Genomic DNA, 43,069 nt, shown 5'->3' with positions numbered 1-43,069 from the left:
TGGTCCCCGGCGCCTGCGACAACACGCTGGAGATCGCCGACCGGATCGGCGACTACAAGACGGTCTTCGCCCACCGCAACCTGATGCCGTCGCCCCAGCCCGCTGCGCCGAACGCTGTTCCGTTCACGGGTCTGGCGTCCGGCGCTGGCCGAAGCCGGCCTCCTCGGCAGCATCGAGGAGATCGGTCCAGGGAAGTTCCGCGCCTCCTGGACCGACGCGGCCGGGATCGAGCGCAGCACCGACGCTGGCACCCGTCGCGAGGCCGTCGCCTTGGTCGCCAGGCACGCGGCGGGCGGGCTGCGGTTCCACGACCTTCGGCACTCCTACGCCACGTGGCTGATCTCGAGCGGCGTGCCGGTCAACGATGTCCAGCGGGTCATGGGTCACGAGCAGGCATTCGACGACACTCAACCGATATACGCATCACTCGGGGGAGCACGACGGCCGAGTCCGGGACGCCCTCGCTGACTTTCGCTGACTGTCGAGCCGTCAGTCGACCCCGAAGATGGCGAAAGCCCTTCCGAAGAAGGGCTTTGACCTGCTGTAGCTGATGGTGGGCGATACTGGGATCGAACCAGTGACCTCTTCCGTGTGAAGCAAAGATTGCGCAGTGTTGGTTTCGGGCGCTCTGCGCTCTCAGCAGCACCGACAGTCCAGCTGTGTGCGTGGCCGTCCACCCATGTCCACAACGGTAGTCACTCACTTTGTCACTCAGCCTGGCGAGAATCGCGCCATGGTTCCGACGCTCAGGTGGTGGCGTAGCGAAGCGTAGCCACCACCCAGTAGGCAGCCGCCTGAGGCGGCCTATTGGCTCTTCCATCCACTCAACGCACGCATGTGCGAGTGAGTGCAGCCCAGCCCTGACCCTCAAGCGGAGACAGATCTTGGCTTAGGCTGGCTCTCAGCGGGCCGATGCAGGAAGCATGTGTTCATACCTGCCTGCCGACTAACCCAGGTCCATGCTGCGCATCGGGCCGATCTCACTGGATCGGACGATAACGGAGGTAGAACGGCGTCGCTAGAGTGACCGATGTGCGCGACACACCACGTGCCTCAGCAGCTTTACTCGACGTTTTGATCGCCTTGCTCGACACCGATGATCAGGAGTTGGATGGTTGGGAGATCATTAAAGCGGCCCGCCGATCTGGGCCGACCGTCTACCAGGTTCTAGAAGACTTGTCCCGCGCCGAACTGGTCCAGTCTCGATGGGAGGACATCCCACCAAGTCCTGAGCGAGCCCGGAGACGCTATTACCGACTGACACCAAATGGTGTGGCATATGCGTCACGAGTCGTCGCAAATAAGCGATCGAGGGCACTTAGAACACTTCGGCTTGCGATGGGTGGTCAGTTTTGACCGCCGCCTTGCTGGCGCTACTTGGCGGCCTCATCGTAAATGAACTTTGGGACCTATGTGCGTGGCCTGCACGTCGAATGACACGCTGGGCCGCCACCAAGTGGACAGACGATCCTCACCTTGCGGCCCAATATGCCGAAGAATGGGATGCCCTTGTCTCAAACGGCCCTGGCAAGATACTGAAGTTCATTATCGCCCTGCAGTTCGTTGTTCGGGGCTTATACAAGTCTGGCGTGCGAGCGCGAGCCCGCCGCCGGCAGAAGCCCTCCCCCAATAAAAAGACGCAAACTTCGCTGCCCCCGGCTGACGCAACCGAGCTTTCAGCTGCGATTATGGCGATTCGGGGAGCAAGATCCGAGGTCCGGGCTATCCTTCGCCTTCAGCAAAGTAGGCGGCTGTATCTCCTCAGTTGGATAGTTCTGATGGTCGTGATGATCCTCCCGATCGCCGTTTCCCTAGAGGGTGATCGAGTGCTCGGGCTGATCCTGCTTGGGACGGCATTGGTTATAACACTCACCACCGCAATGAAGCTGTACGTCACAACTAAGAGCATCAAGCGGCGGGAGCGCCTATATAAGGAGGCTCGGCATTTCGCAGGGCTTCAGCCCACTATGCGGCCTAGGGATCGCAGGCCGAGACCCACGAAAGAGAAAGACTCTGTCTAGGCTATGAACTGCTAACAGGCCTGCGCTGTTTTCCGGCGCAGGCCTGCTGACTATTCACAGGGACTCGAACGTCTATATAGCGATAACAGACAGCCCCAGCAGATCGCGGGCCTTCAGGTTGAAAGCTTCGACGCCGGGGACCTGGCCGAAGGGCTGCAACCGCCGCTGTAGGTCGCGAATTGTTTCGACGCATCTTGACGAATTCACTGCTGCGGACAGCTCCACGGCACGGGTGCTCTTCGCAGCTGCCGCCTCGACCTCTCCTCGTGTGAGGTCGCCAAGCGCAAGCGCTGCCTGGCTCAGCGCGCCTCGGCGCGCTCGGCCCTGGCTCTGCGCAGCAGCGGCAGACTCTTTGGCGAACCTTTCGATCTGGTCTGGCTGCTTCAGGTCGCGAAAGCAGTGAGCGGCTTCGCCGAACAGATATGCCCGGTCGATGAACCGCGCCCACTCCGGTTCGTTCTCCGGCCTCACCTGGTCAAACAGGCGTTCAGCTTGCGAGACAGCGGCAGCTGCTCCGCTGGCTTCGCCAAGCGCCGCAAGCGCGCGAGCTTCAAGAATGTGCAGATCAGCCAGGCAGGCAGTGGAGTCCCCGGCGTCGAGCCCACGCCGACCGGCGCGCGCCAGCGAAAGCGCCTCGGAGGAGTGGCCAAGAAGGTTCGCCTGATCAGACAGGCTGGCGAGGATGTGCGCACCGAGCGACGTGCTGCCCGCAGCCTCAGCGAGCCGGAGCGCCTGAATGAGGTAGCGCTGAGCCAGGCCATGGCGGCCCTGGCCGTCGTCGTAGGTCATCCAGCCCACCAGGTACGCCATTTCGGCTGCTGCCTCGTACAGAGCCGCCTGCGTGCGTGCGTCGTGCTCTCTCTTGAGCAGCGGCACGACGTGACTATTCATGTACTCGATCAACGCAGTGCGGGCGTGACCACCGCCCCGCATTACGTCCATCTCTTGGAACACCGCGAACATGCCACGGATGCCGTTGACCTGCTCAAGGCCGATCCGCCGCGAGCCCCGTTCGGTGGCTGTCGCATCAAGAGTTGCGAGCAGCCAGTCCCGGCTTGGTGCGGCCAAGGCTGCCAGCACAAACGGTGCCTTGACGATGCTGCGACGGTTCACGTCGGCCCTCCCTAGCTCCGCGACAACGTCCACGGTAGCCCCTGGACTGCGCGGGTAGTCCAGCCCCCGACGTGCCAATGAGTCCTCATCGGGCATGCCGAAATCCGCAGGATCGATCCGCCGGCCGAGCTTCTCCGTGAGGGCGCGAGCGATCAGGCCTGCTACCGGTCCCCGCGGTTTCTCGCCCTTCTTCACCCACCTGTGTACAGCCGTGTAGTCGTAGTTCAGCGGCTTGCCCTCGACTGCGGCAAGGTCGTTGATACGCCTTGCCAGCCCCGCCCATGAGCAGCCGGACCGGTCGTCTGCTTCGCGGATGAGCATCGCCAGTGCTTCGTTCGGCTTGTTCAACCCTCCCCCTAACCAAGGTCAGGTTGAACGCTACTCACCTTTGCCGATGGCTGTCACGTGTCCATTCACATTCCACATGGGTCTTCACATGCTGCCAACGTCCGTGGTAATCGGGTTTCCTCGTTGTATGGCAACGAATTCAGCGCAGACCTCGGACAACCGTCTTCACGGTGGCCTGCGAAACTCCGGCCGCAGCAGCGATCTCGGGCACAGTGTGCTGGGTCGTCTGGCGCACCTCGCGGATGAGTTGGTCACGGTGCTGGCGCAGGTCATCAAGCGCCTTCGTGGCGGCGCGGACCTGCTCGGCGGACCTCTGGAGGTCCTCAAGGGTCGTCATGACCGCAGAGTCTAGCGACTCCACTGTCATTGGGCTACACGGCTAGACAGCTAGCCGCTAGCCGTATACCGTGTGGCTAGAACGAAATGGCCCCGGCGGGGCTCCACCCCCGCCGAGGCCTGACATCCAAGTCCCCTCTGCCAGGAAGGACCTTGAACGATGTACGACAAGCGTAGCTCGACCCTGCCCAAAAACGGGCAGCGGCTGTCTGATCTGGTCGATATGTCGGCGCGGGAGCTGGTGGCGCTGGCGCAGTCCGGCGACCTGGAGGCGTTCGACCCGCTGTACCGGCGGTACGCGCCGGAGGTGCTGCGGTACGCGGTCCGCAAGGCCGACGGGAACCGCGACCTCGGCGAGGACCTGGCCGCGCAGGCGTGGGCGACCGCGATGGCGACCATCGGCAACTTCCACGACGACGGCGACGAGCACGGGTTCGTGCGCAGGCTCTACGGGATCGTCAAGCAGTCCCACGCGTGGCGCTTCGCCCGGCTGCGCGGCGAGGTCACGACCGACGAGATCGACCTGGTGTCGGACTACCGCCAGGCGGCGACCGCGATGCAGAGCGCGGACGGCGGCACGGACTGGCAGCGGCTGCGCGGCCTGCTGGCCCCCGTGCTGGGCACGCTGCCGCAGCAGGCGCAGCAGGTGGCGCGGCTGCGCCTGGACGGCCTGGACAACGACGAGATCGCCGAGCGTGCCGGGCTGAGCGTGGAGCAGGTGCGGGAGCTGTGGGCGCAGGCGTTCGACCTGCTCCGGCAGGCGGTGTCTCCCCGGGCTGGCGCTACGCAGGTCACGGGCCGTCCGCGCCTCAAGCCGCGCAAAGCCTCCGGGCGGCTGACCCTTCCGGCGAACTTCGACCAGGGCGCGTTCCTCAAGGCCGCGATGTCGCTTCCCGCAGCTGCGCGGCGCGTGGCGCTGCTGAAGCTGGAGAACCTGCCCAACGCCGAGATCGCCCAGGCGCTGGGCTGCGCGGTCGGCACGGTGGGCAGCCACTGGCGGCGCGCCTGCCTGGCGTTCGCGAAGGTCGGCCTGATCCAGACCACCGACCGCGCGTTCATCCCTGCTGGCGCGATGGCGATGGCCGCCGACGTGACGCCGCAGGAGCTGCGCGCCGCCGTCGCCACGCTGTCCCCGGCCATGGCCCGGATCACCGGGCTGAGCCTGGACGGCCTGTCGCAGAAGCAGATCGCCGAAGAGCTGGGCTGCTCGACCGGCACGGTCGGAACCACCCTGTTCAACGCCCGCCGTCTGCTGGCCGGCAGGGGCATCAAGCTGCCCGCCGGTCGCCCCGGCCCCCGCCGCCAGTCCTGACCCGCTGACTTCCCGCGCCGTGTCAGCGCGGGGCCTGCACCACCTCGTTCCTTGAGAACTCCACAGTGACTCAGCCAAGCCCGGGTGTCCGGCGCGGTTGACGGCATCCGGACGCGCGCTGACGGCGCTTCCGGCCGGTGCTGTCGGCACTGCGCACGGTGGACGGACACCCGGGTCCGGAGATCACCAAAACGCTGATCTTCCTACCTGTGTTTGCCCTGTACCGGGTTGACGTGGCACCGGGGCCGTAGATCACGAACCCGGTGCCGCCACAGTGCCGCCAAGGTGCCGCCATGGTGGCGGCATCACGGCCCGGCCGGTGCCGCCACCAGACCCGTTCAGCCCCGCCTACTCGACCCTTCCGGACGCGGTCAACCGCGCCGAACACCCCGAGAGGACCGCACCTGTGACACAGACATCCGCCACGCGTACGCGGGCTGAGGCGCTGTTCTGGGCCTCCTGCTCGCGTCACCGAGGTACACCGTCATGACCGACCACGAATGGCCCGAGGGCAGCACCGACCAGCGGCCCGACCGCCCGCCACCGCTGAAACGGGCGACGCCGCTGGACTGGGCGACGTTCCTGGACCGCGAGCCAGCCCCGGTGGACTTCCACGCCGGAAAGCTCATGGTCCGTGGCCAGCAGATCACCCTGGTCGGTGAGGGCAAGGCAGGTAAAAGCCTGTTCACCCTCGACTGGGCCTGCCACATGGCGTCCGGCGCGCCGTTCCTCGGCGACCAGGCGCGCACTCCGGTGCGCGTGCTGTACATCGACATGGAAAACCCTGACGACGACATCCTTGAACGCCTGCTGGCGCTCGGCGCGACCCCGGACACGCTGGCCAACCTGGTCTACCTGTCGTTCCCGCTGTTCCGCCCGCTCAACACCGCCGAGGGCGGCGCTGACCTGATGGCCGCCGTGGACGAGTACCGGCCCGAGGTGGTCATCCTCGACACGATCTCCCGCATGATCACCGGCAAGGAGAACGACACAGAGCCCTGGCTCGCCCTCTACCGGCACACGCTCATGCCGCTCAAGGCACGCAAGATCTCCTCCATCCGGCTCGACCACTTCGGCAAGGACACCTCACGCGGCGCGCGCGGCAACTCCGCCAAGACCCAGGACGTGGACGGCGTGTGGGAACTGCTCCCCGCAGAACGCGGCAGCAACCTGCTCCGCCTGACGCGCACCTTCACCCGCAGCGGCAAAGGACACGGCGAACTGCTCCTACGCCGTCACGGCGAACTGCTGGCCGACGACCGATGGAAACCCGGCGGCACCTGGCACGCCATCGCCGACGACAGCGACCGCCACACCTATGCCCCCGATCCGCTCAGCGGCTTCCGGCCCGCCGCCCGCCGCGTCATGCGCCTCCTGGCCACGACCGGCACGGGCATGACCGTCCAGCAGATCGGCGACGCCCTGGCCGACCAGGGCGACGGACCGCTACAGAAGCGGACCATCCAGGACGCGCTCAAGAGCCTGGCCGACGCGGGACTACTCGACGAGATCGACCCGCACCCCGGCAAGCCCACCGTCTGGACGGTCAGCACCCTCTGAACCCCTGCTGACCAGCGCGCACACCGCGCATGCGTGGCGCATGCACGACCGTGCGCAAGGGTGCGCACGTGATCTTGACGTGCGCGCGTGCGCGTGCGCACCAAAAGTCCAGGTCAGCGGCTGTGCGGGGGTGCGCACGCACGAACGTGTCTCTAGTGGGACGGACGTGCGTGCGCACCCCCGGGAAGATCTGCCCGCGCGGCCTGTCGGGAGTCCTCGGCGGGGGATAGCGCTATCTGGGCGACCCGATAGAACTATCCCCGCCGCGAGCCCCACGGACCCGCGACCACCAGCGGTCTAGCCCTCTATCCCCGGCCAGCGGCCAGCACCCACAACCCCGCCAGCGGGCACCCCGCGACTCCCGCGCAAGGGGATAGCGCGCCGCTCTAGGTCTAGACCACCGACGCTCTAGACCTAGAGCACGGTCTAGACCAGTCGCACCCCGTGCGGCCAGCGCTCTAGAGGCTCTAGAGCATCCGCCGGCCGAGCACCAAAACCGGCCCGGGAGCCACCGCGGGCACCCTCGTTCCCGGCGCCCTAGACGCACCGACCGGTGACCGTCGAGAGGTAGCGGCAGAGGTAGCGCAGTAGCGGCAGGTAGCGCCAGCGCTACCCGTCCCGCTACCTCCTTAACCGCCGATGAACTGCGGCAACGCCGAAAGGTAGCGGGTAGCGGCACTCCGCCGCGCACCCCCGAAACGGCCCCAAAGGCCGGTTTCAGGCACCGGACCGCCGCTACCGCTACCCGCCCCGGATGCCGGTAACGGCACCGGTAACGGCTCACCACCGGGTAACGGCAGCGTTACCCCCGCCGTTACCCGCCGCGCCGCCCGTGGCCAGCAGGAACGCCGGGAGGTAACGGGTAACGGCATCGCCGGACACCCCCGCAAACGGCCCCACAGCAGCCCTTCGGGCACCACACACGCCGGGCCGTTACCCGGTAGAGCCGCCGGTAGAGGCACCGACACCGGTAGAGCTGGCTCTACCCCCGCCTCTACCCCACAAACCGCCTGCCACCAGCGGCAACGCCGACCGGTAGAGGTAGAGGCTCCCGCGAGGAAACCCCTGCTGAAACAAATAGGGGCAGGTGGCGGCCGACCTATTTGTTTCAGCCGTCTTTTGAACGCCATCGCACCGACCCACGCCCGGACGGTCACCGGTCGGCGCGCTGCTATCGCTAGCACCCCCGACCGCTAGCGATAGCAGCCCCGCTAGCACCACAACCGCCCGGCGACCAGCCCGGTAGCAGATAGCACCCCCGACACCCACCAGCCCACAAACGGCCTCACAGCCGCTCCCGGACCCCTCCGCGCCGCGCCTGCTAGCAGCAGCGCCAGCAAGGGAGATGTCCCCGCGCCCCGCAGACAGTCGGGCACGCGAATCCCCGCGCAGCGGGGGGACACCTCCCGCACCAAGGGAGATGGCCCCCGCCTCCGGCGGGCTGACGAACCAGGCCGAGCACGCACCTCCCCGCGTAGCGGGGGGCCACCTCCCAACCCCAACCACCCATCAGCCGCCGCTAGACCTAGCGGCCCGACCCGCTAGACCTAGCGCTCGCGCTAGCCCCTGAAAGAACCGCTGGCCAGCGACCTAGCGGTCTAGCCCCACCTCGAAATCGATCACCAACCAGCCTCAGGAGGCACACCGTGATACCCCGGCAGACCGCTAGGTCATCGACCGCTCTCGCTGAGCGGCCAGCCGACACCAGCACTCGCCGCACCGACCACCACGCGCCGAAGGCGCTCTACAAGATTCCCGAGGTCATGAACCTGCTCAGCATGAGCCGGTCCGTGATCTACGAGCAGATTCGCGCCGGGCGGCTGCGCTCGGTCACTCAAGGGCGCGCCCGCCTGGTGTCGGCCGCCGCGATCGCTGACTACGTCACCTTGCTGGAGAACGAGACGATGAGGAGCAACGCCTGATGAGCGAGCGTCGTGGCCGTGGAGAAGGCGGCCTGTACTGGGACGAGAAGCGCCAGCGCTTCATCGCAGAGGTCACCATCGGTTACACACCTGCCGGCAAGCGCATCGTGCGCAAGGGCAGCGGCAAGACCAAAACCGAGGCACGAGCCAAGCTCAAGCAGGTCATGCGTGACCACGAAGACGGCCTGGCCATCGCGTCCCAGACCTACACCGTTGCCAGCGCCCTGGAGGACTGGCTGGCCTACGGCCTGACCGGACGCTCAGCGAACACGGTCGAGAAGTACGGATACCTCGTACGTGGGCATATCATCCCCGACCTCGGCGCGCGCAAGCTGCGCGACCTCAGCGCCACAGAGGTAGACCGCTGGCTGGCGAAGAAGGCGAAGATGCTCAGCAGCAGCACCATCCGACGCCTTCACGAGTGCCTGAACCGGGCCGTCAATCGGGCGATGGCGCGCGACAAGGTGAAACGCAACGTCGTGGTGCTCTGCGGCATCCCGAAGGGGCAGCCTGGACGGCCGTCGAAGTCGCTCAACCTCGACCAGGCCAGGGCGCTGCTGAGAGCAGCCGAGGACAGTCCGCTGTGTGCCTACATCGTGATTTCGCTGCTCATGGGCGCACGTACGGAGGAGCTGCGCGCGCTGGCCTGGGATCACGTGGACCTCGAAGGGCAGAACAGCCCGCCGTCGCCACCTTGCATCCATGTCTGGCGGTCGGTCCGCGCTGGTGGCGATACGAAGACCAGGAAGTCACGCAGAACCCTCGCGTTGCCGGTGCGCTGCGTTGACGCGCTGACCCGCCACCAGCGGGAGCAGGACCAGACGCGCGAGCGAGCTGGAGCATCGTGGCAGAACACTGGCCTGGTCTTCACCTCCAGCGTCGGGACCGCCCTGGACGCGGCGAACGTCCGGCGCGCGTTCCGGCGCGTAGCCAAGGCCGCTGGACTGGAGCAGACCAACTGGACCCCGCGCGAACTCCGGCACAGCTTCGTGTCGCTGCTGTCCGATAGCGGCATGCGCCTGGAGGACATCGCAGAACTGTGCGGGCACGCGGGCACACGAGTCACCGAGGCGGTCTACCGCCACCAGTTGCGCCCGATGTTGCTCAGCGGAGCGACAGCCATGGATGAGATCTTCGCCGAACCGGACGGCGAGGAAGGCAAAGAAGAGAAGGCTTAGTCACTCAGTTAGTCACTCGGCATAAGCAGAGGGCACATCCATCGATTGGATGTGCCCTCTGAACTGGTGGGCGATACTGGGATCGAACCAGTGACCTCTTCCGTGTGAAGGAAGCGCGCTCCCGCTGCGCCAATCGCCCGCAACGGAATGGAACTCTACAGCACGTCCGGCCCCCTGCGCATCTCGGCACCCCTCCGGCGTGGCGTACCCGACAAAGGCGCACAAAAGCACGAGACGAGGTGCTCTTCGCGAGCACCTCGTCGGTGTGCTGACCGAACTTCCGGTCGGGGTAAGCCTGTCTCAGGGGTTGATCATCCTACTGACCGTCACTGTCAGTGGCTGATCAGCGACCGGCGAGCAGCCGGTTCACCGCCGCGTCGACGTCCAGGTGATCAGTCTCACGACCACGCGGCACGACGACGTATGTACGGCGCAGGAAGCGCACCAGGACGCTGCGTGGGACCTCGAAGAGCGCGTTGCCGTCAGGCGACGACAGGGCGAGCGCGACGAAGTCGCCGCGCGGGGTGGCCCAGGGCCAGACCCGCACGTCGCCGATGCCGGCCGGCTCGTCGAGTCCGGTGACCAGCAGTTCACGGGCGAACGACCAGCTCACCGCCTCGCCGCCGGCGGATTCGGCGTGGAAGAGCACATGCACCGCGTACGGGTCGACCGGGTCGTAGCGAAGACTCGCCCGCACCGGAAGCGAGGTCGCGTCGGGCGCGACCAGCCGCAACGATGTCTCGACCTCGACGGTCGTAGGACGGATAGCACTCATGGACGTACTCCCCCCGGCACTGCGGCGGCGCTTGACCGCCCCGCCCCTCCCATACTCAAGGTGACCCTCCCCTATACGCTCCGTCATCGTTCGATCTCACCCGATAGCGGGAAGATCGAGGAAAACGCGGGCACGGACCCACCTACGGGAGTAAGATGCCGTGCTTTTGCCCGAATGTGCCGTTCGGTTCGATGCCGCCAAGACCGTCGACACACTCCGGTAACGTCCAGTCATCGGGGTTGGTGACGGGCGATTTTGCGGGCCCGAGGGCGAGACGACCGAGGTTGGGGAGATGAGCGACAAACCGGACTTTCCGCAGGGCTCCAGCAGGTGGCGGGACCGGGCGCGCATTGCACATCAAACCGTTCGGGCTAACCCGACCGGGGCAGCCGCGCTCAAGGTGGTCATCGGCGCGCTGGGTGGGCTGGTCGTCGCGATCGGCATCCTGCTCATCCCGCTGCCCGGGCCGGGCTGGCTGATCGTGATCGGCGGTCTGGCGATCTGGGCCGTCGAGTTCGTCTGGGCCAGGCACCTGCTGCAGTTCACCAAGGACAAGGTGCACGGCTGGACGGAGTGGATCAAGCGGCAGCATCTGGCGGTGCGGCTGCTCATCGGCCTGGCCGGCCTGGTCTTCGTCGCCGCCGTGCTCTACACCACGCTGCGCTACAGCCTCGGCATCGACGTGGTCAGCCAGGCCTGGCAGTACGTCAACACGCGCTGACGGCGCCGGCACGCCCGAAACGGCCGGTCGCCGCGCGCTCCGGCCAGCAGGCGCCGTACGTCCGGAGGACTTGACCGGACGCTCCGCGCGAGGTGTGATCAGTGTGATCCGGCCGCGCCCGTCAACCTCCCCAGGTCAGCGCGGCCGGGTCCGTGCGTTCTGGCTGATCCGCCGCTCAGCCGCCGATCTTTTCCACGAACGCCCGCAGGTCCCGCCGCTCGATCGCGGCAGCCATCAGGTCCGGGAACGCGTCCGGCGTACACGCGAACGACGGCACCCCCAGTGCGGCCAGCGCGGCGGCATTGCCGTGGTCGTACGACGGCTGTCCTTCATCGGACAGTGCGAGCAGGACGATGACCTGCACCCCCGCCGCCGTCATCGCGGCGACCCGGCGCAGCATCTCCTGGCGCACCCCGCCCTCGTAGAGGTCGGAGATGAGGATGAAGATGCTGTCCCGCGGCCGGGTGATCAGCCCCTGGCAGTACGCGATGGCGCGGTTGATGTCGGTGCCGCCGCCCAGCTGCGTGCCGAACAGCACCTCCACCGGGTCGTGCAGCTGGTCGGTCAGGTCGACGACGGCGGTGTCGAACACCACCAGCGACGTGCGCAGCGACTTCATCGAGGCCAGCACGGCGCCGAACACTCCGGAGTAGACCACCGACGCGGCCATCGAGCCGGACTGGTCCACGCACAGCACCACGTCGCGCTGCACCGACCTCGTCTGCCTGCCGTAGCCGATGAGCCGCTCCGGCACGACCGTGCGGTGTTCGGCCTGGTAGTGCTTGAGGTTGGCGCGGATGGTGCGGTTCCAGTCGATGTCGCGGTGCCGGGGGCGGGTGATCCGCGCGGCGCGGTTGACCGCACCGGTGATCGCGGCGCGGGTGCGGTGCGCGACGCGGCGTTCCAGCTCGGCCACGACCTTCGCGACCACCATGCGCGCGGTGGCGCGGGCCTTGTCCGGCATCACCTTGTTCAGCGACAGCAGGGTGCCGACCAGGTGCACGTCCGGTTCGACCGCCTCCAGCATCTCCGGCTCGACCAGCAGCCGGGTCAGGTTGAGCCGCTCGATCGCGTCGGCCTGCATGACCTGCACCACGGTCGAGGGGAAGTACTGCCGGATGTCGCCCAGCCAGCGCGCCACCTTCGGCGCGGAGCCGCCCAGGCCCGCGCTGCGCGAGCTCCCCCCGTCACCGTCGCCGTCGCGGTAGAGCGCGGCCAGCGCCGCGTCCATCCCGGCGTCCGCCCCGGACAGCGCCACCCCGGTGCCCTCGGCGCCCTCGCCGCCCAGCACCAGCCGCCAGCGGCGCAGCCGCTCGTCGTCGCTCACCGCGTCCCCCTCCCCGCCGCCAGCAGCAGCTCCAGCACCGGCAGCACCTGCGCCACCCGGGCCGGGTCCAGGTCGATATCGTCCACATCGGATCCATTCCGGCGCGTGCCGCCCGCGCCGAGGTGGCGCACCTGCTCGCCGACGGCACGGCGCTCGGGCGCCGCGAACGTCGCGAAGGTGCGCCGCAGCAGCGGCAGCACCGCCGTGAACGTGTCCGGGGCGAGCCCGGTCAGCCACCGGTCCACCAGCCCCAGCAGCGCGTCGTCGTGCACCAGCAGCAGCCCGCCGCCGGCGATGAAGCCCTCGACGTACGCGGCCGCCGTCGCGGGCGGCACGCCCACGGTCAGCGACCGGGCCAGCCGCAGCTCGACCGCGTCCGCGTCGAGCGAGCCCGCGTCGCGCAGCAGCCGCAGCAGCCGCCCGGCGAGCAGGCCGGGCAGGTCCGGCCGGTCCACCAGCCGCGCCAGCGCCGCCAGCCACTCCTCGCGCAGCGGCAGCCGGTCGGCCAGCAGGTTCAGCGCCTCGTGCGTGCCGTCGAGGTGCTCGCGCAGCGCCCGCGCGGCGTCGTCGTCGAGGCCGGTGAGCGCGCCGGGCAGGCCCAGCCGGATCCGGGTGACCAGGCCCGTCAGCACCTCGGCCAGCGCGTCGGTGCTGGTGACGCGGACGTCGCCGTAGCGCAGGGAGCGGGCCAGCGCGGGCACCGCCGCCATGAGCTGGGCCACGTCGGTGTCGACGGCGGCCCGGTCGGACAGCTCGCGCAGCACCGCGGGCTGCGCGCCCGGCAGGTCTGCCAGCAGGCACGCCTCCAGCAGGCCGGTCAGCACGGGCAGGTCGGCCCCGGCCGCCTGCTCGACGGTCTTGGCGGTGGCGGCCTGCTCGACGGTGACGCCGTAGGCGCTGGCCTCGATCAGGTCGACGGCGTACTCGGGGTGCCACTGCAGGCGCCAGGACTCCCAGAAGGTGCCCTTGCCGGACTTGCGCTGGGACGGGGTGCCCCAGCCGACGCCGAGCAGCCGCAGCCGGTGCAGCAGCCGGCTGCGTTCCAGGTCGTTGGGCTTGCGCAGGTCGAAGTCGTGGTCGGTGACCAGCGCCTGCTGGGCGAGTTTCAGCCGCTTCGCGTGGGCGGCCAGGTCGCGGGCCAGCGGCACGGACGGGGCGTCGGCGGGCACCCGGCCCAGCCGCTCCCCCACCACGACCCTGCGCTGCACCAGCTCCAGGCGGGTGGTGTCGCCGTCGCACAGCACCGACAGGGTCGCCTCGGTGACCTCGGCCAGGCCCGGCAGCGGCCGCCCGCGCAGCACGGCGAGGGTGTCGGCCAGGCGCACCGACTCGATGACGTGCGCGCTGGAGACCGGCAGATCCTCGCCGCGCAGCACCCCGGCGACGCCGACCAGCCAGCGCTCCACGGGCTGGTCCTCGGCGGTGAACAGGTGGTGGTACCAGCCGGGCGCGGTGACGCCCGCGCCGTAGCCGCTCCACGACGCCAGCCGCCCGTGCGTCCACGGCACCCAGGTCACCGTCGTCGCGACGCTCGGCAGGCCCTTGAGCAGCGCGGCGTCGGCCTTGGCGGGCGGCAGGTCCCCGGTCAGCGCGGGCACGTGCCACGCGCCGCAGACCACGACGATCCGCTGGTGGCCTTCCTTCAGGGCGGCGCGCAGCACCTGGCGCATGTACGCCTCGCGGACCAGGTCCTCCTGGATGGCGGGCGCGGACTCGCGCACCGCGGCCATCGCCTCGGCCACGGCCGCGAACGGCGGCACGTCGCGCCGGTGCTCGATGACGTCCTCCCACCAGCGCTCCGGGTCGTCGTACCCGGCGGCCTGCGCGAGCCCGGCGATCGGGTCGACCCGCAGCGCGTCCTCGGCCTCGGCCTGGTCCGACGCCGCCTCATCCGGGCCGCCCGGCTCCACCTCGGCTGCCACGGCCGCGTCGAGTGGACCGCCGGGCTCCGCCTCGGCTGCCACGGCCGCGTCGAGTGGACCGTCGGGCTCCGCCTTGACGGCCTCGGCCGCGTCGAGCGGACCGTCGGGCTGCGCCTTGGCGGCTTCGGCCGCGCGGGCGGCGAAGCGGTGGCCGGCCGGCAGGTCGCAGAAGCGCAGCGGCACGCCGTGTTCGACGGCCCAGCGCAGCGCCTGCCACTCCGGCGAGAACACCGCGAACGGCCAGAACGAGGCCTGACCGGCGATGTCCCTGCCCGCCGCCGTCGGGTACGCCAGCAGCGCCACCGGCGGTTCGAGGTCGGCGTGCGCGGCGAGCGCGACCAGGCCGTCGGCCTCCGGCGGACCCTCGACGAGGATCACGTCGGGGCGCAGCTCGTCCAGCGCCCGCACCAGGGCGCGGGCCGAGCCCGGACCGTGATGGCGTACGCCGAGGACGTGCACGCGGTCGGAGCTCACTCCGCCTCCCGGGCGGCGCGGTAGAAGTCCTTCCAGCCGTCGCGCTCGCGCGCCACGGTCTCCAGGTACTCCCGCCAGATGACGGCGTCGGCGGCGGGGTCGCGCACCACCGCGCCGCGGATGCCCGCCGCGACGTCGGCGGCGCGCACGGTGCCGTCGCCGAAGTGCGAGGCCAGCGCCATGCCGCTGGTCATCACCGAGATCGCCTCGGCGGTGGACAGCGTGCCGCTGGGGCTCTTCAGCTTGGTGCGCCCGTCGGCGGTGACGCCCTCGCGCAGCTCCCGGAACACGGTGACCACGCGGCGGATCTCGCTGATCGCGTCGGGCACCTCGGGCAGCTCCAGGGCCCGGCCCAGCGACGCGACGCGCTGCGAGACGATGTCGACCTCCTCGTCGACGGTGCCCGGCACCGGCAGCACGACCGTGTTGAAGCGCCGCCGCAGCGCGCTGGACAGCTCGTTGACGCCCCGGTCGCGGTCGTTGGCGGTAGCGATGACGTTGAAGCCCTTGACCGCCTGCACCTCCTCACCCAGCTCCGGCACCGGCAGCGTCTTCTCCGACAGGATCGTCAGCAGCGTGTCCTGCACGTCGGAGGGCACCCGGGTCAGCTCCTCGATCCGGGCGATGGCGCCGGTGCGCATGGCCCGCATCACCGGGCTGGCCACCACCGCGCCCGCGGTCGGGCCCTCGGCGAGCAGCCGCGCGTAGTTCCAGCCGTAGCGCATCGCCTCCTCGGGGGTGCCCGCGGTGCCCTGCACCAGCAGCGTCGAGTCGCCGCTGATCGCGGCGGCCAGGTGCTCCGACACCCAGGTCTTGGCGGTGCCGGGCACGCCGAGCAGCAGCAGGGCCCGGTCGGTGGCCAGGGTCGCCACCGCGACCTCCATCAGCCGCCGCGGGCCGATGTACTTGGCGCTGATCTCCTTGCCGTCGCCGAGCAGATAGGTCACCACGGCCTGCGGGGACAGCCGCCAGCCGGGCGGGCGGGGCCGGTCGTCGGCCTCGGCGAGCTGCGCCAGCTCCGCGGCGTAGAGCTGCTCGGCGTGCGGGCGCAGCACGGGGGTGGCGGCGTCGAGGGTGGCGGTCATGCGAACTCCCGGTGGATGTCGTGACGGATCTGCGTGATGGTCGTGAAGCGGGACAGCATGTGCTGGTCCGTGGCGGGCAGCGCGTCGTGCAGCGCCCGCACCCGGGGCGCGTACGCCGGGTCGAACCCGGCCTCGGCCGAGCGCAGCAGCTGCCACCAGCCGGCCCGGCGGCGCTCCTGGTTGGCGAGCGCCTCCAGCACCGCGTCGCACACGGCCGCGGGCCAGGGTCGGGGCAGCACGTCGAGCAGGTTCGCCGCGGCCGGGACGTCGGTCCGGATACGGGCCGTCACCAGCTCGGTCAGCTCGGCCTCGGGCAGCACCGCGGCCAGCTCCCGGTACACCTCGGAGGCTTCGGGGCCGAACCCGGCCTTGATCAGGGCACTCGCCCAGCGGGCGTCGCGCTGGGTGATCGCCGCGCGGGCCAGGCCGTGGCGCAGCGGGTTGCTCCAGTCGTCGCCGGAGCCGTCGTCGACCTTGCGCGCCAGCAGCGCCGCCGGCTCGGCGTCGTACGCCGACCAGCAGTCCAGCGGCGCGGCCGCGATGCACTGCCGCAGCCAGAACGAGCGCTCGCCGACCCCGGCCAGGGTCTTGACCACGACGCCGTCGCGGCGCATCCCGGCGTCGCACTCGGCGGGCAGCCTCACCTGCAGCCGCCCGCGCGCCGGGGCGGTGACACCGGTCAGCGCCCGTTCGGTCATGCGCTGCCGGTACGCCGCGCCGGGCAGCACCCGCAGCAGCTCGGCGGCCGCCTCGCGGACCTGCCCGCTGCGGCCGTCGAGGGCCTTCTCCAGCCACGGCTCGTCGTCGGGCCCGAGCCCGGCCCGGCATGCGTCGATGAGCACGGCGAGGTCGGCGGCCTTCTCCTGCGGCCAGGTCTCCAGCAGCAGCTCGCGGCCGGCGGCGGGATCCTGCCCGCGCAGCCAGCCGAGGTAGGCGGCACGCTCGGCGACCCGGCCGGTGTCCCAGTCGGCACGGTCGGGTCCGGCCGGGGTCTCGGCGGCCCACGCCCACCGGCCCGGCCCCTCCACGCACAGCCAGCTCAGCCGGGACCCGCCGACCGCGCGGACCAGCGGCCGCAGCGACGGCTCGGCGCAGCCCAGCTCCAGCAGCGTCACCAGCAGCGCGGGTGCGGCCCGCAGCCCGCGGTCGGCGGCCAGGCGCAGCCACTGCCCGGCCAGCTCCCGGCTGGTGGCCCGGTCGAGGTCACCGTCGACGCCGGACAGCAGCCGGCCCAGCCGGTCCTGCGCGCCGGGCGAGGCGAGCGGGGCCGCCTCCGCCGGTGCGGGCTCGGGGGGCAGCACCCGGGCGGCCTGCTGCCCGGCGCGGCGGGCCACGGTGACCACCGCGGCCGCTGCCAGCAGCGACTCCGGATCCAGCTCGCCCGCGGGCAGCACCGCGCCGAGCGGGCCGTCGGTCGCGGGCAGCACCGGCCTGCGCCGGTCCGTGCCGACCAGCGCACTGGACAGCAGCTCGCTCCACACCGTGCCGCTCATGCCAGCACCACCTCCGCGTCGGCGTACACGGCCAGCGGGCGCAGCCCGGCGGGGCCCCACTCGGCGGCCAGGGTGACCGGGCGGCCGCCCGCGACCGCGGCCAGCCGCCACGGCTCGCCGAAGGCCGGGTCCAGCGGCAGCGCGTCGCCGGCGGCGTCGACCAGATGCCAGGGCCGCCCCGGTGCGAGCGCCCCGGACAGCAGCAGCGGCCAGCTGAACAGCCACGGGTCGGCGGCCAGCGCCGCGCAGATCTCGTCGAGGGCCTGCGCCACGGTCTGCGCCGGTCCCGGGTCGGGGCAGGCGCGCGGCGGGCCGTGCCGGTCGGCGACCAGCGCCCGCAGCGGCGCCGCACCGGGATAGAAGGCCAGGTCCGCGTCGAGCTCGGTGCCCAGGACCAGGTCCACCGGCAGCGCCTGACCGGGCGCGGCGAACGACAGCACCAGCGCGGCCCGGCCGGTGTCACGCCCGCGCAGCCACACCCGGCGGCTGTTGAGCTTGTCGTCCAGCTCGTCGCGGGACCCGACGACCTGCCACCGGTCGCGCACCCGCGGCCCGGCCAGCACCTGCTCGGCCGCGACCTGCTGCCCGGTGCGGGAACGCACCGTGACGGCCAGCTCCTCCGGCAGCGGCTCCGGGTCGGCCGCGGCCGCGGCGAGCAGGTGCAGCAGGCTCAGCTCGGCCAGCAGTCGCTGCTCCCAGCCGGGGCCCGAGCTGGGCACGGGCGCGAGCCGGCGCACCGCGGCGGCCAGCCCCGGCGCCTGCGCGTCGACGAGCCGCGCCGCGACCTGCTCGAACGGCCGGTAGCCGGCCTGGTCGAGCCCGGCGACGCCGTGCCGGACCTGGTCGGACAGCCAGGTCCGCAGCTCGGCGACGCCCGCGGCGACCGACTCGGCGCGCTTGGCGGCGCGGCGCTGCGCGGCCTTCTCCTGCGCCTCGGTGCGCGGCGCGGTGGCGGCCTCGGCCTTCCTCGCGGCTCGGTTGCCGCGCGAGGTGGTCCACTCGGTCATGAACTGCGGCGGCTCGGCCGCCGCGACGTTCCCGGTCGACCAGCGCAGCAGCAGCGCGAGCGCATGCTTGCAGGGGAACTTGCGGCTCGGGCAGGAGCACTTGTAGGCGGGCTCGGTCAGGTCGACGCAGATCTGGTACGGCGTGCTGCCGCTGCCCTTGCACAGGCCCCAGAGCCCGGCAGGGGTGCCGCCGGTGCCGGTGGTGCTCCAGCCGGAGCCTCCGGCGAGCTTGCGGGCCGCGGCCAGCGAGGACGCGTCGGGAGCCAGCGCCTGCACCTGCTCGGCGCTCCAGGGCGGCTCGATCGGTTCGGACATGCGGGCCAACTTAACGACCGTGTCCGACAACGACGTCCGGCCCCCTGGATGAATCACGTCCGGGAGCGCAACCCTCCCGGGACGGCGTGCGTATGGGAGGTGTTAGCCGCATCTACCGCGGGGGTGTTGCATGCGCATCTCGTTCCTGGTCCACAACGCGTACGCCGTCGGCGGCACCGCGCGCACCACGGCCAACCTGGCCTGCGCGCTCGCCGACCGGCACGACGTCGAGATCGTCTCGGTGTTCCGGCACCGCGACGAGCCGCATTTCGCCCTCCCGCCGGGGGTGCGCCTGTCGCACCTGGTCGACCTGCGCCGCGACGGCGGCCGCTACGAGGGCGACCACCCCGGCACGGCGCGCCGCTCCTCGGTGTTCCCGGTCGCCGAGCACCGGTACGCCCAGTACAGCGCGCTCACCGACGAGCGCATCGGCCGCTACCTGGCGGAGCTGGACGCCGACGTGGTGGTCGGCACCCGGGCCGGGCTGAACGTCCACCTCGCCCGGCAGGCCCCAGCCCGGCTGGTGCGCGTCGCGCAGGAGCACCTGACGCTGCAGTCGTACAGCAACCGGCTGCGGTTCACGCTGCGCCGCCACTTCACCCGGCTGGACGCGGTCACCACGACGACGGGCGCCGACGCGGCCGCGTACCGGCGGCTGATGCGGCTGCCCGGGGTGCACGTCAGCGCCATTCCGAACTGCGTACCCGCCACGCCGGTGCCGCCGTCGGACAGCACGGCGCCGGTGGTCGTCGCGGCGGGCAGGCTGGCCGCGGTCAAACGGTACGAAGACCTCATCCGCGCGTTCGCGCTGGTCCGCGACCGGCGACCGGAGTGGACGCTGCGGCTGTACGGCGGCGGCGACCGCCGGGCCGCCCTCGACGCGCTGATCGGCGAGCTGGGCATGCGCGAGCACGTGACGCTGATGGGCGTGACCACGCCGCTGGAGCCGGAGCTGGCCAAGGGCTCGATGCTGGTGGTGTCGTCGAGCATGGAGTCGTTCGGGATGACCATCGTGGAGGGCATGCGGGTCGGCCTGCCCGTGGTCAGCACGGACTGCCCGCTCGGGCCGCGCGAGATCATCGACCACGGGGTGGACGGGCTGCTGGTGCCGCCGCGCGACCCGCGAGCGCTGGCCGCGGCGATGCTGGAGCTCATCGAGGACGAGCCGCGCCGCCAGGCGATGGGCCGGGCCGCCCTGGACAAGGCGGCGCGGTTCGATCCCGTGACCGTGGCGAACCGGCATGCCGCCCTCTTCCAGCGCCTGCTCGACGCCCGGCGCGGGCACGGCCGCCCCCGCAAGGTGGCCCTGCAGGCGGCCGGGCAGGTCGCCGGGGCGGCGCTGACGACCCTGGACCTGGCTAAGGCGGGCTGGCGCAGGCTGCGGGCCTGACAGCTTTATAAGGGCGGCGACGTCATCCGAGCGGTTTCCGGTCGCGTCCGTGCAACCTGCGCGGGCCCGGTCTGCATGGAGCAGGCATGAGCGACGGTTTCCGTGAGTATGCGGCCGCCCGCCGCAGCGCGCTGCGCCGCACGGCGTACCTGCTGTGCGGCGACTGGCACCTCGCCGACGACCTGGTCCAGGACGCGCTGGCCGGGCTGTTCGTGCGCTGGCGGCGGGTCAGCGCACGTGGCGACGTGGATCCCTACGTACACCGCATGCTGGTCAACGGTTATCTCGCCACGCACCGGCGCAAGTGGCGCCGCGAGGTCGCCACGGCCGAGCTGCCCGACCTGCCCGCCGACGCGGCCGCCCGCGACGGCACCCGCGAGGTGCTGCTGCGGGCGCTGGCCGGGCTCGGTCCCTCGCAGCGGGCCGTGGTGGTGCTGCGGTACTGGGAGGACCTGTCGGTCGAGCAGACCGCCGCGGCGCTGGGATGCAGCACGGGCAACGTCAAGAGCCAGGCCGCGCGCGGCCTGGCGCACCTGCGTACGGCGCTGGTCGCATCCGGCGCCCTGGAGGGAGAACCCGCATGAGGGAAGAAGAGGACGTGCGCGCGGCGCTGGCCGTGCTCGTCGCCGACGAGCCCGACCTGCCGTCCGGCGCCGAGGACATCGAGCGGCGCGGCGTACGCCGCCGCAACCGCCGCTACGCCCTGCTCGGCGCGCTGGCGCTGAGCCCGGCGCTGGCCGGGGCGGTCGCGCTCGGGGTGTGGCCCCGCTCGGCGCCGCCGCCGCAGGCCACCGCCCTGCCGCCGGCCTCGCCCACGGCCGCCGAGGTGGATCCGGCCGGCGGCACGCAGCTGGCCACCGGGTTCCCGCTGGGCAGCGCCGTCGACGCGGTAGCGGTCGCGCTCCCGGCCGGGGTCAGCCTGGCCGAGCTGCCGATGGACCTGTCCTGGCAGGCCGACGGCTCGCTGGCGCTGCCGCTGACCGGCGGCGGCACGCTGACCGTGACGGTCGCCGAGGGCGCCTGCACCGCCGCCGCACCGGCGCTGTCCGGGACGCAGGCGGTCGCGGTCGCCGACGCGGTCTGCGCCGCCTGGCGCGCGGCGGGCTCGCCGCCGATCGTGCCCACCGACCCGGACGCCGCGGAGCGGCCCGACCTCGCCGCGCAGTGACGCGGCTTCTCGCCACACTGTGAAGTGGCAGCTCGCCGCGCGCTGACGCGGCACCGGGCCGCCCGGTGACGCGGCCGGACGACGTCCCTGCCCGGACGTCAGAACGTGGTGAGTCGCTTGGCACCTGACGTGCCGGGACGCGCCACGTTCCCGGCGTTTGCGGGCCCGCGGTCAGGCGACCGCCGCCTCCGGCTCACCGACCGGCTGCGCGGGCAGGTCGGGCAGCTTGGCGCGGTTCTCCGGGATCCGGGTGCGGGTCGGGTCCAGGAAGTCGATCAGGTCGATCAGCGCGTGCTGGGCGCGCAGCAGCCGCGCGTTGCCGGGCAGGTCGCTGGCCACGATGTCGTCGACGTCCTTGCGCAGCCGGGTGAACCAGCGCGCGAACTCGGGGTCGTTGTCCAGCCGCGAGCAGAACGCGGGATACGTCATGCTGTCCGTGCGGCCGTTGGCCCCGGTCACCATCAGCAGCTCGCCGACGGCCCGCTGCTGGCCCTTGAACAGCCGGAAGTGCGACGGGTACTGCTGCGTCGAGAACTTCTGCCCCACCTCGACCAGGTGCCGGTTGAAGGTGCGGTTGCTCTCCTCGTCGCCCAGGTCCAGGAAGCGCAGCTCGCGGCGGATGATCTCGACCCAGCACAGGTACTCGGCGAGGATGTAGACGGTGTAGTCGCGGGCGTAACGCCGCTCGTCCTCGTCCTCGTGGTGCAGGTAGTTGGGCAGGTAGTCGCCGCCGACCGCGTTGTGCAGCCGGGTCTGCAGGTTGTACGCCGCCAGCAGCAGCGGCTCGCGGTAGCGGCTGATCACCTCCTGCGCCTGCTCGGCCTTGCTCTCCCGGTGGCGCTGCTCGGCCAGGGCGTGTTCGAGCATGCTGGACTTGCGTGCCGACCAGGTCGTCATCACGCCGGCGACGATGGCGCCGAGCACGGACAGTGCCGCTGAGATGACGGTGACGAGGTCCATCGACGATCTCCCGGGTTCTGCGGGGGCGGTCGTGCGACAGTGTGCCGCGCGCCGCCGTACCTGCCAAGCCGGGCACCCTGCGCGACAACATCATCGCTCAAGGTGACGTGATCCACAATGGACATCCAGCGCAGTGGACAGGAAGGGGAGAGCCGACTAGGTTCATCGCCCGGAGGCATTGTCAAATAGCGACCTGTGGCGTGTCATGGTTCCGCTCCGTGCCCCGGCTGGCCCCCGGGACCCGGATGTTGACGTCACGGTGAGCCGTTTTTTGGACGTGGTCAGTGTGAGAAACCGTGGCTGGAGCATTCGCGCCAAGATCATGACATTGGCAGTGGTGCCCTTGGTGGCCATCACCGGCCTGTCCATATTCAGTGTCGCGGTGAGCGCCGAAGGCGCCCTGAACCTCCTCGACGCCCGCAACTACGAGCAGGTCTTCGGCGCGTACGGCGAGCGCATGATGGTCCAGCTGCAGCGGGAGCGGCGCGTCTCGGTCGCCGAGAAGCCCGGCTCGGAGGCCCTGACCAAGCAGCGCCAGGCCACCGACGAGCGCGAGCAGCAGTTCCACACCCGGCTGTCGGACAGCAAGCTGCGTGACGAGCTGCCGCCCGACCGGCTCGCCCTGGTGGACGCGTTCCTCACCAAGCTCGCGGCGCTGCCGCAGATCCGTGCCGAGGTCGACGGCGGCAAGGCCGACCCGGCCGGGGTGATCCGCCGCTACTCCGAGATCGTCGACACGCTCTACCAGGCGTTCTCGCCGCTGACGCAGCTGTCCGATCCCGAGCTGGCCACCTCCGCCCACGGCCTGTTCGCCGTGAGCCGGGCCCGCGAGCTGTTCAGCCGCGAGGACGCGGTGATCACCGGCGCGATGACCGACGGCCGCATCACCGCCACCGAGCAGAACCAGATCCTGCGCGCCGTCGGCGCCCGCCGGCAGATCCAGGACGAGGCCGTCGGCCGGCTCCAGTCGCCGCACCGCGAGCGCTTCGAGCAGATCTTCCGCAGCGACACCTACATCAGGTTCCAGGCCATGGAGGAGTCGCTGGCCGGCACCAAGGCCGGCGCCCGGGTGCCGATCGACGCCACGGTCTGGCGCAGCACCAACGACGCCATCTACGAGCAGCTCGACGCCACCGAGGGCGCCGCCGCGGGGGCCACCTCCGACCTGGCCAACGAGGTCGGCATCGGCGCCTTCGTGCAGACCATCGTCGCCGCGCTGCTCGGCCTGCTGTGCGCCGCCATCTCGCTGGTCCTGTCGCTGCGCACCGGCCGTTCCGTGGTCCGCCGCCTGGAGCGCCTGCGCGTGTCCGCCCTCGAAGTCGCCCACGAGCGACTGCCCCGCGCCATCGCCGCGCTGCGCCAGCCCGGCGCGCTGGTCAACGACCCGTCGCTGACCGAGGTGCCGCTGGTCGCCGTCGGCACCGACGAGGTCGGCCAGGTCGGCCACGCCTTCGGCGCCGTGCAGCGCACCGCCGTGCGCGCCGCCGTCGACGAGGCCATCCTGCGCCGCGGCATCAGCGAGGTCTTCCTCAACATCGCCCGCCGCTCGCAGGCGCTGCTGCACCGCCAGCTCACCCTGCTGGACCGGATGGAGCGGCGCACCACCGAGCCGCAGGAGCTGGAGGACCTGTTCCGGCTCGACCACATGGCCACCCGCATGCGCCGCCACGCCGAGGCGCTGGTCATCCTCGCCGGCGCCGCGCCGGGCCGCGGCTGGCGCCACCCGGTGCCGGTCATCGACGTGGTGCGCGGCGCGACCTCCGAGATCGAGGACTACCAGCGGGTCACCATCGACCGCCTGCCCGAGATGAAGGTCCTCGGCCGCGCCGTCGGCGACCTCATCCACCTGCTGGCGGAGCTGCTGGAGAACGCCACCTCGTTCGCCCCGCCGCACACCCGCGTCCGGGTCTTCGCCGAGTCGGTCGGGCAGGGCCTGGCCGTGCACATCGAGGACCGCGGCCTCGGCATGAGCGACACCGAGCTGCTGGAGGCCAACGCGCGCCTGGCCGAGCCGCCCGCGTTCGACCCCGCGCAGAGCTCCCGGCTGGGCCTGCTCGTGGTGGCCCGCCTGGCCGCCCGCCAGGGCATCAACGTGCGGCTGCGCGCCTCGTCGTACGGCGGCATCACCGCGGTCGTGCTGATCCCGGCCGACCTGGTGCTCGCCGACGCGACCGACAAGGGCGAGCCGCTGGGCATCTTCGCCCCCCGTGCGCCGCGCGCGGTCGAGGCCGCCCCCGTCGCGGTCGAGGAGAAGACGGTCGACCTGACCGAGGCCAACGGCGAGGACACGACCGCGCTGCTGCCCAAGCGGGTGCGCCGCACCAGCGCCGAGACCACCGCCCCGGCCGCCGCCGAGGAGACCACCGTCTCGCTCGCCCCGGCCGATCCCCCCGCGGTCCCGCGGCCGCGCAGCGCCGACCAGGTCCGGACGATGATGTCCGCGTTCCAGTCGGGCACCGTGCGCGGCCGGGCCAAGGCCGGCACCGAGAGCACCGCGAACGGGGAAGAGACCGCCACTGCCCCACTGCAGACCCCGCAAGACAGCGCCGGTATGGAAGACAGCTCCACCCTGGAAGGACGTGCCTGACGTGGTACCGACGACGACCCGACCCGCGACCGACTGGCTGCTCGACGACCTGCTCGCCCGAGTTCCACAGGCCCGCTGCGCCGTCGTGCTCTCCGTCGACGGCCTGCTCACCGGAGCGTCCAGTGGCCTCTCGCGCGACGACGCCGAGCACCTGTCCGCCGTGGCGTCCGGGTTCTCGAGCCTCGCGAGCGCGACCGGGCAGCGGTTCAACGGCGGCCCGGTGCGCCAGACCATCGTCGAGATGGAGGACGCGTTCCTGCTGGTGAGCACGGCGGGGCAGGGCTCCTGCCTGGCCGTGCTGGCCGAGCCGGACATCGACCTCGGCATCCTCGCCTACGAGATGGCGATGCTGGCCACCCGGGTAGGCACGCATCTGGCCACACCGTCGCGGCCAGGCGCCGATGTCCACTGACCCGACCGACTTTGTCGAGGAGGGCCCGGCCTGGTGGGACCATGAGGCCGGGCCGGTGGTGCGCCCGTACATGGTCACCGGCGGGCGGGTGCGTCCCGTCACCGTCGACTTCGACCTGATCACCTACCTGGTGGCCACGGCGACCCTGGCCGTGGACACGCCCAGCCCCGAGCACCAGGCCATCCTGGCGCTCACCCAGGAGCCCCGCGCGGTGGCCGAGGTCGCCTCCCGCGTGGACCTGCCCCTGGGTGTGGTCCGGGTGCTGTTGTGTGATCTGCTTTCCGAGGGGCTGATCTCCCGTTACGATCCCCCTCCCACAGACCATCTTCCCAACGTCGAGACCCTGCAGGCGGTGATCCATGGACTCCGTGCGCTCTGAGACCGCACCGGTGCCCCAGGCGCTCAAGATCCTGGTGGCCGGCGGCTTCGGCGCCGGCAAGACCACGCTGGTGGGCGCGGTCAGCGAGATCGCTCCACTGCGGACCGAGGAGGTGCTGACCACCGCGGGTGTCGGCACCGACGACACCACCGGGGTCGCCACCAAGACGACGACCACCGTCGCCATGGACTTCGGCCGGATCACCATCAACCCGCACCTGGTGCTGTACCTGTTCGGCACCCCCGGGCAGAACCGGTTCTGGTTCCTGTGGGACGAGCTGGCCACCGGCGCGCTGGGCGCGGTGGTGCTGGCCGACACTCGCCGCCTGGCCGACTCGTTCGCCGCGATCGACTACTTCGAGCAGCGCAAGACGCCGTTCGTCATCGCGGTCAACTGCTTCGACAACGACCAGCGCTACACCGTGGAGCAGGTGCGCGAGGCGCTGGACGTGGACGGGCACGTGCCGGTGCTGCTCACCGACGCCCGCGACCGGGTCTCGGTGAAGAACGTGCTGATCACCCTGGTGGAGCACGTGCTCACCATGGTACGCACCACCGTCCCGGCCTGATCGGCGCACGAAGACGCCGGTGGGTGCCCCGCGCACCCACCGGCGTCTTCGTCTCGGACAGGCGCGCCGCAGCCGAGATCGGTGCCTTCGATCCGCATGCGATCCGACCACGCGTCCGGCCGGAACCTGCTGTCTACTTCTTGCGGCTGCGCATGACCACCAGGGCCACAACGACGACGATGACGACGACGGCGACGCAGCACAGCAGCCCGACGATGCCGCCGAAGCCGCCGATGCCCTTCTTCTTGCGGACGAGGTCGGCGACCCCGGTCTCCTCCGCCCACGCGGTGGCGGGGACGAGCACGGTGGCGAGGAATCCGGTGACGACGGCGGCCCACAGACGGGAGATACGGTCCATGCGCGTCAGCGTAGAGGGCCCGTGCCAGCTCGCGGCCGTACCCGGCTGATACGGTCGCCACCGTGAGTGATCTTGAGATCCGGCGCGCCGTCGCCGCCGACGTGCCCGTGATCGTCGCCATGCTCGCCGACGACCCGCTCGGCGCCGCCCGCGAGGGCGACCCGGCCGATCCCGCGTACGCCATGGCCTTCGCCGAGATCGACGCCGACCCGCACCAGCTGCTGGCCGTCGCGACCCGCGGCGGCGAGGTGGTCGGCACGCTGCAGCTCACCTTCATCCCCGGGCTCAGCCGGCGCGGCATGCGCCGCGCGCTGATCGAGGCGGTCCGCGTCCGCGGCGACCAGCGCGGCCAGGGCACCGGCCGCCGGCTCGTCGAGTGGGCGATCGACACCGCCCGCGCGCGCGGCTGCGGCCTGGTGCAGCTCACCACCGACCGCTCCCGCGCCGACGCGCACCGCTTCTACGAGGGGCTGGGCTTCGCAGGCAGCCACCTGGGTATGAAACTGGCACTGTGACCGCACCCGCGCCCCGCCCGCTGCTGATCGTCGACGCCGCCAACGTCGTCGGCTCGGTGCCCGACGGCTGGTGGCGCGACCGCGCCGGGGCCGCGACCCGGCTGCGCGACGCGATCGCCCCGCTCGCCGCGGACGGCCTGCCCGGCCTGCCCGGCCCGCTGGACGTCGTCCTGGTCGTCGAGGGCGCCGCCCGGGACGTGCCGGGCGTGGCGGGCGTACGCGTGCACGCCGCCCCCCGCAGCGGCGACGACGCGATCGTCGACCTGGTGCGCCAGGAGACCGTCGCGCGGCCCGTGCTGGTGGTCGCCACCGCCGACCGGGAGCTGCGCGAGCGCGTGGGCGAGCTGGGCGCCCGCATCATCGGCCCGCGCAGCCTGCCCTACCCCTGACCCCGCCGGGCCCGCCACCGCCGCCACAGCGCCCACCCCGCCCCCGCCGCGGCGGCGGGCAGCACCGGCAGCGCGACGTACACCCATCCCTGCATCTGCCACGGATCGGCCGCATACGAGGCGAACGCGCCCTGCTCGGCCAGCAGGCGGGGCACGCTGAGATCGTCCGCGCCGTCCGGCCCGGCCAGCAGCACCCGCGCCGACCCGTCCGGCTCGGCGGCGACCAGCGCCGGGCCGCCGCCGCCGACCACGTCGAGCACCGGCCGCCCGTCGTGCCAGCCCTGCAGCTCGCCCGGCAGGCCGGTGCGCCGTGCCTGCTCGTCCGTGACCTGTATCAGGGAGTCTTCGTTCAGGCGCGAGAACGTGTCGACGTACTGCAGATGCCAGCTCTTCAGGTCCCCGGGCCGCTCGCGGCAGTCGGGCCAGCCGCAGCCGTCGGCCGCGACCAGCACCACCGAGCGGCCGTCCGGCGTCCACGCGGCCGATCCGGCGAGGCGCTGGTGGCGTTCCAGCGGCCGCAGGATCTCGTTCCGGCCGAACGGCAGGTCGAGGACCACCAGGTTCTGCTGCCCGCCGGCCGGGCCGTAGACCACGGCCACCCGCTGCCCGTCCGGCGAGAACGCCCCCGCCGGTGCGCCGATCTCCGCGGCCATCACCAGGGTCATCGTCCCGGCGTCCAGGTCGTACACCATGTACTGCGGCGCGAGCGCGCCGTCCTCCGGCTGGCCGTCCGCCAGCCGGAGCACCACCGTCAGCAGCCGCCGCCCCACCGGCGACCACGCCACCGGCCGGCCCGCCTCGCCGCCTCCCGCCCCGATCACGCTGCCGTCGCGCAGGTCGATGATCTCGCCCGGCCGGGCCAGCAGGGTCCCGTCCGGAGACAGCAGGCCGGGCCGGCCGTCGTCGCCCGCGGGCAGCAGCCGGTAGGACCCGTCCCGGCCGACCACGACCCCGCCCCGCCCGAACAGCGACGCGCCCCCACCGGTGAACGCCGCCACGGCGGGCCCGTTCGGCTTCCGCTCATGCGTCGGCAGCCACGGGTACGCCCTGCCCAGCGAGCCCGACGTCGGCTTGCCGAGGCTCACCTGCGGCGCGGGCTGCAGGCCTGCCAGCAACTGCGGCGCGCCCGCCAGCGCCAGCACGGCCAGCACGCCCGCCACCGCGGCACCGGCCCGACGCCACCGCCGCCGCGCCCTGCCCCGCCGCCACAGCCCGTCCGTGGCCGCAGGCGGCGGCGCCTCCTGCGCGGCCTGCCGTAGCGCGTCCCGCAGCAGTCCGGTCATCGGCCCGCCCCCATCAGCTCGGCCCCGGCCAGCTCCGGAGCGATCACCCGCAGCCGGGCCAGGGCGTCCCTGGTCTGGCTCTTCACCGTGCCCACCGACACCCCCAGCGCCGCCGCGGTCTCCACCTCGGTCAGATCCTCGAAGTAGCGCAGCACCAGCACCGCCCGCTGCCGTGGCGCGAGCCTGGCCAGGGCCGCCCGCACCGCCAGCGCGGTCGCCGCCGCGCCGGAGAAGTCCGGCACCGCCCGCTCCGGCAGCACCGCCGCCGGCGCCGCCTCCCGCCGCACCCGCCGCCACCACGACACGTGCTGGGTGTAGAGCACCCGCCGCACGTACGCGTCGAGATCGCCGCCCCTGGACAGCTGCTCCCAGCGCGACGCCACCCGCACCAGCGTCAGCTGCACCAGGTCGTCGGCCAGGTGCGCGTCCCCGGTCAGCAGGAACGCCACGCGGCCCAGCATCGGCAGCCGCGAGCGCGCGTACTCATGGAACGACTCCGCGTCGGTCATCGCCACCTCCAGCACCTACACGCTCCGCACCGGCCGGATGGAGGGGTGCCCGGGGCATCTATTCGATCGACGCGCCGGCCAGGCGCCGCTACCGTGGGCCCCGATGGACCTGAAGAAGATGAGCAAGCAGCTCTCGTACGTGCTGCGCCACCGACCCGACAGCATCGGCATCACGCTCAGCCCCGACGGCTGGGTGCCGATCGACACGCTCCTGGCCGCCCTGCGGGCGCACGGCAAGGGCATGAGCCGCGACCAGCTCGACGCCGTCGTCGCGGACAACGACAAGCAGCGGTTCGCGATCGACGGCGACCGCATCCGGGCCAGCCAGGGGCACTCCGTGCCGGTCGAGCTGGGCCTGGCCCCGGTCACCCCGCCGCCGCTGCTCTACCACGGCACCGCCCGGCGCAACGTCGACTCGATCATGTCGGGCGGCGTGCACCGCGGCAGCCGCCACCACGTGCACCTGTCCGGCGACACCGTCACCGCCCGCGCCGTCGGCAGCCGCCACGGCGCCCCGGTGATCCTGGTCGTGGACGCCGCCGCGATGGCCGCGGCCGGCCACACCTTCTACCGCTCCGCCAACGGCGTCTGGCTCACCGACGAGATCCCCGCCGCCTACCTCCGCGGCGAAGCCACCCCCTGACCCCGTCCCCGCCCGTGTGTGGCCGGCGTGGTGGGCCGGGCCGGGTCGGGCGGGGTGCGCGCCGAAGGCGCGGAGGGCTGGAAAGGCGAATCGCCGGTGACCCTGTCGGGGCCCCGGCGATGGCGGTGAATCAGAGAGCGGATGACGAGACTCGAACTCGCGACCCTCACCTTGGCAAGGTGATGCGCTACCAACTGCGCTACATCCGCATGTCCCTCAGCTGGCCTTCCGGCTCGCTGCCTGACAGGAGAGAACTCTAGCGGGTGCCCCCGCGCCGCCGCCACCGGGTATCCCCCCACCCGCCGCGCACCCGGTGAAGGCAGTGATGCGAATCGCCTTCACCTGCCCGTACCCTCGTCGGGTGACCACCCCCCGCGTCGCGCGCCCCGCCACGGCCCTCGCCCTCGCCGCCGCCGTCACGGCCCTGACCGCCTGCGCCGGCCCCGCCGAGCAGCCCGCGGTGTGGCGGCAGCCACCCGCCCCGGTGGGCGCGACCGCCCCCGCGCCCAGCCCGCCCGCCGCGGAGATCACCCTCGCCTTCGCCGGCGACGTGCACTTCACCGGCCGCACCCTGGCCCTGCTCAAGAACCCCGACAAGGCGTTCGGCCCGTACGCCGCGCAGCTGCGCGCCGCCGACTTCGCCATGGTCAACCTGGAGACGCCGGTCACCGACCGCGGCACCGAGCAGCCCAAGGAGTTCCACTTCCGGGCACCCACCACGTCGTACGCGGCGATCCAGGCCGCCGGGATCGACCTCGTCTCGATCGCCAACAACCACACCCTCGACTACGGCCAGATCGGCCTGCTCGACACCCTCGACTCGGCCCGCGACGCCGGGATGCCCGTGGTCGGCGCCGGCCGCAACACCACCGAGGCGTACGCGCCGCACCTGGTCACCATGAAAGGCGTGCGGCTGGCCGTGCTGGGCATGTCCCAGGTCCACGACCTGAAGGAGCAGTGGAAGCCCACCGCCACCCGCCCCGGCGTCGCGATGGCGTTCGACCGCAAGCTCGCCGCGGCGGCCGTGAAGCAGGCCCGCGCGCAGGCCGACGTGGTGATCGTGTTCATGCACTGGGGCACCGAGGGCCAGGCCTGCCCCAACGGCGAGCAGAAGAGCTTCGCCAGGCTCATGGCCGACAACGGCGCCGACCTCGTGCTCGGCACCCACGCCCACGTCCTGCTCGCCGACGGGTTCCTCGGCGACACGTACGTTCACTACGGCCTGGGCAACTTCCTCTGGTACTCCGAGTCCAAGAGCACCGACACCGGCCTGCTGACCGTGACGATCAGGGACGGGAAGGTGAAAACCCGGAAGTTCGTCCCCGGCGTCGTCTCGAACAACGGGCAGCCCAAGCCGGTCACCGGTGCCGCGCTCAGCGCCGTGCAGACCCGCCTTGACCAGGCAGCACGCTGCACCGGCCTGGCCTCGAAACCGGCGGCGTGACGCGCCGGAGGCACCCCGGTTTGTCAAGACCTCCGGGGACCGGCTAAAGTTCTCATCCGTTGGGCAGCACGCCGGAAGGCGGGCGAACCGACAAGCGGATGTAGCGCAGTTGGTAGCGCATCACCTTGCCAAGGTGAGGGTCGCGAGTTCGAGTCTCGTCATCCGCTCGGAGAACCGCCGCAAGGCGTCACCACGGTGGAGTGGCCGAGAGGCGAGGCAACGGCCTGCAAAGCCGTGTACACGGGTTCAAATCCCGTCTCCACCTCGTAGTACAGCACGGGCGATTGGCGCAGTGGGAGCGCGCTTCCTTGACACGGAAGAGGTCACTGGTTCAAACCCAGTATCGCCCACCAGCAAAGAGGGCTTGTCCGATCACCGGACAGGCCCTCTTTCATGTCTGCGTGACCACCCCTCGGCGACTCGGCTGCCGCGACTTACCGAATGGCCCGGCGCCGCTCGACGGGCTCGGGCCCCGCACGTCGACGGCTCACTGCGGGTTCGCTCGCAGCTGCGCGATCTGGCCGGCGATGCGGTGGGCGTTGCTGGACAGGGCGAGCGCCTCTGCCTCGTCGAGCAGCGCGGTCGTGTCGTCGTGGCGTCCCTGCGCATGCGCGAGGTACGCCAGCCCGACGAGGTTCGCCGCGACGCCCGCGGGAAAGCCCTGCGCCCGGCGCAGCCGGGTGGACTCCTCCAGGTGCTCGCGGGCCTCGTCCAGCCGGCCGGCCTGGTGCGCCACCACGCCCATGTGCCGCAGGGCGTAGGACAGCGTCAGGTCGTCCCCGGCCTGCTCCGCCAGGTCACGGGCGCGGGCGAACTCGGCACCGGCGGCGGCGTTGTCACCGCGTACCAGCTGATGGAAGGTGCCGGCGTGGAACCGGGCCCGCGCCAGACCGCGGGTGTCGCCGACGGCTTCGTAGAGTTCGGCGGCGCGTTCGAACAGGACGAGCTCGCGCGGGTCCGAGACGTGCTCGTCCAGGAAGCGTGCGTGCAGCACCCGGCCCCGGGCCAGGACGAGTGCGGCCTCGACGGCGTCGAGCGCCCGATCGGCCTGCGGCAGCACGCCGGCATCGCCCTCGAACACCACCCGGTCACAGAGTTCGGCGGCCAGCCGCAGATGATCGTCGATGGTCATCGGCTCAGTCTGCCGGAAGCCGCCCGCTCCGGTGTGCCCTCAGGCACCGGGTTCGGCGCCCTCCGGGTCCGCTACCAGGGACGCCATTCGGCGCGGAACGCCGGATCCTCGTGGTAGATCGCGGCGAGCCGCCGCACCGCCTGCCCGAGACCGGCGGCGCGTCCGGCCGCGTACGCGTCACCCGAGCCGGCACCCTCGGGGGTGTCCAGGTGCTCGACCTCGGCGTAGAGGTCGACGACCGTCCGGATCATGTCCAGCGCGTCGACGGTGCTCTCCAGCAGGACCGGCTGGCCGGGCGGGTTGACCGCCTGTACGTAGACGACGTGGTGTTCGTCGGCGTCGAGCTTGGCCCGCAGGAAGCGGATCAGTTCCCCGTTGTCCATGACTCGCCTTCCGCGGCTGGTACCGGCCTGGTGGTGGGTGATCGTGCCACCCTTCGCCTTCGCCCACAGCCAGGCTTCGGTCAGGAAACCGGGAAGGTCAGGAGACGACCCGGTTCCGGCCGACGACGATCGGGGGCAGCCCTCGCGGCCGGCCCTCCCAGCGCAGATCGGCGGATCGTGCATCGGCCGGGCCGATCGGGCCGACGGCACGGATCTGCCCGATCCGCTCGCACGACGACACGAGCCGCCCTAGGCTTTTGTGCGTCTACGAGCGTATTTACGCAGGTGGAGGACCGAGATGACCGCGCTGATCAACTCGCTGAGCGAGGACGAGTTCGCGCTCGTCCGCAGCACCGAACGCGACGCGCTGACCGTGCTCGACGAGGACGCCCTGCTGGACCTGCACGACCGGGTGCGCCGCGCGCGCAACAAGTACGTCAAGCTCTACCGCCGCCAGGCCAGCTCGCAGGTCGCGGAGTCCGGCGGGCGCGGCAAGGCCAACCCGGTCAACCAGCGCAACCGCGACAAGGCCGAGGTGATCGAGGAGGCGCTCGCCCGGGTCAGCCGCCAGCTCGCGGTGGTCGCCAAGGCCAGCGCCGCGGCGCTCAAGCAGGAGCGGCTCGCCGCCGCGCGCCGCGAACGCAACACCGCCCCGCCGCGCCCGGCGACCGCCCGCCGCAAGGCCACACCCGGTGACCAGCGGCCCCGGCAGGCGCCCGACAGCCCCGGCCTGCGCAAGCGCCAGGCCTCCAGCCGCGCCGCGGGCGCCCGCCGCCAGGCCGTCCGCGATACCCGCTGACCCCACCCACTCCCGGCACCATTCAGGCGCCGGCCCGGGGATGTTCGAAGCTCCGTTCATGCTGGTGGACCAGCGTGAACGGAGCTTCGAGTGCAGGGGTGGAAAGGCGGTCAGCTGGCGGGGGGCGCCTCGGCGGTGAACTCCGTCCCGCTCACCACGGTGTAGTGGCGCAGGGCGGTGCTGCCGGCCTCGCGGACCTCCTCGGCCAGCATCGCGCCCGTGGCGAGGTCGACGACCAGGCGGTGCGTGTGGTCGGGGCCGTCGGCGTTGCGGTACGTGTACTCGACCCCGGCGCCGGTCCGGCCGAGCTGGTCCGTGGCCTGTGCGACGAGGGTGATGTCCGGCAGGTCGGCGAGCATCGCGTAGGCCGCGCCGCGCACCTGGCCGCTGACCGGCAGGCGCAGCAGCAGCTCGGTGGCGGCCGAGAACAGCACCTCGGCCTGGTAGCGGGCGGGGTCGGCGGGCTGGTAGCCCTCGGCGGTGCGCTGTGCCGCCTCGCCGGTCAGGATCAGCTCCTTGAGCGCGGCCGGATCGGCGGGCAGCTCCTCCAGCTGCGCCGGGGTGAGGTCGGCCCCGCCGAGCTGGTATGTCATCGCCGGGCCGCCGCCGCACTTGCGGGCGCCGGGCTGCGAGTCGATCGGGCGGCCGACATTCGGGTCGTTGCGGGGCGCGCTGTTCCAGCTCGTGGGCGAGCCGGCCTGCTGCCAGGCGGCCAGGTCGGCGTCGGAGGCCGGCTCGGCGCCCAGCCAGGTGCCGCACTTGACCGGCGTGCCCCCGGCGAACGTGGGCAGCCAGGTCTCCATCTCCGTGCGGCCGAGCACGAAGTAGCCGCCGACGTCGTACCGGTTGCCCAGCTGGGACGTCTGGTGCCAGTAGCGGTCGGTGCCGTCGCCCTGCAGCGCCGTGCGCTCGGCGGCGACGAGCAGCAGCTGGCGCGCGTCGGCGGGCCCGGCCGCGTGGGGCACCTCGCCCGGTTCCGGCGCGGGGCCGGCGGTGGGGTGGGTGAGCTGGTTGATCCCGGCGATGGCCAGCGCCGCGGCGAACGCGGTCGCGGCGAGCACCAGGCGGCGCCGCGGCGCGGCCCGGCGCGGCCCCGGCTGGGGCTGGGCGGTGATGGCGGCGAGGTCCAGGGCGGCGGGATCGCCGTCGAGCGCGGCCGGGCGCACCTCAGCCAGCCGCTGCGACACGTTGTTCATCGGTGACTCTCCTGCGGGTCGAAGTGCTGGTGGGGACGGCGGATGCGGCGGACAGGACCTGCTCCAGCCGTTTGCGGGCGCGGTGCAGGCGGACCAGGAAGGTAGCGCGGGAGCAGCCGAGGACGCGCGCGGCCTGCCCCGTGGTCAGGCCGTGCCAGGCGGTGAGGGTGAGGATCTCGCGGTCGCGGTCGGGCAGCCAGGCCAGCGCGGACAGCGTCGCCACGCGTTCGGTCACCCCGTCGGCGACGTCCTCGGCGTCGCGCACCCACCGCGCCATCTCCGCGGCCAGCCCGGCCTGCCGGACCTGGTCGCGGTATCGCTCGTGCATGACGTTGCGGGCCACGCCCAGCAGCCACGGCAGCGGCTGCGCGGGCACGTCGGCCAGGCGCCGCCAGGCGACGAGGTACGTCTCGCTGACGACGTCGTCGGCGAGCGGGCGGCCGGCCCGGCTGACCGCGTACGCGTACACCTGGCGGTGATGTCGTTCGTAGAGCGCGGTCAGCCGCGCTGCGGGGTCTGGTGTCACCTCGTGTGCTCCCTCGGGCGATATTGATGCCGTCACGGGGTAGTGCGCACCGGCCCCTGTTTCTTACACCGGATTTTCGACTTCGTGGCGGGCCAGGTAGACGACGTCCGGCTCGCCTCGCGCCACCTCGACCGCGAGGGTCCGCACCGGCCCGACGGCGGCGGCGAGGCGCTGCGCGTACGCCGGGGACGCCGACGCGCTCCACACCGCGAGCACGCCGCCGGGCGCCAGGCGCGAGCGCAGCAGCGCCAGGCCGTCCCCGGCGTACAGCTCCGCGTTGGCGTCGAAGACCGTCCAGTCCGGACCGTTGTCGACGTCGAGGCAGATCGCGTCGAACCGCTCGTCCGTGTCGCGCAGCCAGGCGGCGATGTCGGCGGTGACCACCCGCACCCGCGGGTCGCCGAGCGCGCCCGCGCTGAACGGGGCCAGGTGGTCGCGGTGCCAGCCGACCAGCGCGGGCTCGATCTCCACCACGACGATCTCGGCGGCGCGGGTGGATGAGACGGCCTCGGCCAGCGAGAAGCCCACGCCGAGACCGCCGATCAGCAGCCGCGCGCCGGGCGGCACGGCCTGAAGCGCGGCCCGCACCAGCAGCCGCTCCGACTCCCCGGCCCGGGTGTCCATGAGGAACACCCCGTTGCTGATCACCTCGTAGTGCCCGCCGCTCTCCCGCAGCACCAGCTCGCCGCGTGCGGTGCCGGTGCGTGCGACGGTGACCGCTCCGGAGTCCATCCCGTCAAGCTACCTCGCCGCCGGCGCCCGGCGCGGGCTTGACCGCGGCGAGCGCGCCGCAGGTGATGACGCCGGTCGCGAAGCCCTTGCGCATGAGCGGCACCGCGGCGAAGAAGCGCAGCACGTCGGCGCCGCGTTCGCGGGCCAGCTCCATCATGTACTCCCGGCCGCCCTCGGGCTGCTCCAGCAGGGCGAACTCGGGGTCCCAGGAGCCGGCGGTCTGCGTGCTCCAGTCGGCCGTGCGCACCAGGGTGAACCCGGCGGCCTCGGCCATACGCTGGTGCGCCTCGATCGAGTCGAGGCTGGGCAGCACCTGGCTGTGCAGGATCCGGCGCACCAGGTCGGTCTCGGCGGCGTCGAGCGCGCCCTCGCGTACCGCCCAGGTGTTGAGGGCCAGCACCCCGCCCGGCCGCAGCGCGCGCAGCGCCGTCGCGAAGAACGCGGGCCGGTCGGCGATGTGCATGAGGCTCTCCATCGCCCACACCACGTCGTACGCACCTTCGGCGAGCCCGCCGCCGAGCACGTCGGCCACCCGGAACGCGGTCCGGGCGGACAGGCCCGTCTGCGCCGCCCGCGCGGTGGCCCGCGAGACCTGCTCGGCGCTGAGGGTGATGCCGTCGACCGCGCAGCCCAGCCGCCCCGCCAAATACAGCGCGGGACCGCCGTGGCCGCAGCCGACGTCGAGCACCCGCGACCCCGGCGCGATCCCGGCGAACTCCACCAGTTCGCGGATCAGCCGCTCGGTGGCGGCGTGCCGGTCGGCGCCGCCCGCGCCCGGCCGCTCGCCCTCGTCCCAGAACCCGAGGTGGATGTCGTCACCCCACAGCTGGGCGTACAGGTCGGCGGTCCGGTCGTAGTACCCGCCGACGGCCTGGCCGAGGTCGGCGGTCACGAACCCGGGCGGTGGGGTCTGGGCGCTCACGATCGTCCTCCCGTGGAATGAGAGACCGGCCCGGAACAGGAAAACGGCCACCGCGGGGTGGCCGTCGCCGGTCGCGTCGCAACGACGCCGGTCGATCGTAACAACGGGGACGCCGCCGTGGGGGCGCCTCGGGCCGGGCTCCGCCCGCGCGAGGGAGAGACGCGCGGGCGGAACGCGAAGCGGGCTGGGGGCTCAGCTCGCGACCATGGCGAGCAGCTGCTTGATCTGCTCGGTGCGGGACCGGTCGATCCGCTGGGCCAGCTCCTTGGCCTGCGGGTTGACGCCGCCGCCGGTCTCCTGCCGGGCCATTTCGATCGCGCTGTGCTGGTGGCCGATCAGGACGTTGAGGAACACGGTCTGGAACTGGGCGGTGCTCGCCTTGCGCAGCGAGGCCATCTCGTCGGCGGCGGTGATCGGCAGCGCCCCGCCCGCCGCGTGGGAGGCGTGCGCGGCGTGCGACGCGTGCCCGCCGGTGGCGGCTTCGCCCCAGCTCGCCAGCCAGCCCTTCATCACCTCGAGCTCGGTGGTCTGGGTGGCCTCGATCGCGCCGGTCAGCAGCGCGACCTGCTCGCTGGTGCCGCGGGTGTGGGCCAGCTTCAGGATCTCCAGCGTCTGGCCGTGGTGGGCGATCATCATCTGCAGGAACGTCACGTCGGTGTCGTTGTACGTCGCGTCGGCGGCCGGTGGCGCCGTCTGCGCGCGCCCGACCGGCTCGGGCGCTGCCGAGCCGCACCCGGCGAGCAGTGCCGCGGCGAGCGCGACGGCGGCGAGGTGGAGCTTTCTCATGGGCACGGTCCTGTCCGGGGGCGAGGGTGGACCGGCGGGCCGCCTGGTGGTACGGCCCGCCGGAGCCTGGGTCAGATCGGCAGCCAGAGCGCGAGCGTGTAGTACGACGGCTCCCAGGTGACGATCGAGGTGTGCGACTGCCGGCAGCGGTAACGCAGACCCTGGTAGGTCACCTCGTCCCCGGTCCGGTACGTGGTGCCGGGCGCCCACTCGGACCCCGAGGGCACGGTCGGCGGCGTCGGGCGGGTCGTCGGCACGGCGCTCGGCGTCGCGGACGGGCGGGCGCTGGGCCGCACGCTCGGCGTGGCCGTGGGCCGCGCGGTGGGCCGGGCGGTCGGCGACGCCGTCGGGACCGGGGTGCCGCCACCGCCGCCGACCTGCAGGTCGATGCAGTTGTAGAAGGCCATCGGGGTGTCGCCGATGTTCCAGATCGCGAGCAGCTTCTGCCGGCCACTGAACCCGGCGAGGCTCACCTGGTGCGACACCGTCGCGTTCGGCTGCTTGCCGCCGTCTTCGAAGAAGGCCACGCGCCGGTCCCCGATCCAGTACTCCCAGCTGCTGGTGGAGTGCCGGGCGGTGAGCACCCAGTTGAACGTCACCGACGTGCCGACCGGCGTCGCGGGCCAGTTGCGGCCGTCGTCGTTCAGCACCGCGAACCGGCCGAGGCCGCCGTGGCAGTTGCGCTGGCCCTTGGGCCCCTCGACGCTCTGCGGCTCGTACTGGATGGGCCCGCAGTCGCCGACGCGGCCCGACGCGCACAGCGCCTGACGGCTCGGCGGCGACGACACGTAGCCGTGCGCGGAGGCGGGCGACGCGACCGTCAGCGACGCCGCCGCGAACCCGAGGGCCACGAGCGGGGAGGCGACCAGTCTTCGCATGGATGGGAACTCCGTTCTGCCGTCGGCCGCGCTGCGCGGCGATGACCGAACGCTAACGAGAAGTCCCTTGTGGAGACCTTAAACGCTTCCCAAGATCGGCCTAAACCTCGCCGGGAGCCCGGCGGAGCGGCCGTCCGGTGACCGTCGGGAGCGCAGCGCAGGATGGACACCGGGCGGCTCCGCTGACCCGGCCGGGTTTGGCGCCCGGCCGGCCGGGTAGGCGAACGGGGTGAGCAGGACGCTGGGTGGGCGCTACCGCGTGGACGAGGAGGTCGGCCACGGCGGCATGGCCACCGTCTGGCGCGGGTACGACCTGCGGCTGCGCCGTGCCGTCGCGGTGAAGATCCTCGACCCGGCGATGTTCGCCGACGCCGGCATGCGCCAGCGCTTCTGGCGCGAGGCCCAGGCCGTCGCCGCGCTCTCCCACCCGCACATCGTGGCCGTGTACGACGTCGCCGTCGACGCCGATGAGGCGTACGTGGTGATGGAGCTGGTCGACGGGCCGAGCGTGTCCACCGTGCTCCAGGACGGGCCGCTGCCGTGGGCGCAGGCCGTCGACGTCGCCGTGCAGACCTGCGCGGCGCTGGCCGCGGCGCACGCCGCGGGCATGGTGCACCGCGACGTCACCCCTGCCAACCTGCTGCTGTCCACGTCCGGCCTGGTCAAGGTGTGCGACTTCGGCATCGCGGCCTGGCAGGAGGCGGCCTACCCGTCGCTGGTCGCGGGCACCCGCGGCTATACCGCCCCGGAGCAGGCCGCGGGCGGCCCGGTCGATCCCCGCACCGACCTGTACGGCCTCGGCTGCACCCTCTACGCCATGCTCACCGGCGCCCCGCCCCCGGTCGGCCGCGACGTGCCCGGCGCGCTGTCCGGCGTCAGCGCCGACCTGCAACGGGCCGGCGTCGCGCCGGAGCTCGCCGAGCTGGTCGAGCAGCTCACCGCCGCCGACCCCGGCGACCGGCCCGGCAGCGCCGAGCACGCCGCCGCGCTGCTGTCCGCCGTCGGCGCGACCGCCACGACCGCGTACCTTCCCGGCACCGCCACGGTCCCCGGCGTGCCTTCGCACCCGGCCGGCCCCGCCGTGACCCCGAGCGCGCCCGCGTATGCGGCCGGGTCGGTCGTGGCGCCGGGCGGGTCCGCGTATCCGGCCGGCGCCGCGGGGCCGGGGTCCGGAGCGGCACGGCCGCCCGGCACGCTCATCGGCGTCGCCGCCGTGCCGCCACCCCCGCCGCCGGAGGTGCCCGCCGCGCCGGTCCGCCGCCGGCCCGAGCGCCCCGACCGCTGGCTGCGGCCCGTGGTGTGGGCCACCACCGGCATCGTCGCGATCGTCGCGGGCCTGCTGTTCATCGTGTACGCCCTCGGCAGCCCGACCCCGCCCGCCACCCAGGCCGGGCCCTCGGCCACCCCGAACCCGGCCGCCGTGACCCCCGCGTCGGCACCACGCTCCCCCACCGGCCCCGCCCGCCCCGGCGACCAGCTCGGCCGGCTGCGCCGCGAGATCGACCGGCTCGCCAGGTCCGGGGGCCTGACCGGCAAGGACGCCGCCGACCTGCGCAAACGCGTGCAGGACATTGAGAAGCGCCTGCGCCACGACGGCGACGAAGCCGCCGACAAAGCCCAGGACCTGCTCGAACGCCTCGACAAACTCCGCGACGACGGCAAGCTCTCCGACCCCGCCTACCGCGCCCTCGCCCCCCTCGCCACCCACCTCTCCAACACCCTGGACTGACCCCAAGATCGCGACGATCTTGCGCGAACTGTTAGGGATATGCCCCATAAGTGCGTGTCGTACCCACAGTCCACGCAAGATCGCCGCAGCGGGGGCGGGGTCAGGGGGTGGTGAGGGTGGTGGCGAGGAGGCGGGCGGCGGGGGTGGGTTCGTGGCGGCCGCGGCGGTGGAGGAGTTCGAGGCGGCGGGCGCCGGGTAGGGGTGAGGCGATGACGCGGACGCCGGGGTGGTGTTCGGGTTGGGCCAGGGCGGGGATGACGGCGGCGGCGAGGCCGGCGGCGACGACCGACAGGGCGGCGGGGAACTCCAGGCACTCGTGGTGGCGGTCGAGGGTCAGGCCGTGCCGGGCGCAGAGGCGGTCCAGCACGCGGCGCACGGCGGTGCCCGCCGGGCCGTCCACCCACGGCCGGTCGCGCAGCACGTCCAGATCGCTCACCGGCCCCCACGCGCGCGGCACCACGATGCGGTACGGGTCGTCGAGCAGCTTCGTCGCGACCAGGCCCGCCGGGGCGCGCAGCGGATCGGCGGCGTCGGCCTCCACGATGAGCAGGTCCAGCTCGCCGGTGCGCAGCGCGGCGCGCCCCGGCTCGGGCTCGAACTGCCGGATGCGCACCGACACGCTCGGCGCGGTGGCGGCCAGCTCCGCCGTCGCGGGCACGACCAGATGCCGGATCGCGGTGGGGAACGCGCCCACGGTCACCGGCCCGGCCACCTGGCCCGTGTACGCGGCGAGGTCGTGCTCGGCCGCGGCCAGCACCTCGCCCAGCCGCGCGGCGTGCCCGGCGAGCATCCGCCCGGCGGGGGTCAGCCCGGCGGCCCGCCGCCCGCCCAGCTGCGACCGGTCGAGCAGGGTCACCCCGGTCTCCGCCTCCAGGCGCGCGATGTGCTGCGAGACCGCGGACGGGGTCAGGTGCAGCACCGCCGCCGCGGCGAGCACGCCGCCCGCGTCGGCCACGGCGCGCAGCACCGCCAGGCGGCGCGGGTCGATCTGCATGAAGTCAGGCTACATACGGGATGCAGAAAGCCTCGCTGGTGCTGAACGCGGGCGGGCGCGACGATGGGATCATGACCGAGTACCGCGCGTCCTTCGACGCGAACGTGACCTTCTCCAACGGCGGCGGCCTGCAAGCCCAGGGCTTCCGGCTGGACGTGCCCGGCCCGGACGTCACCGCGGACGCGCTGGCCCGGCTGTTCGTCGCGCACCTCGGCCTGCTCATGGTGGACCGCGTCGAGCTGACCGGCGTGGAGGTCTTCGCCGAGGCGCACAAGGGCTCGCGCGGCGGCCCGTCCGGCGCGGAGCGGTCTAACGGGTCGCCGGACGCCGGCGCCCGCCTGATCGACCTGAGCCACGTCGTCGAGGCCGGCATGACGACGTACCCGGGGCTGCCCGGACCGGAGATCATCCCGCACCTGACCCGCGCGGCGTCGCGCGGCGTCTACGCCGAGGGCACCGAGTTCACCATCGACCGGATCAGCATGGTGAGCAACACCGGCACGTACGTCGACGCCCCGTTCCACCGCTACGAGGGCGGCACCGACCTGGCCGGGCTGCCGCTGGAGTCCTTGGCGAACCTGCCGGTGACCGTGGTGCGCGTCGAGGGCGCGGCCGAGCGCGGCATCACCGCGCAGGCGCTGGCCGCCCACGACGTGGCGGGCCGGGCGGTGCTGCTGCACACCGGCTGGGACCGGCACTGGCGCACCGAGCAGTACGGCGGCCCGGCCCCGTACCTGACCGAGGACGGCGCGAAGCACCTGGTCACCGCTGGTGCGCGGCTGGTCGGGATCGACAGCGTCAACATCGACTGCACCGACGGCGGCGAGCGCCCGGCGCACACCATCCTGCTCGGCGCGGGCATCCCGGTGCTGGAGCACCTGACCAACCTGTCCGCGCTGCCCGTGCACGGCGCCCGCCTGCACGCGGTGCCGGTCCCGGTGCGCGACTTCGGCACCTTCCCGGTGCGGGCGTACGCGCTGGTGCCGTGATGGACGTGCTCGTCGAGGCGGTCGGCTGGCTCGGGGCGGCCGCGCTGCTGCTGGCGTACGGGCTGCTGTCCAGCGGGCGGCTCGCCGCGGGGGTGGCGTACCAGCTGCTCAACCTGGGCGGGTCGGTCGCGCTGGCGGTCAACGCGGTCGTCCACCGCGCCCTGCCGTCCGCCGCCGTCAACCTGGTCTGGCTGGTCATCGGCGTCGCCGCCCTGCGCGGCCTGGCCGCCCGCCGGGCCCGCGACCGCGCGGCGGCCGCCCAGGACGCCACGGTCGACCGCGGCTAGCGTCCCCGGCCGACGATCGCGGGCTCACCCGCGCCTGCCACCCGGCCCGCGCCACGACGCGAAACCTGGCTCGGCGGATGCCACGTCGCGGCTCGTGGCTCGGCGGAGGATGCTCTTATGGATGTCAAGCCGCTGAGGCTTGGCATCCATAAGGGTGTTCAGCGGTGATGATCTGGTAGATCTCGCGGGCCAGGTAGCGTTT

General features: G+C 72.5%; 44 protein-coding genes and 5 tRNA genes. 25 read left to right on the top strand and 24 right to left on the bottom strand.

What is annotated here, in order from left to right:
* Window positions 1–239: hypothetical protein (locus tag AB0J67_RS18070; protein ID WP_363483521.1), on the bottom strand; the 239-nt coding region annotated here is incomplete at its 3' end.
* 31 nt (window positions 240–270) lie between these two features.
* On the opposite strand from AB0J67_RS18070, the gene AB0J67_RS18065 reads away from it, so the two are divergent.
* Together AB0J67_RS18065 and AB0J67_RS18060 are read left to right on the top strand one after the other, a co-directional pair.
* On the top strand, window positions 271–468 hold the full coding sequence (locus tag AB0J67_RS18065) for a tyrosine-type recombinase/integrase (protein WP_363483518.1): 198 nt from the start codon (window positions 271–273) through the stop codon (window positions 466–468).
* A 555-nt stretch (window positions 469–1,023) separates the two neighbouring features.
* On the top strand, window positions 1,024–1,356 hold the full coding sequence (locus AB0J67_RS18060) for a helix-turn-helix transcriptional regulator (RefSeq protein WP_363483515.1): 333 nt from the start codon (window positions 1,024–1,026) through the stop codon (window positions 1,354–1,356).
* Between the two features lie 737 nt (window positions 1,357–2,093).
* Here AB0J67_RS18060 and AB0J67_RS18055 read toward each other — a convergent pair.
* Window positions 2,094–3,482 (bottom strand): hypothetical protein, encoded by a 1,389-nt coding sequence (locus AB0J67_RS18055; protein ID WP_363483512.1) that lies wholly within the window; start codon window positions 3,480–3,482, stop codon window positions 2,094–2,096.
* A 139-nt stretch (window positions 3,483–3,621) separates the two neighbouring features.
* A complete protein-coding gene (locus AB0J67_RS18050; protein WP_363483509.1) occupies window positions 3,622–3,819 on the bottom strand; it encodes a hypothetical protein in 198 nt (65 codons plus the stop codon).
* Window positions 3,820–3,978: 159 nt separating this feature from the next.
* On the opposite strand from AB0J67_RS18050, the gene AB0J67_RS18045 reads away from it, so the two are divergent.
* The 4 genes from AB0J67_RS18045 (at window position 3,979) to AB0J67_RS18030 (ending at window position 9,790) form a co-directional block, all read left to right on the top strand.
* Window positions 3,979–5,130 carry a sigma-70 family RNA polymerase sigma factor gene (locus AB0J67_RS18045; protein ID WP_363483506.1) on the top strand — a complete coding sequence of 384 codons (1,152 nt, stop codon included), beginning with the start codon at window positions 3,979–3,981 and terminating at the stop codon, window positions 5,128–5,130.
* A 486-nt stretch (window positions 5,131–5,616) separates the two neighbouring features.
* A complete protein-coding gene (locus tag AB0J67_RS18040; RefSeq protein WP_363483503.1) occupies window positions 5,617–6,690 on the top strand; it encodes an AAA family ATPase in 1,074 nt (357 codons plus the stop codon).
* A gap of 1,751 nt (window positions 6,691–8,441) precedes the next feature.
* A complete protein-coding gene (locus AB0J67_RS18035; RefSeq protein ID WP_363483527.1) occupies window positions 8,442–8,612 on the top strand; it encodes a helix-turn-helix domain-containing protein in 171 nt (56 codons plus the stop codon).
* Window positions 8,612–9,790 carry a tyrosine-type recombinase/integrase gene (locus AB0J67_RS18030; protein WP_363483500.1) on the top strand — a complete coding sequence of 393 codons (1,179 nt, stop codon included), beginning with the start codon at window positions 8,612–8,614 and terminating at the stop codon, window positions 9,788–9,790. Before AB0J67_RS18035 ends, AB0J67_RS18030 begins: the two co-directional genes overlap by 1 nt.
* 64 nt (window positions 9,791–9,854) lie before the next feature.
* Here AB0J67_RS18030 and AB0J67_RS18025 read toward each other — a convergent pair.
* Both AB0J67_RS18025 and AB0J67_RS18020 read right to left on the bottom strand, forming a co-directional pair.
* Window positions 9,855–9,929, bottom strand: a tRNA-Val gene (locus AB0J67_RS18025).
* 204 nt (window positions 9,930–10,133) lie between these two features.
* Window positions 10,134–10,565, bottom strand: a complete 432-nt coding sequence (locus AB0J67_RS18020; RefSeq protein WP_120318938.1) for an SsgA family sporulation/cell division regulator — start codon at window positions 10,563–10,565, stop codon at window positions 10,134–10,136.
* 292 nt (window positions 10,566–10,857) lie between these two features.
* On the opposite strand from AB0J67_RS18020, the gene AB0J67_RS18015 reads away from it, so the two are divergent.
* The gene (locus tag AB0J67_RS18015; RefSeq protein WP_363483497.1) at window positions 10,858–11,286 is read left to right on the top strand and encodes a TIGR02611 family protein; all 429 of its coding nucleotides are present in this window, start codon (window positions 10,858–10,860) and stop codon (window positions 11,284–11,286) included.
* 175 nt (window positions 11,287–11,461) lie between these two features.
* Here the strand turns inward: AB0J67_RS18015 and AB0J67_RS18010 are convergent, their stop codons facing one another.
* Genes AB0J67_RS18010 through AB0J67_RS17990 form a run of 5 tightly spaced genes read right to left on the bottom strand, consistent with a single transcriptional unit; the run spans window position 11,462 to window position 18,909 of the window.
* The gene (locus tag AB0J67_RS18010) at window positions 11,462–12,613 is read right to left on the bottom strand and encodes a VWA domain-containing protein (RefSeq protein WP_363483494.1); all 1,152 of its coding nucleotides are present in this window, start codon (window positions 12,611–12,613) and stop codon (window positions 11,462–11,464) included.
* On the bottom strand, window positions 12,610–15,009 hold the full coding sequence (locus AB0J67_RS18005; protein ID WP_363483491.1) for a DUF5682 family protein: 2,400 nt from the start codon (window positions 15,007–15,009) through the stop codon (window positions 12,610–12,612). Before AB0J67_RS18005 ends, AB0J67_RS18010 begins: the two co-directional genes overlap by 4 nt.
* Window positions 15,006–16,094: an AAA family ATPase gene (locus AB0J67_RS18000; protein ID WP_363483488.1), complete on the bottom strand. Its 1,089-nt coding sequence runs from the start codon at window positions 16,092–16,094 to the stop codon at window positions 15,006–15,008. Before AB0J67_RS18000 ends, AB0J67_RS18005 begins: the two co-directional genes overlap by 4 nt.
* Window positions 16,091–17,587, bottom strand: coding sequence for a DUF5691 domain-containing protein (locus tag AB0J67_RS17995; RefSeq protein ID WP_363483485.1), 1,497 nt, complete (start codon window positions 17,585–17,587; stop codon window positions 16,091–16,093). Before AB0J67_RS17995 ends, AB0J67_RS18000 begins: the two co-directional genes overlap by 4 nt.
* The gene (locus AB0J67_RS17990; protein ID WP_363483482.1) at window positions 17,584–18,909 is read right to left on the bottom strand and encodes an SWIM zinc finger family protein; all 1,326 of its coding nucleotides are present in this window, start codon (window positions 18,907–18,909) and stop codon (window positions 17,584–17,586) included. The genes AB0J67_RS17995 and AB0J67_RS17990 overlap by 4 nt, the downstream gene beginning before the upstream one ends.
* Window positions 18,910–19,039: 130 nt before the next feature.
* Here AB0J67_RS17990 and AB0J67_RS17985 point away from each other — a divergent pair, with 130 nt between their 5' ends.
* From AB0J67_RS17985 to AB0J67_RS17975, 3 genes are all read left to right on the top strand, one after another.
* Window positions 19,040–20,299 carry a glycosyltransferase family 4 protein gene (locus AB0J67_RS17985; RefSeq protein WP_363483479.1) on the top strand — a complete coding sequence of 420 codons (1,260 nt, stop codon included), beginning with the start codon at window positions 19,040–19,042 and terminating at the stop codon, window positions 20,297–20,299.
* 86 nt (window positions 20,300–20,385) lie between these two features.
* Window positions 20,386–20,883: a SigE family RNA polymerase sigma factor gene (locus tag AB0J67_RS17980; protein ID WP_363483476.1), complete on the top strand. Its 498-nt coding sequence runs from the start codon at window positions 20,386–20,388 to the stop codon at window positions 20,881–20,883.
* Window positions 20,880–21,467 carry a hypothetical protein gene (locus AB0J67_RS17975; protein WP_363483473.1) on the top strand — a complete coding sequence of 196 codons (588 nt, stop codon included), beginning with the start codon at window positions 20,880–20,882 and terminating at the stop codon, window positions 21,465–21,467. The genes AB0J67_RS17980 and AB0J67_RS17975 overlap by 4 nt, the downstream gene beginning before the upstream one ends.
* A 171-nt stretch (window positions 21,468–21,638) precedes the next feature.
* Here AB0J67_RS17975 and AB0J67_RS17970 read toward each other — a convergent pair whose 3' ends face one another.
* Entirely contained in the window at window positions 21,639–22,427 is a 789-nt protein-coding gene (locus AB0J67_RS17970; RefSeq protein WP_363483470.1) for a hypothetical protein, read from the bottom strand.
* 322 nt (window positions 22,428–22,749) lie between these two features.
* Here AB0J67_RS17970 and AB0J67_RS17965 point away from each other — a divergent pair, with 322 nt between their 5' ends.
* The 4 genes from AB0J67_RS17965 to AB0J67_RS17950 are packed head-to-tail and all read left to right on the top strand — an operon-like array spanning window position 22,750 to window position 26,373.
* Window positions 22,750–25,014, top strand: coding sequence for a nitrate- and nitrite sensing domain-containing protein (locus AB0J67_RS17965; protein WP_363483467.1), 2,265 nt, complete (start codon window positions 22,750–22,752; stop codon window positions 25,012–25,014).
* A gap of 1 nt (window position 25,015) precedes the next feature.
* Window positions 25,016–25,426: a roadblock/LC7 domain-containing protein gene (locus AB0J67_RS17960; protein WP_363483524.1), complete on the top strand. Its 411-nt coding sequence runs from the start codon at window positions 25,016–25,018 to the stop codon at window positions 25,424–25,426.
* On the top strand, window positions 25,416–25,805 hold the full coding sequence (locus AB0J67_RS17955; RefSeq protein WP_363483464.1) for a DUF742 domain-containing protein: 390 nt from the start codon (window positions 25,416–25,418) through the stop codon (window positions 25,803–25,805). The genes AB0J67_RS17960 and AB0J67_RS17955 overlap by 11 nt, the downstream gene beginning before the upstream one ends.
* On the top strand, window positions 25,786–26,373 hold the full coding sequence (locus AB0J67_RS17950) for an ATP/GTP-binding protein (protein WP_363483461.1): 588 nt from the start codon (window positions 25,786–25,788) through the stop codon (window positions 26,371–26,373). Before AB0J67_RS17955 ends, AB0J67_RS17950 begins: the two co-directional genes overlap by 20 nt.
* 133 nt (window positions 26,374–26,506) lie before the next feature.
* On the opposite strand, the gene AB0J67_RS17945 is transcribed toward AB0J67_RS17950, so the two are convergent.
* Entirely contained in the window at window positions 26,507–26,731 is a 225-nt protein-coding gene (locus tag AB0J67_RS17945) for a hypothetical protein (protein WP_363483458.1), read from the bottom strand.
* 62 nt (window positions 26,732–26,793) lie between these two features.
* On the opposite strand from AB0J67_RS17945, the gene AB0J67_RS17940 reads away from it, so the two are divergent.
* Window positions 26,794–27,246, top strand: a complete 453-nt coding sequence (locus AB0J67_RS17940) for a GNAT family N-acetyltransferase (RefSeq protein WP_363483455.1) — start codon at window positions 26,794–26,796, stop codon at window positions 27,244–27,246.
* A complete protein-coding gene (locus tag AB0J67_RS17935) occupies window positions 27,243–27,635 on the top strand; it encodes a hypothetical protein (RefSeq protein WP_363483452.1) in 393 nt (130 codons plus the stop codon). The genes AB0J67_RS17940 and AB0J67_RS17935 overlap by 4 nt, the downstream gene beginning before the upstream one ends.
* Here AB0J67_RS17935 and AB0J67_RS17930 read toward each other — a convergent pair.
* Both AB0J67_RS17930 and AB0J67_RS17925 read right to left on the bottom strand, forming a co-directional pair.
* On the bottom strand, window positions 27,626–28,918 hold the full coding sequence (locus AB0J67_RS17930; protein ID WP_363483449.1) for a hypothetical protein: 1,293 nt from the start codon (window positions 28,916–28,918) through the stop codon (window positions 27,626–27,628). The two genes, AB0J67_RS17935 and AB0J67_RS17930, sit on opposite strands and share 10 nt — an antisense overlap.
* Window positions 28,915–29,427, bottom strand: a complete 513-nt coding sequence (locus AB0J67_RS17925) for a SigE family RNA polymerase sigma factor (RefSeq protein ID WP_363483446.1) — start codon at window positions 29,425–29,427, stop codon at window positions 28,915–28,917. Before AB0J67_RS17925 ends, AB0J67_RS17930 begins: the two co-directional genes overlap by 4 nt.
* Before the next feature lie 103 nt (window positions 29,428–29,530).
* Between AB0J67_RS17925 and AB0J67_RS17920 the strand changes: the two genes are divergently transcribed.
* Window positions 29,531–30,070 carry an RNA 2'-phosphotransferase gene (locus tag AB0J67_RS17920; RefSeq protein ID WP_363483443.1) on the top strand — a complete coding sequence of 180 codons (540 nt, stop codon included), beginning with the start codon at window positions 29,531–29,533 and terminating at the stop codon, window positions 30,068–30,070.
* A gap of 136 nt (window positions 30,071–30,206) precedes the next feature.
* On the opposite strand, the gene AB0J67_RS17915 is transcribed toward AB0J67_RS17920, so the two are convergent.
* Window positions 30,207–30,279, bottom strand: a tRNA-Gly gene (locus AB0J67_RS17915).
* Between the two features lie 152 nt (window positions 30,280–30,431).
* On the opposite strand from AB0J67_RS17915, the gene AB0J67_RS17910 reads away from it, so the two are divergent.
* From AB0J67_RS17910 to AB0J67_RS17895, 4 genes are all read left to right on the top strand, one after another.
* Window positions 30,432–31,514 (top strand): CapA family protein, encoded by a 1,083-nt coding sequence (locus AB0J67_RS17910; protein WP_363483440.1) that lies wholly within the window; start codon window positions 30,432–30,434, stop codon window positions 31,512–31,514.
* A 94-nt stretch (window positions 31,515–31,608) separates the two neighbouring features.
* Window positions 31,609–31,681, top strand: a tRNA-Gly gene (locus AB0J67_RS17905).
* 27 nt (window positions 31,682–31,708) lie between these two features.
* Window positions 31,709–31,779, top strand: a tRNA-Cys gene (locus AB0J67_RS17900).
* A gap of 13 nt (window positions 31,780–31,792) precedes the next feature.
* Window positions 31,793–31,867: transfer RNA gene (locus AB0J67_RS17895), tRNA-Val, on the top strand.
* 134 nt (window positions 31,868–32,001) lie between these two features.
* Here the strand turns inward: AB0J67_RS17895 and AB0J67_RS17890 are convergent.
* Both AB0J67_RS17890 and AB0J67_RS17885 read right to left on the bottom strand, forming a co-directional pair.
* Window positions 32,002–32,646: a tetratricopeptide repeat protein gene (locus AB0J67_RS17890; RefSeq protein ID WP_363483437.1), complete on the bottom strand. Its 645-nt coding sequence runs from the start codon at window positions 32,644–32,646 to the stop codon at window positions 32,002–32,004.
* Window positions 32,647–32,717: 71 nt separating this feature from the next.
* The gene (locus tag AB0J67_RS17885; protein WP_363483434.1) at window positions 32,718–33,029 is read right to left on the bottom strand and encodes a DUF6221 family protein; all 312 of its coding nucleotides are present in this window, start codon (window positions 33,027–33,029) and stop codon (window positions 32,718–32,720) included.
* 298 nt (window positions 33,030–33,327) lie between these two features.
* Between AB0J67_RS17885 and AB0J67_RS17880 the strand changes: the two genes are divergently transcribed.
* Window positions 33,328–33,828, top strand: coding sequence for a hypothetical protein (locus tag AB0J67_RS17880; RefSeq protein WP_363483431.1), 501 nt, complete (start codon window positions 33,328–33,330; stop codon window positions 33,826–33,828).
* Window positions 33,829–33,938: 110 nt separating this feature from the next.
* Here AB0J67_RS17880 and AB0J67_RS17875 read toward each other — a convergent pair whose 3' ends face one another.
* The 6 genes from AB0J67_RS17875 to AB0J67_RS17850 all read right to left on the bottom strand — a co-directional run bounded on the left by AB0J67_RS17875 (window position 33,939) and on the right by AB0J67_RS17850 (window position 38,868).
* Window positions 33,939–35,024, bottom strand: a complete 1,086-nt coding sequence (locus tag AB0J67_RS17875) for a CU044_5270 family protein (protein ID WP_363483428.1) — start codon at window positions 35,022–35,024, stop codon at window positions 33,939–33,941.
* Window positions 34,996–35,550, bottom strand: coding sequence for a sigma-70 family RNA polymerase sigma factor (locus tag AB0J67_RS17870; protein WP_363483425.1), 555 nt, complete (start codon window positions 35,548–35,550; stop codon window positions 34,996–34,998). Before AB0J67_RS17870 ends, AB0J67_RS17875 begins: the two co-directional genes overlap by 29 nt.
* A 63-nt stretch (window positions 35,551–35,613) precedes the next feature.
* Window positions 35,614–36,282: a spermidine synthase gene (locus AB0J67_RS17865; RefSeq protein ID WP_363483422.1), complete on the bottom strand. Its 669-nt coding sequence runs from the start codon at window positions 36,280–36,282 to the stop codon at window positions 35,614–35,616.
* A 4-nt stretch (window positions 36,283–36,286) separates the two neighbouring features.
* Window positions 36,287–37,204, bottom strand: a complete 918-nt coding sequence (locus AB0J67_RS17860) for a methyltransferase domain-containing protein (protein WP_363483419.1) — start codon at window positions 37,202–37,204, stop codon at window positions 36,287–36,289.
* 192 nt (window positions 37,205–37,396) lie between these two features.
* Window positions 37,397–37,990: a DUF305 domain-containing protein gene (locus tag AB0J67_RS17855; RefSeq protein ID WP_363483416.1), complete on the bottom strand. Its 594-nt coding sequence runs from the start codon at window positions 37,988–37,990 to the stop codon at window positions 37,397–37,399.
* A gap of 71 nt (window positions 37,991–38,061) precedes the next feature.
* Window positions 38,062–38,868 (bottom strand): lytic polysaccharide monooxygenase, encoded by an 807-nt coding sequence (locus tag AB0J67_RS17850; protein ID WP_363483413.1) that lies wholly within the window; start codon window positions 38,866–38,868, stop codon window positions 38,062–38,064.
* A 229-nt stretch (window positions 38,869–39,097) separates the two neighbouring features.
* On the opposite strand from AB0J67_RS17850, the gene AB0J67_RS17845 reads away from it, so the two are divergent.
* A complete protein-coding gene (locus AB0J67_RS17845; RefSeq protein ID WP_363483410.1) occupies window positions 39,098–40,597 on the top strand; it encodes a protein kinase in 1,500 nt (499 codons plus the stop codon).
* Window positions 40,598–40,697: 100 nt separating this feature from the next.
* Here AB0J67_RS17845 and AB0J67_RS17840 read toward each other — a convergent pair whose 3' ends face one another.
* Window positions 40,698–41,591 carry a LysR substrate-binding domain-containing protein gene (locus AB0J67_RS17840; protein WP_363483407.1) on the bottom strand — a complete coding sequence of 298 codons (894 nt, stop codon included), beginning with the start codon at window positions 41,589–41,591 and terminating at the stop codon, window positions 40,698–40,700.
* A gap of 71 nt (window positions 41,592–41,662) precedes the next feature.
* Between AB0J67_RS17840 and AB0J67_RS17835 the strand changes: the two genes are divergently transcribed.
* Together AB0J67_RS17835 and AB0J67_RS17830 are read left to right on the top strand one after the other, a co-directional pair.
* On the top strand, window positions 41,663–42,580 hold the full coding sequence (locus AB0J67_RS17835) for a cyclase family protein (RefSeq protein WP_363483404.1): 918 nt from the start codon (window positions 41,663–41,665) through the stop codon (window positions 42,578–42,580).
* A complete protein-coding gene (locus tag AB0J67_RS17830; RefSeq protein WP_363483401.1) occupies window positions 42,580–42,867 on the top strand; it encodes a hypothetical protein in 288 nt (95 codons plus the stop codon). Before AB0J67_RS17835 ends, AB0J67_RS17830 begins: the two co-directional genes overlap by 1 nt.
* Window positions 42,868–43,069: the final 202 nt, after the last annotated feature.

Source organism: Catellatospora sp. NPDC049609 (genome assembly GCF_040675365.1).
Taxonomy (GTDB): domain Bacteria; phylum Actinomycetota; class Actinomycetes; order Mycobacteriales; family Micromonosporaceae; genus Catellatospora.
This window is presented reverse-complemented; position numbering and strand designations above follow the sequence as displayed.

What these genes read in the sequence shown, in the direction of transcription:
- AB0J67_RS18050 (WP_363483509.1), bottom strand. Translation starts at nt 3,819, where the DNA reads ATGACGACCCTTGAGGACCTCCAGAGGTCCGCCGAGCAGGTCCGCGCC.
- AB0J67_RS18045 (WP_363483506.1), top strand. Translation starts at nt 3,979, where the DNA reads ATGTACGACAAGCGTAGCTCGACCCTGCCCAAAAACGGGCAGCGGCTG.
- AB0J67_RS18040 (WP_363483503.1), top strand. Translation starts at nt 5,617, where the DNA reads ATGACCGACCACGAATGGCCCGAGGGCAGCACCGACCAGCGGCCCGAC.
- AB0J67_RS18030 (WP_363483500.1), top strand. Translation starts at nt 8,612, where the DNA reads ATGAGCGAGCGTCGTGGCCGTGGAGAAGGCGGCCTGTACTGGGACGAG.
- AB0J67_RS18020 (WP_120318938.1), bottom strand. Translation starts at nt 10,565, where the DNA reads ATGAGTGCTATCCGTCCTACGACCGTCGAGGTCGAGACATCGTTGCGG.
- AB0J67_RS18015 (WP_363483497.1), top strand. Translation starts at nt 10,858, where the DNA reads ATGAGCGACAAACCGGACTTTCCGCAGGGCTCCAGCAGGTGGCGGGAC.
- AB0J67_RS18000 (WP_363483488.1), bottom strand. Translation starts at nt 16,094, where the DNA reads ATGACCGCCACCCTCGACGCCGCCACCCCCGTGCTGCGCCCGCACGCC.
- AB0J67_RS17995 (WP_363483485.1), bottom strand. Translation starts at nt 17,587, where the DNA reads ATGAGCGGCACGGTGTGGAGCGAGCTGCTGTCCAGTGCGCTGGTCGGC.
- AB0J67_RS17990 (WP_363483482.1), bottom strand. Translation starts at nt 18,909, where the DNA reads ATGTCCGAACCGATCGAGCCGCCCTGGAGCGCCGAGCAGGTGCAGGCG.
- AB0J67_RS17985 (WP_363483479.1), top strand. Translation starts at nt 19,040, where the DNA reads ATGCGCATCTCGTTCCTGGTCCACAACGCGTACGCCGTCGGCGGCACC.
- AB0J67_RS17980 (WP_363483476.1), top strand. Translation starts at nt 20,386, where the DNA reads ATGAGCGACGGTTTCCGTGAGTATGCGGCCGCCCGCCGCAGCGCGCTG.
- AB0J67_RS17975 (WP_363483473.1), top strand. Translation starts at nt 20,880, where the DNA reads ATGAGGGAAGAAGAGGACGTGCGCGCGGCGCTGGCCGTGCTCGTCGCC.
- AB0J67_RS17970 (WP_363483470.1), bottom strand. Translation starts at nt 22,427, where the DNA reads ATGGACCTCGTCACCGTCATCTCAGCGGCACTGTCCGTGCTCGGCGCC.
- AB0J67_RS17965 (WP_363483467.1), top strand. Translation starts at nt 22,750, where the DNA reads ATGACATTGGCAGTGGTGCCCTTGGTGGCCATCACCGGCCTGTCCATA.
- AB0J67_RS17955 (WP_363483464.1), top strand. Translation starts at nt 25,416, where the DNA reads ATGTCCACTGACCCGACCGACTTTGTCGAGGAGGGCCCGGCCTGGTGG.
- AB0J67_RS17950 (WP_363483461.1), top strand. Translation starts at nt 25,786, where the DNA reads ATGGACTCCGTGCGCTCTGAGACCGCACCGGTGCCCCAGGCGCTCAAG.
- AB0J67_RS17945 (WP_363483458.1), bottom strand. Translation starts at nt 26,731, where the DNA reads ATGGACCGTATCTCCCGTCTGTGGGCCGCCGTCGTCACCGGATTCCTC.
- AB0J67_RS17930 (WP_363483449.1), bottom strand. Translation starts at nt 28,918, where the DNA reads ATGACCGGACTGCTGCGGGACGCGCTACGGCAGGCCGCGCAGGAGGCG.
- AB0J67_RS17925 (WP_363483446.1), bottom strand. Translation starts at nt 29,427, where the DNA reads ATGACCGACGCGGAGTCGTTCCATGAGTACGCGCGCTCGCGGCTGCCG.
- AB0J67_RS17920 (WP_363483443.1), top strand. Translation starts at nt 29,531, where the DNA reads ATGGACCTGAAGAAGATGAGCAAGCAGCTCTCGTACGTGCTGCGCCAC.
- AB0J67_RS17890 (WP_363483437.1), bottom strand. Translation starts at nt 32,646, where the DNA reads ATGACCATCGACGATCATCTGCGGCTGGCCGCCGAACTCTGTGACCGG.
- AB0J67_RS17885 (WP_363483434.1), bottom strand. Translation starts at nt 33,029, where the DNA reads ATGGACAACGGGGAACTGATCCGCTTCCTGCGGGCCAAGCTCGACGCC.
- AB0J67_RS17880 (WP_363483431.1), top strand. Translation starts at nt 33,328, where the DNA reads ATGACCGCGCTGATCAACTCGCTGAGCGAGGACGAGTTCGCGCTCGTC.
- AB0J67_RS17875 (WP_363483428.1), bottom strand. Translation starts at nt 35,024, where the DNA reads ATGAACAACGTGTCGCAGCGGCTGGCTGAGGTGCGCCCGGCCGCGCTC.
- AB0J67_RS17865 (WP_363483422.1), bottom strand. Translation starts at nt 36,282, where the DNA reads ATGGACTCCGGAGCGGTCACCGTCGCACGCACCGGCACCGCACGCGGC.
- AB0J67_RS17855 (WP_363483416.1), bottom strand. Translation starts at nt 37,990, where the DNA reads ATGAGAAAGCTCCACCTCGCCGCCGTCGCGCTCGCCGCGGCACTGCTC.
- AB0J67_RS17850 (WP_363483413.1), bottom strand. Translation starts at nt 38,868, where the DNA reads ATGCGAAGACTGGTCGCCTCCCCGCTCGTGGCCCTCGGGTTCGCGGCG.
- AB0J67_RS17840 (WP_363483407.1), bottom strand. Translation starts at nt 41,591, where the DNA reads ATGCAGATCGACCCGCGCCGCCTGGCGGTGCTGCGCGCCGTGGCCGAC.
- AB0J67_RS17835 (WP_363483404.1), top strand. Translation starts at nt 41,663, where the DNA reads ATGACCGAGTACCGCGCGTCCTTCGACGCGAACGTGACCTTCTCCAAC.
- AB0J67_RS17830 (WP_363483401.1), top strand. Translation starts at nt 42,580, where the DNA reads ATGGACGTGCTCGTCGAGGCGGTCGGCTGGCTCGGGGCGGCCGCGCTG.